55 protein-coding genes and 1 pseudogene (2 of these 56 cut by a window edge) are annotated in these 55,942 nt (G+C 59.5%); 34 read left to right on the forward strand and 22 right to left on the reverse strand.

The window, feature by feature from the left end:
* Nucleotides 1-1,506, forward strand: partial view of a transcription-repair coupling factor gene (gene mfd, locus AC097W_RS09085; protein WP_479602182.1) — the 3' portion only. 2,022 nt of this gene lie to the left of the window's left edge; the window shows 1,506 of its 3,528 coding nt (coding positions 2,023-3,528); the start codon falls outside the window, past its left edge; its stop codon occupies nt 1,504-1,506.
* A gap of 72 nt (nt 1,507-1,578) precedes the next feature.
* Complete coding sequence (gene serB, locus AC097W_RS09090) at nt 1,579-2,313, forward strand: phosphoserine phosphatase SerB (protein WP_479602183.1); 735 nt, start codon at nt 1,579-1,581, stop codon at nt 2,311-2,313.
* Between the two features lie 8 nt (nt 2,314-2,321).
* Here serB and AC097W_RS09095 read toward each other — a convergent pair whose 3' ends face one another.
* The 3 genes from AC097W_RS09095 to AC097W_RS09105 are packed head-to-tail and all read right to left on the reverse strand — an operon-like array spanning nt 2,322 to nt 5,308.
* On the reverse strand, nt 2,322-3,905 hold the full coding sequence (locus tag AC097W_RS09095) for an alkaline phosphatase D family protein (RefSeq protein WP_479602184.1): 1,584 nt from the start codon (nt 3,903-3,905) through the stop codon (nt 2,322-2,324).
* Nucleotides 3,906-4,556, reverse strand: a complete 651-nt coding sequence (locus tag AC097W_RS09100; RefSeq protein ID WP_479602185.1) for a DsbA family oxidoreductase — start codon at nt 4,554-4,556, stop codon at nt 3,906-3,908.
* Nucleotides 4,557-4,582: 26 nt separating this feature from the next.
* On the reverse strand, nt 4,583-5,308 hold the full coding sequence (locus tag AC097W_RS09105; RefSeq protein ID WP_479602186.1) for an AsmA family protein: 726 nt from the start codon (nt 5,306-5,308) through the stop codon (nt 4,583-4,585).
* A 175-nt stretch (nt 5,309-5,483) separates the two neighbouring features.
* Between AC097W_RS09105 and AC097W_RS09110 the strand changes: the two genes are divergently transcribed.
* Together AC097W_RS09110 and AC097W_RS09115 are read left to right on the forward strand one after the other, a co-directional pair.
* On the forward strand, nt 5,484-6,251 hold the full coding sequence (locus tag AC097W_RS09110; RefSeq protein WP_479602187.1) for an HDOD domain-containing protein: 768 nt from the start codon (nt 5,484-5,486) through the stop codon (nt 6,249-6,251).
* A gap of 20 nt (nt 6,252-6,271) precedes the next feature.
* Nucleotides 6,272-7,528: a DEAD/DEAH box helicase gene (locus AC097W_RS09115; RefSeq protein WP_479602188.1), complete on the forward strand. Its 1,257-nt coding sequence runs from the start codon at nt 6,272-6,274 to the stop codon at nt 7,526-7,528.
* Nucleotides 7,529-7,565: 37 nt separating this feature from the next.
* Here the strand turns inward: AC097W_RS09115 and AC097W_RS09120 are convergent, their stop codons facing one another.
* On the reverse strand, nt 7,566-7,916 hold the full coding sequence (locus tag AC097W_RS09120) for a DUF6172 family protein (protein WP_479602189.1): 351 nt from the start codon (nt 7,914-7,916) through the stop codon (nt 7,566-7,568).
* A 56-nt stretch (nt 7,917-7,972) separates the two neighbouring features.
* Between AC097W_RS09120 and AC097W_RS09125 the strand changes: the two genes are divergently transcribed.
* Together AC097W_RS09125 and AC097W_RS09130 are read left to right on the forward strand one after the other, a co-directional pair.
* Entirely contained in the window at nt 7,973-8,572 is a 600-nt protein-coding gene (locus AC097W_RS09125; RefSeq protein ID WP_479602190.1) for a 3'-5' exonuclease, read from the forward strand.
* A gap of 6 nt (nt 8,573-8,578) precedes the next feature.
* A complete protein-coding gene (locus AC097W_RS09130) occupies nt 8,579-9,559 on the forward strand; it encodes an LLM class flavin-dependent oxidoreductase (protein ID WP_479602191.1) in 981 nt (326 codons plus the stop codon).
* Nucleotides 9,560-9,573: 14 nt separating this feature from the next.
* Here AC097W_RS09130 and AC097W_RS09135 read toward each other — a convergent pair whose 3' ends face one another.
* Genes AC097W_RS09135 through AC097W_RS09150 form a run of 4 tightly spaced genes read right to left on the reverse strand, consistent with a single transcriptional unit; the run spans nt 9,574 to nt 11,954 of the window.
* A complete protein-coding gene (locus AC097W_RS09135) occupies nt 9,574-10,026 on the reverse strand; it encodes a DUF2721 domain-containing protein (protein WP_479602192.1) in 453 nt (150 codons plus the stop codon).
* A complete protein-coding gene (locus AC097W_RS09140) occupies nt 10,023-10,547 on the reverse strand; it encodes an NYN domain-containing protein (RefSeq protein WP_479602193.1) in 525 nt (174 codons plus the stop codon). The genes AC097W_RS09135 and AC097W_RS09140 overlap by 4 nt, the downstream gene beginning before the upstream one ends.
* A gap of 30 nt (nt 10,548-10,577) precedes the next feature.
* Complete coding sequence (locus AC097W_RS09145) at nt 10,578-10,952, reverse strand: translation initiation factor Sui1 (RefSeq protein ID WP_479602194.1); 375 nt, start codon at nt 10,950-10,952, stop codon at nt 10,578-10,580.
* Between the two features lie 6 nt (nt 10,953-10,958).
* The gene (locus AC097W_RS09150) at nt 10,959-11,954 is read right to left on the reverse strand and encodes an aldo/keto reductase (protein ID WP_479602195.1); all 996 of its coding nucleotides are present in this window, start codon (nt 11,952-11,954) and stop codon (nt 10,959-10,961) included.
* A gap of 208 nt (nt 11,955-12,162) precedes the next feature.
* Here AC097W_RS09150 and AC097W_RS09155 point away from each other — a divergent pair, with 208 nt between their 5' ends.
* The 4 genes from AC097W_RS09155 (at nt 12,163) to AC097W_RS09170 (ending at nt 16,031) form a co-directional block, all read left to right on the forward strand.
* On the forward strand, nt 12,163-12,861 hold the full coding sequence (locus AC097W_RS09155) for an OmpA family protein (RefSeq protein WP_479602196.1): 699 nt from the start codon (nt 12,163-12,165) through the stop codon (nt 12,859-12,861).
* A gap of 62 nt (nt 12,862-12,923) precedes the next feature.
* The gene (cls, locus tag AC097W_RS09160) at nt 12,924-14,309 is read left to right on the forward strand and encodes a cardiolipin synthase (RefSeq protein ID WP_479602197.1); all 1,386 of its coding nucleotides are present in this window, start codon (nt 12,924-12,926) and stop codon (nt 14,307-14,309) included.
* 142 nt (nt 14,310-14,451) lie between these two features.
* Entirely contained in the window at nt 14,452-15,276 is an 825-nt protein-coding gene (locus AC097W_RS09165) for a response regulator (protein WP_479602198.1), read from the forward strand.
* Nucleotides 15,277-15,299: 23 nt separating this feature from the next.
* The gene (locus AC097W_RS09170; protein WP_479602199.1) at nt 15,300-16,031 is read left to right on the forward strand and encodes a Crp/Fnr family transcriptional regulator; all 732 of its coding nucleotides are present in this window, start codon (nt 15,300-15,302) and stop codon (nt 16,029-16,031) included.
* Here the strand turns inward: AC097W_RS09170 and AC097W_RS09175 are convergent.
* From AC097W_RS09175 to AC097W_RS09190, 4 genes are read right to left on the reverse strand one after another with little or no spacing between them, the layout of a single operon-like run.
* Nucleotides 16,028-16,396 (reverse strand): hypothetical protein, encoded by a 369-nt coding sequence (locus AC097W_RS09175; RefSeq protein WP_479602200.1) that lies wholly within the window; start codon nt 16,394-16,396, stop codon nt 16,028-16,030. The two genes, AC097W_RS09170 and AC097W_RS09175, sit on opposite strands and share 4 nt — an antisense overlap.
* Nucleotides 16,393-16,830 (reverse strand): phage holin family protein, encoded by a 438-nt coding sequence (locus AC097W_RS09180; RefSeq protein WP_479602201.1) that lies wholly within the window; start codon nt 16,828-16,830, stop codon nt 16,393-16,395. Before AC097W_RS09180 ends, AC097W_RS09175 begins: the two co-directional genes overlap by 4 nt.
* 19 nt (nt 16,831-16,849) lie before the next feature.
* Nucleotides 16,850-17,179, reverse strand: a complete 330-nt coding sequence (locus AC097W_RS09185) for a hypothetical protein (RefSeq protein ID WP_479602202.1) — start codon at nt 17,177-17,179, stop codon at nt 16,850-16,852.
* 32 nt (nt 17,180-17,211) lie between these two features.
* The gene (locus AC097W_RS09190) at nt 17,212-17,937 is read right to left on the reverse strand and encodes a hypothetical protein (RefSeq protein WP_479602203.1); all 726 of its coding nucleotides are present in this window, start codon (nt 17,935-17,937) and stop codon (nt 17,212-17,214) included.
* A 78-nt stretch (nt 17,938-18,015) separates the two neighbouring features.
* On the opposite strand from AC097W_RS09190, the gene AC097W_RS09195 reads away from it, so the two are divergent.
* Genes AC097W_RS09195 through AC097W_RS09210 form a run of 4 tightly spaced genes read left to right on the forward strand, consistent with a single transcriptional unit; the run spans nt 18,016 to nt 19,329 of the window.
* Nucleotides 18,016-18,327, forward strand: coding sequence for a BON domain-containing protein (locus AC097W_RS09195; protein ID WP_479602204.1), 312 nt, complete (start codon nt 18,016-18,018; stop codon nt 18,325-18,327).
* A 35-nt stretch (nt 18,328-18,362) separates the two neighbouring features.
* Nucleotides 18,363-18,578, forward strand: coding sequence for a glycine zipper 2TM domain-containing protein (locus tag AC097W_RS09200; RefSeq protein ID WP_479602205.1), 216 nt, complete (start codon nt 18,363-18,365; stop codon nt 18,576-18,578).
* Between the two features lie 10 nt (nt 18,579-18,588).
* A complete protein-coding gene (locus AC097W_RS09205; protein WP_479602206.1) occupies nt 18,589-19,167 on the forward strand; it encodes an outer membrane lipoprotein in 579 nt (192 codons plus the stop codon).
* A 15-nt stretch (nt 19,168-19,182) separates the two neighbouring features.
* A complete protein-coding gene (locus tag AC097W_RS09210; protein WP_479602207.1) occupies nt 19,183-19,329 on the forward strand; it encodes a lmo0937 family membrane protein in 147 nt (48 codons plus the stop codon).
* A gap of 29 nt (nt 19,330-19,358) precedes the next feature.
* On the opposite strand, the gene AC097W_RS09215 is transcribed toward AC097W_RS09210, so the two are convergent.
* The gene (locus AC097W_RS09215) at nt 19,359-19,613 is read right to left on the reverse strand and encodes a hypothetical protein (RefSeq protein ID WP_479602208.1); all 255 of its coding nucleotides are present in this window, start codon (nt 19,611-19,613) and stop codon (nt 19,359-19,361) included.
* A gap of 67 nt (nt 19,614-19,680) precedes the next feature.
* Between AC097W_RS09215 and AC097W_RS09220 the strand changes: the two genes are divergently transcribed.
* The gene (locus AC097W_RS09220) at nt 19,681-19,962 is read left to right on the forward strand and encodes a DUF4389 domain-containing protein (protein WP_479602209.1); all 282 of its coding nucleotides are present in this window, start codon (nt 19,681-19,683) and stop codon (nt 19,960-19,962) included.
* A 5-nt stretch (nt 19,963-19,967) separates the two neighbouring features.
* On the opposite strand, the gene AC097W_RS09225 is transcribed toward AC097W_RS09220, so the two are convergent.
* Nucleotides 19,968-20,753, reverse strand: coding sequence for an enoyl-CoA hydratase (locus AC097W_RS09225; RefSeq protein WP_479602210.1), 786 nt, complete (start codon nt 20,751-20,753; stop codon nt 19,968-19,970).
* A 113-nt stretch (nt 20,754-20,866) separates the two neighbouring features.
* Between AC097W_RS09225 and AC097W_RS09230 the strand changes: the two genes are divergently transcribed.
* The 9 genes and pseudogenes from AC097W_RS09230 to AC097W_RS09270 all read left to right on the forward strand — a co-directional run bounded on the left by AC097W_RS09230 (nt 20,867) and on the right by AC097W_RS09270 (nt 32,347).
* On the forward strand, nt 20,867-21,337 hold the full coding sequence (locus AC097W_RS09230; protein ID WP_479602211.1) for a YeeE/YedE family protein: 471 nt from the start codon (nt 20,867-20,869) through the stop codon (nt 21,335-21,337).
* Nucleotides 21,337-21,762 carry a DUF6691 family protein gene (locus AC097W_RS09235; RefSeq protein WP_479602212.1) on the forward strand — a complete coding sequence of 142 codons (426 nt, stop codon included), beginning with the start codon at nt 21,337-21,339 and terminating at the stop codon, nt 21,760-21,762. Before AC097W_RS09230 ends, AC097W_RS09235 begins: the two co-directional genes overlap by 1 nt.
* 178 nt (nt 21,763-21,940) lie before the next feature.
* Entirely contained in the window at nt 21,941-22,426 is a 486-nt protein-coding gene (locus tag AC097W_RS09240; protein ID WP_479602213.1) for an Hcp family type VI secretion system effector, read from the forward strand.
* 12 nt (nt 22,427-22,438) lie between these two features.
* Nucleotides 22,439-22,720 (forward strand): annotated as a pseudogene (locus AC097W_RS09245) (tetratricopeptide repeat protein); the annotation flags it as partial.
* 13 nt (nt 22,721-22,733) lie between these two features.
* Nucleotides 22,734-23,171: a class I SAM-dependent DNA methyltransferase gene (locus AC097W_RS09250; protein WP_479602437.1), complete on the forward strand. Its 438-nt coding sequence runs from the start codon at nt 22,734-22,736 to the stop codon at nt 23,169-23,171.
* 12 nt (nt 23,172-23,183) lie between these two features.
* Entirely contained in the window at nt 23,184-24,737 is a 1,554-nt protein-coding gene (locus AC097W_RS09255) for a hypothetical protein (RefSeq protein ID WP_479602214.1), read from the forward strand.
* 102 nt (nt 24,738-24,839) lie between these two features.
* Nucleotides 24,840-25,745, forward strand: a complete 906-nt coding sequence (locus AC097W_RS09260; protein ID WP_479602215.1) for a caspase family protein — start codon at nt 24,840-24,842, stop codon at nt 25,743-25,745.
* A 45-nt stretch (nt 25,746-25,790) separates the two neighbouring features.
* Nucleotides 25,791-26,708, forward strand: coding sequence for an N-acetylmuramoyl-L-alanine amidase (locus AC097W_RS09265; protein ID WP_479602216.1), 918 nt, complete (start codon nt 25,791-25,793; stop codon nt 26,706-26,708).
* Nucleotides 26,705-32,347 carry a CHAT domain-containing protein gene (locus AC097W_RS09270; protein WP_479602217.1) on the forward strand — a complete coding sequence of 1,881 codons (5,643 nt, stop codon included), beginning with the start codon at nt 26,705-26,707 and terminating at the stop codon, nt 32,345-32,347. Before AC097W_RS09265 ends, AC097W_RS09270 begins: the two co-directional genes overlap by 4 nt.
* Here AC097W_RS09270 and AC097W_RS09275 read toward each other — a convergent pair.
* The 3 genes from AC097W_RS09275 to AC097W_RS09285 are packed head-to-tail and all read right to left on the reverse strand — an operon-like array spanning nt 32,308 to nt 37,327.
* Nucleotides 32,308-33,372: a ComEC/Rec2 family competence protein gene (locus tag AC097W_RS09275; protein WP_479602218.1), complete on the reverse strand. Its 1,065-nt coding sequence runs from the start codon at nt 33,370-33,372 to the stop codon at nt 32,308-32,310. The genes AC097W_RS09270 and AC097W_RS09275 overlap by 40 nt on opposite strands.
* A gap of 12 nt (nt 33,373-33,384) precedes the next feature.
* Nucleotides 33,385-36,180 carry a hypothetical protein gene (locus AC097W_RS09280; RefSeq protein WP_479602219.1) on the reverse strand — a complete coding sequence of 932 codons (2,796 nt, stop codon included), beginning with the start codon at nt 36,178-36,180 and terminating at the stop codon, nt 33,385-33,387.
* On the reverse strand, nt 36,170-37,327 hold the full coding sequence (locus tag AC097W_RS09285; protein ID WP_479602220.1) for a T6SS phospholipase effector Tle1-like catalytic domain-containing protein: 1,158 nt from the start codon (nt 37,325-37,327) through the stop codon (nt 36,170-36,172). Before AC097W_RS09285 ends, AC097W_RS09280 begins: the two co-directional genes overlap by 11 nt.
* 195 nt (nt 37,328-37,522) lie before the next feature.
* Between AC097W_RS09285 and AC097W_RS09290 the strand changes: the two genes are divergently transcribed.
* The 4 genes from AC097W_RS09290 (at nt 37,523) to AC097W_RS09305 (ending at nt 43,812) form a co-directional block, all read left to right on the forward strand.
* Entirely contained in the window at nt 37,523-38,179 is a 657-nt protein-coding gene (locus tag AC097W_RS09290; RefSeq protein WP_479602221.1) for a hypothetical protein, read from the forward strand.
* 282 nt (nt 38,180-38,461) lie between these two features.
* Nucleotides 38,462-40,165 carry an ABC transporter ATP-binding protein/permease gene (locus AC097W_RS09295; protein ID WP_479602222.1) on the forward strand — a complete coding sequence of 568 codons (1,704 nt, stop codon included), beginning with the start codon at nt 38,462-38,464 and terminating at the stop codon, nt 40,163-40,165.
* 127 nt (nt 40,166-40,292) lie between these two features.
* Nucleotides 40,293-43,433: a PAS domain S-box protein gene (locus AC097W_RS09300; RefSeq protein ID WP_479602223.1), complete on the forward strand. Its 3,141-nt coding sequence runs from the start codon at nt 40,293-40,295 to the stop codon at nt 43,431-43,433.
* 112 nt (nt 43,434-43,545) lie between these two features.
* On the forward strand, nt 43,546-43,812 hold the full coding sequence (locus AC097W_RS09305) for a collagen-like protein (RefSeq protein ID WP_479602224.1): 267 nt from the start codon (nt 43,546-43,548) through the stop codon (nt 43,810-43,812).
* Nucleotides 43,813-43,814: 2 nt separating this feature from the next.
* On the opposite strand, the gene AC097W_RS09310 is transcribed toward AC097W_RS09305, so the two are convergent.
* The 4 genes from AC097W_RS09310 to AC097W_RS09325 form a co-directional block, all read right to left on the reverse strand.
* On the reverse strand, nt 43,815-44,603 hold the full coding sequence (locus tag AC097W_RS09310) for an SDR family NAD(P)-dependent oxidoreductase (protein WP_479602225.1): 789 nt from the start codon (nt 44,601-44,603) through the stop codon (nt 43,815-43,817).
* 298 nt (nt 44,604-44,901) lie between these two features.
* Nucleotides 44,902-45,498, reverse strand: coding sequence for a DUF2889 domain-containing protein (locus AC097W_RS09315; RefSeq protein ID WP_479602226.1), 597 nt, complete (start codon nt 45,496-45,498; stop codon nt 44,902-44,904).
* A 71-nt stretch (nt 45,499-45,569) separates the two neighbouring features.
* Nucleotides 45,570-48,734 carry an ATP-binding protein gene (locus AC097W_RS09320; RefSeq protein WP_479602227.1) on the reverse strand — a complete coding sequence of 1,055 codons (3,165 nt, stop codon included), beginning with the start codon at nt 48,732-48,734 and terminating at the stop codon, nt 45,570-45,572.
* Nucleotides 48,735-48,776: 42 nt separating this feature from the next.
* Nucleotides 48,777-49,976, reverse strand: a complete 1,200-nt coding sequence (locus tag AC097W_RS09325; protein WP_479602228.1) for an aminotransferase-like domain-containing protein — start codon at nt 49,974-49,976, stop codon at nt 48,777-48,779.
* A gap of 52 nt (nt 49,977-50,028) precedes the next feature.
* Here AC097W_RS09325 and AC097W_RS09330 point away from each other — a divergent pair, with 52 nt between their 5' ends.
* From AC097W_RS09330 to AC097W_RS09350, 5 genes are all read left to right on the forward strand, one after another.
* Nucleotides 50,029-50,760: a dienelactone hydrolase family protein gene (locus AC097W_RS09330; protein WP_479602229.1), complete on the forward strand. Its 732-nt coding sequence runs from the start codon at nt 50,029-50,031 to the stop codon at nt 50,758-50,760.
* The gene (gene nth / locus AC097W_RS09335; RefSeq protein ID WP_479602230.1) at nt 50,757-51,395 is read left to right on the forward strand and encodes an endonuclease III; all 639 of its coding nucleotides are present in this window, start codon (nt 50,757-50,759) and stop codon (nt 51,393-51,395) included. The genes AC097W_RS09330 and nth overlap by 4 nt, the downstream gene beginning before the upstream one ends.
* Nucleotides 51,392-52,738, forward strand: a complete 1,347-nt coding sequence (locus AC097W_RS09340) for an MFS transporter (RefSeq protein WP_479602430.1) — start codon at nt 51,392-51,394, stop codon at nt 52,736-52,738. Before nth ends, AC097W_RS09340 begins: the two co-directional genes overlap by 4 nt.
* Before the next feature lie 205 nt (nt 52,739-52,943).
* Nucleotides 52,944-54,335, forward strand: a complete 1,392-nt coding sequence (locus AC097W_RS09345; protein ID WP_479602231.1) for a beta/gamma crystallin-related protein — start codon at nt 52,944-52,946, stop codon at nt 54,333-54,335.
* On the forward strand, nt 54,310-55,053 hold the full coding sequence (locus tag AC097W_RS09350; protein ID WP_479602232.1) for a phosphatase PAP2 family protein: 744 nt from the start codon (nt 54,310-54,312) through the stop codon (nt 55,051-55,053). The genes AC097W_RS09345 and AC097W_RS09350 overlap by 26 nt, the downstream gene beginning before the upstream one ends.
* A 28-nt stretch (nt 55,054-55,081) precedes the next feature.
* Here AC097W_RS09350 and AC097W_RS09355 read toward each other — a convergent pair whose 3' ends face one another.
* Entirely contained in the window at nt 55,082-55,639 is a 558-nt protein-coding gene (locus AC097W_RS09355) for a PH domain-containing protein (RefSeq protein WP_479602233.1), read from the reverse strand.
* Nucleotides 55,640-55,668: 29 nt separating this feature from the next.
* Between AC097W_RS09355 and AC097W_RS09360 the strand changes: the two genes are divergently transcribed.
* A protein-coding gene (locus AC097W_RS09360; RefSeq protein WP_479602234.1) for a glutathione S-transferase crosses the window boundary here: on the forward strand, nt 55,669-55,942 show its 5' end (the start). The gene runs 479 nt beyond the window's last position; the window shows 274 of its 753 coding nt (coding positions 1-274); the start codon lies at nt 55,669-55,671; its stop codon lies off the right edge, out of view.

Raw genomic sequence — 55,942 nt, forward strand, 5'->3', positions numbered from 1 at the left:
GTGGCCATCTTGGCGCCCACTACGCTGTTGGCCGAGCAGCATTTCCAGACGCTGACCGACCGTTTCGCGAAATGGCCCGTCAAGATTGCCGAGATGAGCCGCTTTCGCTCGGGAAAAGAGATCACCGCGGCCCTCAAGGGCGTGGCCGATGGCACGGTGGACATTGTGGTAGGCACTCACAAGCTGCTCAGCCAGGACACACATTTCAAGAACCTGGGTCTGCTCATCATCGACGAAGAGCACCGCTTTGGCGTGCGCCATAAGGAGGCCATGAAGGCCCTGCGGGCCGAGGTGGACGTGCTCACCATGACCGCCACCCCTATTCCCCGCACCATGGGCATGGCGCTGGAAGGCCTGCGCGATCTGAGCGTGATTGCCACAGCCCCGCAGCGCCGCCTTGCCATCAAGACTTTTGTGCGCACCGAGGGCAACGGCGTCATCCGCGAAGCCGTGCTGCGCGAACTCAAGCGCGGCGGCCAGGTCTACTTTTTGCACAACGAGGTGGAGACGATTGAAAACCGCCGCGCCAAGCTGGAAGAACTGCTGCCCGAAGCCCGCATTGCCGTGGCCCACGGCCAGATGCCCGAGCGCCAGCTGGAAGCCGTGATGCGCGACTTTGTGGCCCAGCGCTACAACCTGCTGCTGTGCTCCACCATCATCGAAACCGGCATTGACGTACCTACCGCCAACACCATCGTCATGAGCCGCGCCGACAAGTTCGGTCTGGCGCAGTTGCACCAGTTGCGCGGCCGTGTGGGGCGTAGCCACCACCAGGCCTATGCCTATTTGATGGTGCCTGATCTGGAAGGTCTGACCAAGCAGGCCAGCCAACGCCTGGATGCCATTCAGGCCATGGAAGAACTGGGCAGCGGCTTCTACCTGGCGATGCACGATCTGGAAATTCGCGGTGCCGGTGAGGTGCTGGGCGAAAACCAGAGTGGCAACATGCTGGAAGTGGGCTTTCAGCTCTACAACGAGATGCTGTCCGAGGCGGTGCGCTGCCTCAAGGCCGGTATTGAGCCCGACCTGTTGAGCCCCTTGAGCGTGACCACCGAGATCAACCTGCACGCCCCGGCGCTGCTGCCCGATGACTACTGTGGAGATGTGCACCTGCGCCTGAGCTTCTACAAGAAGCTAGCGACCGCCAAGACAACCGAACAGGTAGACAATTTACTGGAAGAAATCGTGGATCGCTTTGGCAAGCTGCCCCCTCAGGCGCAAACGCTGATCGACGTGCACCGCCTGCGTGTGCTGGCCAAGCCCTATGGTGTGGTCAAGGTGGATGCAGCGCCGGGTGTGATTACCATCACCTTCCAGAAGAACCCGCCGATTGACTCCATGAAGATCATCGCCCTGATCCAGAAGCACAAGCACATCAAGCTGGCCGGCAACGAGAAGCTCCGGATCGAGCGCGAACTACCCGAGGCCCGTGACCGGGCGCAGATGGTGCGGGATATTTTGAAATCTCTGGGTCAGCCAGTGGTGGCTGCGGCACCGGCGGCTTGAACCCCCTTTGACTACCGTTTAACCATCTAGCCCACGTAACCATTGCGTAAGCAGCTACTATTTTTATAGCAAATGACGACTCTCTCTGCCCAAGAAATAGCCCCTGGTCTGGTGATCCAAAACGTCCAGCCGAACCTGAGGCTGAGCGATTTCAAGCTCATTGCGTTTGATATGGACTCCACCCTCATCAACATTGAGTGCGTGGACGAAATTGCCGACGCCGCAGGCCGCAAGGCCGAGGTGGCGGCTATTACCGAAGCCACCATGCGCGGCGAGATTGCCGATTTCAAGGAAAGCCTGCGCCGGCGCGTGGCGCTGCTCAAGGGCGTGACCGTGGCCGATATGGAAGCGGTGTACGCCCAGCGCCTGCAACTCAATCCCGGTGCCGCCGCGCTGGTGGCGGCTTGCAAGGCGGCAGGACTGAAGGTATTACTGGTATCAGGGGGCTTTACCTACTTTGCAGACCGCGTTCGCGAGCGCCTTGGCATTGACTTTGCGCGCTCCAACGCGCTGGAGATTGAGAGCGGCCCCAACTGCGGCGTGTTGACGGGTCGCATGGTCGACCAGAGCTGGGGCGATATTTGTGACGGCGCCGAGAAGCGCCGCACGCTGCTCGAAGTAGCCTCGCTGATGGGCATTTCCATGCGCCAGACGATTGCCATGGGCGACGGTGCCAACGACCTGCCCATGATGGCGGCTGCGGGCTTGTCAGTGGCCTATCACGCAAAACCCAAGGTGCGCGAGCAGGCGATGGTGGCGATTCAGAGTGGCGGGCTGGACCGGTTGCTCGAAGTCGTCAGGCCTTAGACAACTGCTCAGGCGGTCTCAATCCGCGACGTTCCGGCTGCCACGGTAAAGCGTGCCAGTGTGGAAATCTTGGCATCACGCTGGGTTACGTCATCGACCACCCGCAGCGTGGTGGTGAGCTGTTTGGGCGTGAACTCCACCACGCCATATCCCCGGTGCTCACTCTCGGCAAATACAAAATGCGGGTTCTCGGCCAGCCGTTCAGGCAGCTTGTCGTTGCTGCCCGCACGCGACGTGATGCTGGTGCCGCAAAACTCAACACCCACGGTCGCACTGTCCGGGCGCGCATAGTCAGCCTTCACATGGCCCACCCAGTTGGCATGCACGTCACCACCCAGCAATACCGGGTTGGCCAGTTGGTGGCGCTGCATGGACCCGACGAAGCGCGAACGTGCGGGCGCGTAGCCGTCCCACCCATCGTTGGAGAGAGACTGTCCGGGGCCGGGCTTGAAGTCACGCTGACCGAACACGGTTTGCTGGCCCACCACGTTCCAGCCCCCGCTACCCTCGCTAAACGCCCGGTCCACCCATTGCTCTTGCGCGGTGCCCAGCAGGGTGCGCTGTGGGTCGTTCCATGGCTCGCAGCGGGCGGGGTTCACTGCGCCGCCACCCAACTTGCCACCGGGGCTGCATGCCTGCGCATCGCGGTATTGGCGGTCGTCCAGCAGGTACAGCGTTGCCAGCTTGCCGTAGGACACACGGCCATAGATGCGCATGTCGGCAGCGAAATGGGCAGCGCTGACGACGCCACCCAATGCGCGGGTCAAACCACTGGCGCGCAGGGGCATGTTCTCGTAATACGCCTGGTAGGCGGCAGCACGGCGCGCGCCAAAATCCGCGACAGGCCACAAGCCGCTGTCTCCCGCCGTGGTGCCCGCGTAATCGTTTTGCACTTCGTGGTCATCCCACGTCACCAGCCAGGGGCAGGCCGCGTGCATGGCCTGCAAATCAGCGTCGCTTTTGTGCAGCGCGTAGCGGGCGCGGTAATCATCCAGCGTCGTCACCCAACCGCCGGTTACGCTGCGCACGGCCATGAGCGCACCCGGGTATTCGTAGATGTAGTCACCCAGAAACATCACCGCGTCCAGCTGTTCGTCCTGCATGTGGCGCCAGGCGCTGTAGTAGCCATGCTCCCAGCGCTGGCAGGAGGCGTATCCCAAGCGCAGCCGGGCCACGTCCGCACCGGGAGCCGGGAAAGTGCGGGTGCGTCCCACCGGGCTCACCGCATCGGCCAGCATGAAGCGGTAGTGGTACCAGCGGTCCGGCTCCAGACCCACCGCCTCAACATGCACCGAATGCCCCAATGACGCCGTTGCGCGGGTCTGACCACTCTGGACGATACGTTTGAACTGAACGTCGTGCGCGATTTCCCAGCGCACGGTGATCGCATCCGGGCCTGTGCTTGTGCCGCCCAGCAAGCTGGCCAGCTCCAGGCGGGTCCACAACACGACCGAATCATGGGTGGGCGAGCCGCTGGCCACACCCAGGGTAAAGGGGTTGCTCGCCAGGCGCGGCTGGCTCCATGCGCTGCGCGGCACCCACAAAGTGCTGGCCGCAGACGAAGCCAGGAGCAGTAGCTGGCGACGGTCCACTCAGGCGGCCGCTAGTTGCAGCAACGCCTGCTCGAACACCTCCGGTGGCTGCCCACCAGAAATCAGGTGGCGGCCATTGATGACGACTGCGGGCACCGAATGAATGCCCTGCTGCAGGAAAAACTGCTCCTGCTCCCGCACCTCGGCGGCAAAAGTGTCGCTGTCCAGAATGGCCTTGGCCTGAACCCGATCCAGCCCCACCTCACCCGCCACGCGTACCAGAACCGCGTGATCGCTGGGGTCTTCTCCGTCCGTGAAATAGGCCTTGAGCAAGGCCTTTTTCAGCGCAAGCTGTCGTTCGGCACTTTCAAGGTGCGCCCAGTGCAAAAGTCGGTGGGCATCAAACGTGTTGTAGATGCGGGAGCGCTTGTCCAGGTTGAAGGTGAAACCCAGTTCTGCACCGCGGGCACGAATGGTCTCGCGAATCGCTGCCGCCTGTTCCGGCGTGGAGCCGTATTTCTTCGCCAGGTGCTCGGTGGTGTCTTCCCCTTCAGGAGCCATCTGCGGATTCAACTCGAAGGGTTGAAAAGTCATCTCCACCTCCACCTGCCCTGCCACGCGCTCCAGCGCAGTTTGCAGGGATGCCAGACCCACGGCGCACCAGGGGCAGGAGACGTCAGATACAAAGTCGATTTTCAGGTGTTTTTTCATATGCATTTCTCGCTTCAGAGGGTGAACTATTTGAACAGACCTTTGACCGCTTCTGCCGCTGCAGCCATCCCGCGTGCGGCGTCTACCACCGCGCCGCCGATGTTGAAGGGTGCCACGGCTTGACGGGTGCTTTGGGTAATGGCTGTCGAGACTTGCCTGGCCACCTCGGCCGGGGTGGCCCCGCCAACCGCTTTGCCAAGGTCCGTCAAGTGAATATCCGGTAGCGTTACGGATAGCGCCCTGCCCTTGAGCATCTCCGCACTCAACTTGACGCGGCCACCCCGAATGTGAAGGTCGTCAATGATCAGCTTTTTCTCTGATCCCGGCTGGTTGACCGGCTTTTTTCTCCCAGTCGTGCCGGCGATATAGGCCTCCACATAGCGCTGGATGACTTCCAGATTACTCCCATCGGACGCATATTCGTAAGTGATATCTGCTTGCTTCAGGCAAATTTCGTGAACAACGATCACCGGTTTTGCCAATGAGGCAACATCGAGTTTCAAGCTGATCATCGCAACAGCGAGTGCTTCTTTGGTGCGAAAGCCCTTGGGGTTACCCAGCCGCAATGCGCTGATGGTCGCCAGTCCCAATGCAGGGTGAATAACGACTTTTCCCAGTTTGACTGTGACGTCCAGAACCTGGGGCCCATATTCACGGACAGAGGACGCCAGAACCGAACCAAGCGACTGGTGAAGCCACCAGACTCCACCAGCCAAAAGCAGGACCACCACCATCAGGGCTATCCACATCATTTCACCCGCGCTTTCTGACCTGAAGGACCATGAACCCAATGGACGCCCGTATTAGTTGTGAAATCGATTCATCCGGACAGATTTCGCTGCAAAATACCCCGACTACAACAACAGTATCATCCAGGGCAGTATGGCGGACCTTGCACATTTTTTTCACGCAGTCAAATTGCCGGTCATGCCCGAGGTTGCACAGGCGCTCATTCGAACGCTGAATGATCCGGAAGCGGACGTCACAACCGTGACCCATGTCATTGCGAAAGACCCGGCGCTCACCGCCAGCCTTCTGCGCATCGCGAACAGCGCCCTGTTTGGGCTTTCTCGTAGCGTCAGTTCGCTCGACAGTGCAGTCAGTGTAGTGGGCATGTCACAGATCCGTGTTCGCGCCCTGTCGATCTGCATCGCCAATGCGTTCCGATTCCCCCCCACCCTGAGCAGACTTGAATTTTGGCGCAGCAGCATGGTTTGTGCGGGCTACGCGAAGTGGCTGGCTGGAACCCTTGCGCTGGATGAGCAGCAAGCATGGCTGACCGGAATGATGCTGCGCCTCGGTGAACTGGTCATTGCGCAGCGCAGCCCCGAACTACTCGATCAGATTGAGCGTCGGCCATCCGCCCCAGGCGAACGCTGGCGTCGTGAACGCGGCCTAACCGGTTTTGATGAATGCCAGATCACAGCAGAATTGGCTCGCCGTTGGGATTTCCCTGCAGAAGTGGCACAGGCCCTTAACGCCAGTTCGCAACCCATGGTTGCTGCCGAATTTTCCCGGCTGGGTGCCGTAGCGCATCTGGCCGCATTGCTATCAGAAGTCGAATCAGTCACGCCTCAAACGCTGGATGAGCTTCCGGCTGCCGTGGTGCAGACACTGGGGCTCGACCTGGATACACTGAAAACACGTATGCCGCACGCTGAATCGTTCAGCGACATTTCCATGCTGATGGGCTAAGGCCCACAAACCGTTAATCCATGCCCTTCTTATCTCTCGGACTTTCCAACGCCCTCGCCCATGCAGCCAGTGAGCTCGGTTTCTCGACGCCCACGCCGGTCCAGATCGAAGCCATTCCCGCCATTTTGCGCGGAGCGGACGTACTGGGCTCTGCGCAAACCGGTTCGGGGAAAACGGCGGCGTTTGCTCTGCCCTTGCTTCAGCGGCTACTTGAATCTGCTTCTGAAGACCGGCAGCAGGCACCCCGGGGAATTCGCGCCCTCGTTCTGGTGCCTACGCGCGAATTGGCGGCACAAGTGGGCGAAGTCATAGCCGGTATTGCAAAGGCGCTGCCACAACGCCTCAAAGTCAATACCGTATTTGGGGGAGTGTCCATCAACCCACAAATGCTGGCGCTGCGGGGCGGCGCTGACGTGCTCATCGCCACCCCCGGTCGCCTGCTCGATCTGGTCAGTCAAGGGGCGGTCCAGCTGTCCACGGTGCGCCTGCTGGTACTGGACGAGGCCGACCGCCTGCTGGATATGGGTTTTACCGAAGAATTGACCCGCATCCTGTCGATGCTGCCTCCGAAGCGGCAAAACCTGTTTTTCTCGGCCACCTTTCCGCCGGAAGTGCAGGCACTCGCAGCCAGCCTGCTACGCGACCCGGTGCGGGTAGAAATCGCGGCCACTGAAGTCAATGAGCCCGTTATAGAACAGCGCGCCATTCAGGTAGACCCCAAGCGGCGCACGCAGTTGCTGCGTCACCTGATCAAAGACCAGGGATGGAAGCGCGTGCTGGTGTTTGTAGCGACCAAATACTCGGCGGAAATGATTGCCGAAAAACTGTACAAAGCAGGCGTTTTTGCCACTGCCTTCCACGGCGAACTGAGCCAGGGCGCGCGCAAGCAGGTCCTGTCCGAGTTCAAGGATGAACAGTGGGAAGTGGTGGTGACGACTGACCTGGCATCACGTGGGATCGATATTGCCAAGCTCCCGGTGGTGGTGAACTACGACCTTCCCCGGTCCGCGGTGGACTATGTGCACCGCATCGGCCGCACAGGCCGCGCAGGCGAAACCGGTCTGGCCGTGAGCTTTGTGAGTGCGGATACAGAGTCCCATTTCCGGCTGATAGAGAAACGCCAGGGCGTGAGCTTGCCGCTGGAACAGATACCGGGTTTTGAGCCGGTTGAGACCGCCACGCCCATCAAGCCACAGGTGGCACCGGATAACGGCGGCATCAAAGGCAAGCGCCCCAGCAAGAAAGACAAGCTCAGGGCCGCGGCGCAAGGCCTTTAATGGCCTTTAGTAAAGCCGCTTTGACAAGGTTGGCTGATCAGGAATCGTCGTCAAGAAAATTACCAGCGACCTCACCCGAGGTCACCCGGTCCGAATTGGCTTCAGACCTCGGCTGGCGCACGCCATGCTTGGCCAGGATTTCGACGTAAAACTGCTCACCTGCTTCAGCGACCACCGCGTCGATCAGGCTGGTGAGCGTCGCGAAGTGCACCACCACAGCGGTTTCTTCGGTCTTGCCAAATTTGCAGTCAAAGTCCCAGAAATCGACGCCTTCCGGCAGATCACGGCGGCGTTCACGCTTGACGTACTTGCGGATCTCGTGCTTCACCGCCTCCAGAATGCGGTCGCGATTTTTACCTTCGATGGTGAGTTTGAATGTTTTTTTCATGGGGTGATTATCGGCGCTAGCTGATGGAAGCGGTTTTTCCTGCACACTCGATTCTTATGCACACTACCCAAGAGACTCCCAGCAAGGAGCAAATCGCCCTGCTCGACCCGTTTGACCGCCTGGGACTTGACCGCATTGTGCTGGTATCCACCCCTGAGCAGGCCCATAAAGCCTGTGCCGAACTGGGCACAGTGAAGGTTTTGGGGTTCGATACCGAGTCGAAACCCACTTTTTTCAAGGATCAGGTGTCCGAGGGCCCACACATCGTGCAATTGGCAACGGTCGACAGGGCCTGGGTGTTTCAGTTGCATGATGTGCAGTGCAGCGCCATGGTGGCAGACCTGCTGGCTCTCAAAGGGCTGACCAAAGCGGGTTTTGGCTTGGGCGATGACCGCAAACGCATCATCAGCAAACTGGGCGTCGAACCTGCTGACGTGCTGGAGCTCAACACCATTTTTCGGGAGCGCGGCTACCGCAAGGACATGGGCGTCAAAGGCGCCGTCGCGGTGCTGTTTGAGAAGCGCTTCATCAAATCCAAGAAGGCAGCCACCTCCAACTGGGCAAACCCCCGTCTGACGGAGGCACAGCTTGTCTATGCTGCCAATGACGCGTATGCCGCCATTCGCGTGTTTCACGCACTGAAAATAACCGGTTGAATGAACATGATCCCCTTATCCGTATTGGACCTCTCTCCCATCACCGAAGGCAGCGATGCCGCGCAGTCGTTTCGCAACACCCTGGATCTGGCGCAACATGCAGAGACACTGGGGTTCAACCGCTACTGGCTGGCCGAACACCATGGCATGCCCGGCATTGCCAGTGCGGCCACCGCCATTCTGATCGGCCATGTGGCGGGCGGCACCCAGACCATCCGGGTAGGTGCAGGCGGCATCATGCTGCCCAACCATTCGCCGCTGGTGATCGCCGAGCAGTTTGGCACGCTGGAGTCGCTCTACCCCGGTCGCATCGATCTGGGCTTGGGCCGCGCACCAGGTTCGGACCAAATCACCGCCCGTGCGCTGCGCCGCAACCTGTCGTCTGAGGCCGACGAGTTTCCGCGCGATGTGGTGGAACTGATGGATTTCATGTCCGACCAGCCGCGCCAAAGTGTGCGTGCCGTGCCGGGTACTGGGCTGAAAGTACCCGTCTGGATACTGGGGTCCAGCCTGTTTGGTGCCCAATTGGCCGCCATGCTCGGCCTGCCCTACGCCTTCGCCTCACACTTTGCACCGGCGCAAATGATGCAGGCCGTCGAGCTATACCGCACCACTTTCAAACCGTCGGCACAACTGGCGAAGCCCTATGTAATGCTGGGGTTCAACGTTTTTGCGGCAGATTCCGACGAACAGGCCCACATTCTTGCCACGTCCATGCAGCAGGCGTTTGTTAACCTGCGCAGCGGACGCCCGGCCAAACTGCCGCCGCCCAAACCGGGTTACGCAGAACAGGTGGGGCCTGCCGAACGCGCCTTGCTCGACAGTGTGTTGTCATGCACTGCCATCGGCGCACCTGCCGCCATTCGCAAAGGCTTGCACGACTTTATTGCGCGCACGGGTGCAGATGAATTGATGATCACCTCGCAAATGTTCGATCACGCAGCGCGCAAACGCTCGTATGAACTCACCGCGGGCGCCATCCGGTAAGGGATTCGACAGGATCAGAGCTGGCTCGGCATGCGGAAGTTCAGCAGCCGTGTGGCAATGACGGTTTCAATCAAAAAGCACAGCAGCGCCAGCAAAAAGCAGCCAACCCCAGCCAAAAATCCGCCAACAGCCCACCGGCTGATCTCAAACCCGGTGGTCTCGCCCACGAACAGCACGATGATGGTGAGCCCAATCAAAAAAGAACACAAGGTCAGCAGCGCAATGCCTCCATTGGCCAAGCGCCCGCGCATCCGCAGTTCGGCCAATTCGGTATAGGCGCGGGCCAGAAATTCGCGGTCAGTGGATCCGCGGGCACGGTCTTCCACCAGACGCGCCCGGTCAATGATGCGCGCCAGTCGCCCGGCAATGGCGCCAATCATTCCCGACACGGCCGTGAGCAGGAAAACGGGCGCCACGGCGAGCTGAATGCCGTGGGTCACGGCGTTGGCATCGAGTGTAAAAATCATGTTGCAATCAAATCTTCGTAGTAGTGAAAGCTGTGGCAACTGCTCGCCCAGTGCGCATTGGTCGTCTTGCGTGCACCGACCCCCACCACACGGCACCCAGCCGCCTTGATCTTCTGTGCTGCAGGCATGAAATCACTGTCGCCACCCACAATCACCACGGTGCCAATGTGCCCGTGGTGGCTCAGGTCTTCCAGTGCGTCCAGACACAAACGGATATCGGCGCCATTCTTGGCGGATCCACCCGGTGGAAACAGCTGAATGAGCTCCATGGCGTTGTGCAACAGTGCATCGCGGTAACGGCCAAAATACTGCCAATTGCAATACGCCCGGTTGATGGCAAGAGGCCCCAGGGAAGCAGCCAGATCAGCGATGCCCTGAACATTGACCAAAGGCTCCTGCACCTTGAATCGGTTGTCGGGTGTGCTGTAGGAGCCTTCTGAACGCGCCTCGCACAGGGCGGCGTGCAGGTTCTCGAAGTCCCAATACAGGGCGACGCCTAGTTTGTCTTTGTTTTCACTCATACACGTAGTGTCTCTCACTCTGTCACCGCGTCACCCGCCCGCGCGTTTCACGGTGAAACCCTGCGCCTTCAGCACCTCCACAATGCGGTCACAGTGATCACCTTGCACCTCAATCACACCGTCTTTGACTGTGCCGCCACTGCCACAGGCAGCCTTGAGTTTTTTGCCCAGTTCCACAAGTGCCGTAGGGTCCAGTGCCACCCCTTTAACCAGGGTTACGGCCTTGCCACCCCGGCCCTTGGTTTCGCGTGAGACCCGCACAACGCCATCGCCCGCGGGCACTGCAGATTTCGCCTTGCAGATGCACTGGGCCACTGGCTGGCGACAGTCGGGGCACATGCGCCCCGTGTCAGTGGAATACACCAGCCCGCTTAACGACGACAGGCCCGAGGATTTTGCCTTCATGACCATTTACCGTCCGTTCAATGGATAAGCAGGGTCTGTATACCCCGGTGTGGAGGGGTGTCCGGGTTTGACGAACGAATCCACCAGGGCCTCGTCTTCCACGGTCACGGCGTATTCCAGCGCTGGCGCGTAATCCTGCCATTGCTGGAGCGTGCGTGGCCCGGCAATCACCGAACTAACCACCGGATTGGCCATCACCCAGGCCGTGGCGAACTGCGCGAGGGTGATTCCCTGGCCCTCTGCATGGACCTTGAGCCTTTGTGCAATCACAAGCGATTCTTCGCGAAACTCGGTCTCCGCCATGCGCTTGTCGGCACGGCCCGCGCGTGTGCCCTCGGAGGCAGGTTGGCCCGGCGGGTATTTGCCGGTGAGTACGCCGCGCGCCACCGGGCTGTAGGGCACAACGCCAATCCCATAGTGGGCGCAGGCGGGCAACACCTCGACCTCGGGCATGCGATTGAGCAGGTTGTAATAGGGTTGGCACACGACCGGTCCAGGCATACCCAATTGCTCCGCCAGACGCACCATCTCGGCAATGCGCCAGCCCCGGAAGTTGCTGACACCCCAATAACGGATCTTGCCGCCCTGAAGCATGGCCGCCAGCGCCTGCAGCGGCTCCTCCAGATTCATACCGTTGTAATCGCGGTGCAGGTACAGGATGTCCACATGGTCGGTCTGCAACCTGCGCAGGGATGCCTCCACCTCCCGCAACATCCAGGTGCGGGAGTAATGCCCCTCGTTCACCCGATCCGACATGGGGTTGCCCAGCTTGGTGGCGAGCACCCAATCGTGTCGCTGGGCCCGGATCAACTCACCCACCAGAGTCTCGGACGCCCCCTTGGTATAGACATCCGCCGTGTCGATGAAGTTCACGCCCCGCGCGTGCGCATCGGCCACGATGGCGGACGCCTCGTCGCGTCCGGTCTGGTCGCCAAACATCATGGTGCCCAGACACAGCGCCGAGACTTGCAGATTACTTTTCCCCAGACGTCGATATTGCATACGCATCTCCATAATTTAAGCCAAACAGGGCTTTAGCCCCCGTATTCATTACGCAAGCTGCTATTAAAAGAATAGCAAGCAGTGATGCCCCCAGAACCTGGCATTGGTTAACCTGCGTGCGCCAGCGAACAGACTTTACGTGAACGAGTCCTTATTCTTGCTCCAACGAGAATTTTCTCGGCATCAATTTCACTTGAGAAGCTACAACATGAACAAGATTTCTGCACTACTGATCGCGGCCATGGTCGCCGCCGCACTTTTGCCACTGACGGCCACCGCCCAAATACAAGACACCAAGAACCAGGGCTACCTGCTTGACCAACAAGGCGGATTTGTGACCAATGCAAGCGGTCAATGCTGGCATACCGGTGACTGGACGCCCGCACGTGCCGCAGAGCCTTGCGACGCAGTCATCAAGCAGGTTGCCACCATCGTGCCGGCGCCAAAGCCAGCCGAAGTGGTCGCTGCGGCGCCTGTTGTGGCGCCTGCACCAGTCGCTGTAGCACCCATGAAGCAGAAGATCAGCTTCTCGGGCGATGCACTGTTCGCATTCGACAAGTCGGTTCTCAAGCCAGAAGGTCAAACCATGCTGGACGGTTTGGTGCAGCAACTGAAAGGTACGACCTACGACACGATTCTCGCCACCGGCCATACGGACCGCCTGGGTAGCAATGCCTATAACCAAAAGCTCTCCGAGCGTCGTGCGCAGTCTGTAAAAGACTATCTGGTGGGCAAAAATGTCCAGGCTGGCCGAATTGATGCACAGGGCAAAGGCGAAACCGAACCCGTCACCAAATCAGGTGAGTGCCGCGGTGCGCAAAGCGTGAAAGTTATCGCTTGCCTGCAGCCCGATCGCCGTGTTGACGTCGAAATGACGGGCACCAAAGCGGCCGCTGGAACGCAGTAAATCGAGCCCAGTCCCGCCACAAACAGCGCCATGCGGCAAACTTGGCGGCGGGCCTTCAAGAGATGACTTCCCATATTGCCACCCGTGCTGTAGCGGTTATCTTTCTCACCATGGGGACGGGCTGTGCGGCGTTGCCGGACACCCAGTTCCTGACCGACCGCTACACCCTGCAGGCTGCACGGATTGAAAACGCGCAGGGGCCTCTTTCGAAGAGTCGAAGTGCGGAGATCATCGCGCAGCTCAAGCGCCAGGCTGGAGACCTCGACATCCTGGACAAGCAAGTGGCACTGGAGCAGACCATCGTTGGCAGCCCGCTTGTTGCGGGCAACAGGGTGACCCTGCTGCAGGATGGACCGGCGACGTACCAGGCGATGTTCGCAGCCATTCGCAAGGCCAGAGACCACATCAATGTGGAGTCCTACATCATCGAAGACGGTGAGGTCGGGCAACAGTTTGCGGATTTGCTGATTGAGCGCCAGGCAGAAGGCGTCCAGGTCAACCTGATGTATGACAGCGTGGGAGCATTTGGCACGCCCCAAAGCTATTTCGACCGGCTGACCCAAGCCGGTATCCACGTTCTCGAATTCAACCCGATGAACCCGCTGGTGGCAAAAAAAGCCTGGGACATTAACCACAGGGATCACCGCAAGCTGCTCCTGGTAGATGGCCAGACGGCGTTTCTCGGTGGCATCAATATCAGTAGTGTTTATTCGAGTGGGTCTTCGTTCAAGCGAAGCAAGGAATCACTGGACACCACACGCGGGTGGCGCGACACCGACATCCAGATTGACGGTCCGGTAGTTGCTGACTTCCAGAAACTTTTCATTGACACCTGGACGAAACAAAATGGCAGAGCGCTTGCGGAGAAAACCTACTTTCCCGCAATATCCCCGCAGGGCAAGGAGTTGGTGCGTGCAATAGGCAGCACGCCAGACGATCCCTACAGCCTGATATACCTGACCCTGATATCCGCGATCACGAACGCCGAAAAACAGGTGTACATCACCAACGCCTACTTTGTTCCGGATCCGCAACTCATCAGGGCCTTGCTGGACGCTGCAGGCAGAGGAGTCGATGTGCGCCTGATCCTTCCGAGTCAATCAGACTCGGCCTTCACGTTCCACGCCGGTCGTTCGTACTACTCCCAGTTACTGGAGGGCGGCGTGAAGATATTCGAGCGCAGCGGCGCCTTGCTGCATGTAAAAACAGCCATTGTGGACGGCGTGTGGTCTTGCGTGGGATCCAGCAATCTGGACTGGCGCAGCGCGCTCGACAACGATGAAATCAATGCGGTTATTTTGGGACCTGAGTTTGCGCGGCAAATGCAGACGTCTTTCGAAAAAGACGCAAGCGCGTCCGAAAAAATAGACCGCGAGACATGGAATACAAGACCACTGCTGTTCCGGTTCAAAGAAGGAGCAGCCCGACTATTGGGGCGACTGCTTTGAAGCCCTTCATCACCACTGCTGGTGCAAATGCACAAGGAAATCCGGGGAATGGGTGTTATGGTCAGACCAGACACCCGATTGCCTTCAAACCAAACGGGAGCGCCGCACCGCGCCACTCCCCCCAATGCAAACAGGTATCAAAATGACAATCTCGGAAAACGAAATCCTCGCCGCCAGCATTCTTATCGTGGATGACCAGGCTGTAAACATCACCCTGCTGGAGCAAATGCTGCAGGAAGTGGGTTTTGATCATGTGACATCGACCATGAATCCACGGGAGGTCTGTGGACTCCATGCCAAGAATCATTACGACCTGATTTTGCTCGATCTGCAAATGCCTGGCATGGACGGTTTTGAGGTGATGGAAGGGCTCAAGGCCCAGAACACGGACACCTACGTTCCCGTGCTGGTCATCACCGCCGAACCCGGCCACAAACTGCGCGCACTGCAGGCAGGGGCGAAAGACTTTATCAGCAAGCCGTTTGACCTGATCGAAGCCAAAACGCGCATCCGCAATATGCTGGAAGTACGGCTTCTGTACCGCAAGCTGGAGAAGTTCAACAAGGAACTGGAGCAGACCGTTCAGGAGCGCACGGCTGAGTTGCGGGAAAGTGAAGCGCGCTACCGCAGTCTGACCGAACTGGCTTCCGACTGGTACTGGGAGCAGGACGAGGCTGGACACTTTACCAAAGTATCCGGACCTGTTCTGGAAATGCTGGGCATTCGCGTGGACACCACGGCAGAGCAGCCTAATGACACCCCGAAAGCGGGCTGGAACGAAACTGAACGCAAGGCATTGCAGGCACGCATTGCCGCGCGCGAGCCCTTTCTTGACTATGTTTTCAGTCGCGTCAATGCCGATGGCTCCAGGCAAGAGTTTCGGGTCAGCGGGGAGCCCATGTTCAACCAGTCCAGCCGCTTCGTGGGCTACCGCGGAATCGGTGTCGAACTGATCGCACTGAAATAACGGCCGCATCCCTGAAGCCACTGATGTCCTTGCCCCACAATCCAAACCAGAATCATCTCCTTGCCGCTCTGCCAGCGGAGGATTTCGAGCGGCTGGTTCCGCAACTCGAACTGGTGGCAATGTCACTGGGTGAAGTCCTGTATGAGCCAGGTGGGCCCCTGCGCCACGCTTACTTTCCCACCACCGCCATCGTGTCCCTGCAATACGTCACCGAATCCGGTGCAGCATCGGAAATTGCTGGCGTAGGCCACGAAGGCCTGGTGGGCGTCACACTGCTGATGGGCGGTGACACCACACCCAGTTCAGCCGTGGTGCAAACGGCAGGCCACGCCTACCGCCTCAATCGAAGCGTGTTGAAGCAGGAGTTTGATCGTTTGGAAGCCCTGAATCACCTGCTGCTGCGGTACACCCAAGCGCTAATGACCCAAATGGGCCAGACCGCCGTCTGCAACCGGTACCACTCCGTCGAGCAACAACTGTCGCGGTGGTTACTGGTCACGCTGGATCGCATCCCTTCAGGGGAACTGGTCATGACGCAGGAGCTGGTTGCCAGCATGCTGGGCGTGCGCCGTGAAGGCGTTACCGAGGCTGCGGGCAAGCTGCAGTTGGCGGGCTATATTCGCTACCGCCGGGGTCATATCTCGGTGCTGGACCGCGCCGGGCTCGAGAAGAGAACCTGCGAATGCTACGGCGTGGTCAAGAAGGAATTCAGCCGACTGCTGCCAAGCGCGCAGAGTAGCCAAGGCCGCGATTAGCGCGGTGGTCGGACTTCAGTTTTGTCGCTCTGATACCGTGTCCATAGGGCCATCACGGATCCCGCCAGGGACACCATCTGCAGCAGCCCGGTCGGAGTAAAAAATCGATTGGCAGCGATTTCCGATGGTCCCGTTACTGGTTTTTTCTCGCGCTTGGCCGTGATCTGCCCCAAAGCAAAACCAACTCCTGTCGCCAATAGCAGGGCCATCGGCGAGCTTAGTTTTTTTCGAACGCCCGTCTTCAGCGCCGCAGCATGGGCAGTTGATTCGCAATAGCGCAACGCCAAACGCCGCTCTGTCACATCAATTTGATGCTCAAGTGAGCCAGATTGACTGGCTTGCGGCGATTTCCCGGCATTTGTCATGACGCATGGTCCTTGGGAAAATCCGCGCTGCGGCCCGCCTGAAGGCTGCGCTGCGTTGCGGGAAAACGAAGAAGCCGGCTTCTTCGGCGTATAGCGACGACCAGAGAGGCCATCCCCACCACGTTGAATAGTGCAAAAAGCAAGAGTGCAGCGCCTGGCGCCAGCCCGTAGCCAATCAGCCAGAACACCAATGCACCCGACAGGGCCAGCCAAGTACTCAGAAGAAGAACCCCAATCACCAAACTATATGCCAGTATGTGGGCGAGGCTTTCTCCTGCGCGCTGCGCCTCCAGTGCAAGCAGTTGCACGTGGTCCTGCACGATGCCCCGCAGGTCGCCCCAAAGGGCATCGGCCGTGTCCATCAAACCGACCGGATCCACCGCCTCTTGGGCGGACGACTCCGTGTCGGGTTGTGGCGCACCGGAGGATGTCATGCCCATTGCGCCTGAAACACTAGCGTTGGCGCAGTGCCCAACTCAGCAGGAAACCCGACGCAACTGCGATACCGAGCGACGTGAGTGGTTTTTCCTGCACATAGGTGCGGCAAGTCTTGGTCAAGCGAGACTGCGCCAAGGCCAATTGCTCGCCTTTGGCATCCAGTGTTTTAGTCGCCATATTGGCCGCTCCCACAAGCTTGTCCACCGCTTGATGGACACCGTCAACCAGGTGGTCAACCGCTGGTCGCGCTGCGTCGGTTGTTCTGTCGACCGCGTTGTGGACGCTTGCAGCCGCATGGTCCAGTGTGCGGGCCACGGCATTGCTCATATCGTTGACTTCAGTCATTTTTTTCCTTTATCTGTCGGGAGACAGACGATTTACTTTTTGCCGAATGTGGCTTTGGCTTCGTTGAGGCAGTTGGTCTTGGCATCACCCGCCATCGCATCGCATTTTTCCTTGGCTACGGCGTAAGCTGCGTCACGCTTGTCAGTGGCGGCGTCCTTGCGGACCTCGGTGGTCTTTTCGCGCGCTGTAGTGTTGGCTTCAGAAGTTTTTTCCACGACCTTGGCGTCCGCCTTGGCCGTTACATAAGCACTTTTGGCTTCCTTGCGGCAAACGTCCTTGGCATTGCCAACTGCGTCATCACATTTTTCCTTGGCGACGGCGTAAGCTGCGTCTGCTTTGGCAAGGCGCACGGCATAGCTGTGTTTAGCCGAGGGGCTGTAGTTTTCTTCCAGTTCGGCCATGGCAACTTTTTCCTGTCCTTTAGCCTCTTCAACGCAAATATCTTTTGCATTGCCGCTCTGTGACTTGCAGGCGTCCTTGTCGGCCTTGTACTTTGCTGAAATTTCCGTTTTCGACGCTTTGTACTCTGCCTTGGTGGGAGTTGCAGCCATGGCACTGGTCCCAACAAGAATAAGGAAGGCGGCGGATAGTGTGGTGAGTGTGAACTTGTTCATAACTAACTCCTGTAATTGCAAAAGGACGATTGAATAGAGCGCCGTCGTATTGTTTCGGCGCCCTGCGGCAAGAATAATTGCAGGCCTTTCCCAGGTCTGTATGCCACCGCACACAAAAATATTTGTTTTTTTGAGAAATATCAAATCTGTGTGCGCCCGCGCACAGAGGGCATGTGCGCAAGCGATTAATCTTCAGCTTTACATCAACCAGGAGAAGTAAACATGAGCCAAATCAAACACATTTCCGTACTGCTTGCAGCCCTTGCCATGACCGCTATGGTGGGATGCGCATCCACTGCCAAGCAGGAGAGCACCGGTCAATATGTGGACGACAGCGCCATCACCGCCAAGGTGAAGGCAGCCATCTTCAATGAGCCCACACTGAAGTCAGCCGAAATCAACGTCGAGACGTTCAAAGGCCGCGTTCAACTCAGTGGCTTCGTGAGTTCGCAAGGCGATATCAACAAGGCTGTCGCCGTAACGCAAGCAGTCACGGGCGTCACCTCTGTCAAGAACGACATGCGTCTGAAATAAGCACGTAACTCCATTTTTTAAATCAAGGATTTGATATGCAAACACTCAAAAAATTAGCCGTCAGCTCGTTGGCTGTAACTGCCTTGCTCACACTCGGCGCCTGTGCAGGAATGTCTGCGCGGGACCAAAACACGGCTATCGGCGCTGGCGTGGGAGCCATCGGCGGCTCCGTTCTGACAGGCGGTAGCACGGTAGGAACCGTTGGCGGCGCTGCAGTTGGCGGCATCATTGGCAATCAGATCAAAAAATAATCACATTGTTATGAATACCCACATCAGCAAATTTCCCCAGTCGCTCATGTGGGTCGCAGGCATAGCGATCACGCTGTTCTGCGCCACGGGTATCGCGGCCTTCATGGGCTGGATACCCAACTCCATGGGCCGCTCTGTGCAAGATACGGACTTCACCGTACCCGAAAGACCCAACGCAGCGGAGTCGCGCACCACGGCGGTCAACAACGCCACCAAGAAACCGATCGCCTTACCAACGCAGCCCAAAACGGTGAAGTGCCCGGACTGCGGCCGGGTTGAGTCCGTGCAACAGGTGAGTACCAAAGGTGAAGGAACCGGTTTGGGTGCTGCTGGCGGCGCGGTCGTGGGTGGCCTCTTGGGCAACCAGGTGGGCGGAGGACAGGGTAAGGACATTGCTACCGTGATCGGCGCTGTAGGCGGCGTCATGGCGGGCAACGAGATTGAAAAGCGGGCACGCGCTACCACGGGCTATGACATCACGATCCGCATGAATGATGGATCAACCCGTGTGATTCATCAGTCGGCACTGCCCGCATGGCGTGCCGGAGACCCGATCAAACTGGTTTCAGGTTCTCTCCAATCAAACTAACTCAGAGGAAACATCATGCTATACACCATTGCCGTCGTTCTTATCATTTTGTGGCTTCTGGGCCTGGTTACCTCCACCACTATGGGCGGCTTTGTCCACGTGCTGCTGGTGATTGCCGTCATCATGATCCTGCTGCGACTCATCAGCGGCAGAGGCTTGTAGAAAACTGATCGCGAGGCAGCACGGCCGATTCAATCCGGTACAAACCGGTCATTGAACTTGGCCAGATCAATTTCCTGATCAAACGTCACCAGTTGCCCCATCTTCATGTCCGCCATCCGGCAGGCCGCAAAAAGACTTGCCTTTCCCTTGAAGTAGAAGCTGGGCAAATCAATCAGCGTGTAGGGGTATGGCACGAAGACCTGGTGCACAAAAACCTCGGCGTGCAGGTTGCGCGGTGAGGGAAAGAGTTTGTAGTCCGCAGTGGTAAATGCTTTTTCAGCCATGGATTCGACAATCTCAAAAGATCAAAGACGCTAGCATAGGGCCTGAACCCCCAATCAGGAGCACCCCATGGCCGATACGCCCGAAACACCTCCACAAGACAAACGCAGCATCTGGATGCGCGCCTTGATGATGATCCTGATGGCGATGGCCTTTCAGTTGGCCGCCACACTTCTGGGACTGATCGCAGTCGTGCAATGGATTCTGGCACTGGTCAGCGATGCGCCCAACGCGCGCTTGACCCATATGGGCAGGGCTGTTGGCAGCTATCTGCGGCAGATTGCCGGCTTTGTGAGCTTTGACACGGAAGGGGTCCCCTTCCCGTTCAGCGACTGGCCATCGTCCAGCTGATCTTTTCAACGCCAGTCGGGTTGTCGCTTTTCAATAAAGGCCTGCACGCCTTCCAGGGCTGATTCGTCCATCATATTGCAGGCCATGGTCTGTGTGGCGTCCTGATAGGCCACTTCAATACCCTCTTCCAGTTGACGGTAGAACAAGGCTTTACCCATTGCTACCGCCACGCGTGGCTTGGCCAGAATGCTGTCCACCAGACGGGCGATTTCCGCGTCCAGCGCGGAGGGTTCAGCCACGCGGTTGACCAACCCTTTCGCCAGGGCCTGCTGTGCGTCAATAAACTCGCCCGTCACCAGCATTTCGAACGCGGCCTTGCGGCCGAGATTGCGCGACAGTGCCACGCTGGGTGTGGAACAGAAAAGGCCCAGGTTGACCCCACTCACTGCAAATTTTGCAGTGCTGACGGCTACCGCCAGATCACACATCGCCACCAACTGGCAACCTGCCGCAGTCGCAATTCCTTGCACCCGCGCAATCACGGGCACTGGCAGACGCTGGATCGCCAGCATGACGCGCCCACATTGGTCAAACAAACCCTGGTAGTAGCCCAACGAGGGCGCAGCGCGCATTTCCTTGAGGTCATGGCCTGCACAAAACGCCTTGCCTGAAGCCGCCAGAACCACCACACGCACTGATTCGTCCGCGGCAACCGCATCCAGCGCGCTCTGCAATGCGGTGAGCATGGCTACAGACAGCGCATTGAACGCATCAGGGCGGTTGAGCGTGAGGGTGACCACCCCAGGGGAATCGCGGTTGATGAGAATCAGTTGCTCGGGTTTGGAATTCATGGCCAGCTCTCAACAGTTAGTTCCCTGTCATCTTACTGGCACCCTTTGTCGGCATTTGATGTGGCGCGCCAGGCGCTATGCTTGCGGCTTTTGCAAAAAGCACGGGAGACTGCATGATGTTGTCGCTTTTTCCACTGGGGTGGGAGCATTACCTGACCGGGGGACTGTTGATCGGAGCCGGGGTAAGTCTTTTATTTATTCTGACCGGCTGGGTGGGTGGCATGAGCACGGTCTTTACCAGCACTTGGTCCTACGTGTCCCGCCGGCCGTTTTTTCAACAGGGCCGGTTTGTTGAAACGCGTGTCTGGCGACTGGTTTTCGCACTCGGGTTGGTGCTGGGCGCCGCCATCTGGTGGATCTGGATCGGGCCTGCCGGCGGACTGCGTACGGGCATACCCCTGTGGCAACTGGGCACTGGCGGATTGCTGGTGGGCTTTGGTGCGCGGCAGTCGAATGGGTGCACATCGGGTCATGGCATCTGCGGCCTGAGCTCGCTGCAATGGCCCTCACTGATGGCGGTGCTGACCTTCATGGCTACCGGTTTTATTACCGCCAATGTGGTGCTGTGGATGGGAGGCCGCTAATGTCTTTTTCCAAATTTCTTGCTGTGGTTGTCAGCGGTATCCTGTTTGGCTTTGGGCTGGCAGTCTCCAGCATGGTGTCGCCTGAGGTGGTACTGAGCTTCCTGCGTTTTCAGGACTTTGGGCTGATGCTGGTGATGGGCGGGGCCGTCTGCGTCACCGTGCTGGTGTATCAATTGGCGCCCCGACTGCTGGGCCGTCCTGCGCTGGGAGACCATTTTGCGGTGCGGCCGTCCGCGCTGGACCGCGATACCGTGGTCGGCGCGGCCATTTTTGGTATCGGCTGGGGCCTGTGCGGAGTGTGTCCCGGCCCGGCCATTGCCGGTTTGGGCACTGGAAACTGGTCGCTCGTGGTGGCCTTGGCAGGTATTGCTGTAGGCGCTTACGCGCAGGGTTGGCTGAAGGATCGCAAGACAAACGGGGCTTAGAAAAATACTTTAAATCGGGCCGAAGCCCGCGGAATCATTGCGCAAGAAGCTATTAATTGAATAGCAGCCATACTCAAAATTTTCCTTTTGCATTATTGAATTCTCTGTGCCATAGTGATCGCTGAGGGGGGCGTACGAGTCGTCCCTGTCGTCTGAATCTACTTCCCGGAGGGAAACCATGGCGGTCGACACTCACATCAAATTCGACGGCATTGAAGGCGAGTCGACCTCGGTGGACCATAAAGGCGAAATCGAGGTGCTGTCCTGGAATTGGGGGCTCGCCCAGTCCGCAGCAGGCCCTGCAGCGACAGGAGCTGGATCCGCCAAACTCAAAACAATCCCCGAGCAGTTTCGCGTGGTACACCACTACGATAAAGCGTCACCGTTACTGGCAAAAAACGCGGCCTCCGGAAAAACCATCAAAACCGCCGTCCTGACAGCCCGCAAGGCTGGCGAGGGTCAGAAGGATTTCCTGAAGGTCACGATGAAAGAAGTATCCGTCACATCCGTGCATTCCAGTTGTGGCGAAGGTAGCGATATTTCTGAAGAAGTAGCCTTGTCCTACGGTTCAATAACCTTCGCTTACCAGCCCGCCACCGCCAACGGCGCGCTGGGCGCGGCGGTAACGTTCGACTGGAACACCAGAACCAACGTGGTGAACTGAGTCCCATGCACCATGGTGCCCGACGTCGGGAGCGAGACAGGTCTATCGGTTGAGGCCCTCCAATGCGTCCTGAAGGGCCAGCCCCACCACGCTGACGCCATTCATTTTCTTGGGGTGCTGCTCCGTCATCAGGGTCTACTGGCCAATAGCCGCGCCATTTCCCTCTGGCCGCGCAACCTTCAGGCACGCGAGCAGGTGCTGCGTGCATTGGTGATGCTGGGTGAGAACGACGAGGCCGCCAAACTGTACCGTGAATGGCTGGCACAGAAACCGGATAACCCGGTGGCGCTGCACCAAATGGCTGCGATTGACCCATTGGCGCACGACACCCCTTGCACGTGCATCGGACGCCTGTATCGAGACCGTGTTCGACAGCTTTGCGCCGCAGTTCGAAGCAAAATTGCAAGGCTTGGCCTACCGCGCACCGGAGCTGGTCGCAAACGCGCTCATGGCCCACCGTGGCAACGGTCTGGCAGCACTCGATATCGCCGATCTGGGATGCGGTACCGGACTGTGTGGGCCAGGACTCAGGCCCATGGCGCGCCATCTCGTGGCCTGCGCAGACACCCTGTGCTACTTCCGCGCGCTGCAGCCCCAGTTCAGCGACTATCGGCTTCGGCCCACCGGGCGATATGCCGACTGCACGCCGGATGTTTTGCGTCAGGAGGCTGGCCAGCCCGTGGCGGGCTGGTTGGTCACGGCAACGATGCCTGCGCGCGCCAGTCAGCAAGCGAGTCGTTCCTAGAGGTAAAACGCCATGCCAATTGAATCAGGGCCGATCTTTTTTGCGCTGATGGTGGGCGTGCTACTGACTGCAGCCGCATCCTGGATCGTGGCGGGCCTGTACCGGCGCCAGATGCTCGCACTCATGCGCGGTGGTCCGACGCCCGAAGCCACAAGAATAGCAGCGGGTCATGCTATGGCAACAACAGTAGCGCGGCGGGTCGAGGCCGTTCTGGATATTTCAGCCAACCGCCGCGCAAGCTGGCGCTACCTCCTGGCGCTCAGCGGGCTCAGCCTGCTCATTGGCATCACCCAGTCAGTTCTGGCACTGCTTTTTGTTTACGATGAGGCGCTGCTCACCCTGGGGCGCGCACTCACGCTCGGCCTGGTTTATGCATGGCCCATGGCGCTGACCTGGGGCCTGCTGCGGCGCTGGTCCTGGTTGCGCACCCTGGGTGCCATCGGTTTGTACCTCCTGCTGATGCTGGCCCTGGTAACGTGGCGATCCATCGCGCACCAGCCGCTTGCCTCATCCCTGCAATGGCTTGGTGGCCTGGTCGTTATTCCGGTCACCGTCACACTGGTGATTGGTGCGAGCGGACGTATCCGCGCCGTTGCACCCTATTTGCTGCCCATATTTCTGGTGTTGTCAGGCTCCTCCGTGGTGGCGCTACAAATTTTGACTGCGGGTGCGGCAAACCCTCCCTATTGGGTCATCGGACTGGTAGGTTGGGTAGGCGCCACGCCAGCCATTCTGCTGATGGCACTGGCGCCCTGGCTGCTGCTGGCGTGGCCAGCCTACGCCCTAGCCCGATCGCTGGCGAATGCCTACCGGGCCAAACGCTTCTCCGACCTGTGGTACCTGTTGGCGGCCTACTGGTTCGTGGTGCTGGCGGCCAGTGCGCTACCCGCCCTGCAGGGCGCGGGATTGCTGGGACTTACGCAACTGTTACCCGGGCTGTGGCTGCCCGTTGCAGGCTGGATGTTGCGGGGCTGGCTCGCGCCGGGCGATGCGCCTCCCACGCTGCTGGTGCTTCGGGTGTTCCAGCAGGACGCAAGGGTACAGACCCTGTTTGACCGGGTCATCGAACGCTGGCGGCTCAGCGGTAACACGGTTCTGATTGCGGGTACCGACCTGCTGAGCCGCACGCTGGACCCGGACGATCTGTTCACCTTTCTCAATGGACGCCTGGCCAGCCGCTTCATCGGGACGGAGGCGCAAGTAGCAGAACGACTCCGCGAATTCGACCTCGCCCCCGACCCGGACGGTCGGTACCGTGTCAACGAGTGCTATTGCTTTGACAGCACCTGGCAAGCGGCATTGATGGCCCTGGTGGGTCAGGCCGATGTAGTCCTGATGGACTTGCGCGGCTTCCAGGCAAAGAACCAGGGCTGCCGTCACGAATTGCATGTACTCGGGACTGTGCCGCACTTGCGGCGCGTCGTGCTACTGCACGACGCCACCACGGCGCAGGCCGTCGCGCAAGCCGATGTGGCACAGGCACTGGCCGGGCGTTTTGTCTGGGTGGAAGCCGGGCGCCTGAACCAGCGCAAAGTCGCTGAGATCATGACGGCACTGCTGGGATAAATTTACATTTACTTACATATTGCCGTTTGCATCCCGTCTGCGATAGGTCGAGAATTTGTAAAAAATTGCAAGCAATCAAACGCATATGCAAGGGAGGACATCATGACCAGCAAGGCATCCGTCACCGCGCAAAAAAAGCCTCAGGCTCTTTCGTTGCACATCGGCCTCAATGAAGTCAGCGCTGCAGCCTATTCCGGGTGGACCGGGCCACTCTCCGCCTGCGAGTTTGATGCCAAAGACATGGCGGCCATCGCTAAATCAAAGGGCATGAAAAGCACGGTACTGCTTACCAAAAAGGGCACGCGTGCCAATGTGCTTGCAGCCACTCGGCAAGCGGCAAAAACACTGGGGGCTGGCGACCTTTTTCTGATGAGCTATTCAGGCCATGGCGGCCAGTTGCCCGATGTCAGTGGCGAAGAAGAAGACAAGCAGGACGAAACCTGGTGTCTGTTCGATGGCCAGTTGATCGACGATGAACTGTATTTCGAGTTCAGTAAGTTCAAGGCCGGGGTGCGCATTCTTGTGCTTTCAGACAGTTGCCACAGTGGTACGGTCGTGCGCGCAGCCCTCCCCCAACCCACCACGCCAGACCAGCGGCCCAAGCTCATGCCGGCAGCCGTCGGCATGCGCGTCTACAGCGAACACAAGGCCTTTTACGACAAGCTACAGAACGATGTGGCCAAGGCCGCTGGCAAGGCCGTTGTGGACCCGGACACGGCACTGGCCAACGTCGTCGTTAGCAGCAGACTGTCCACCCTGGTCAAGCAATTCAAGCCCGCCGTGATCCTGATTTCGGGTTGCCAGGACAACCAGTCTTCCATGGATGGCAACCACAATGGCGCGTTCACCGAACAGCTGCTGCGGGTCTGGAGCAACGGCACCTTCAGTGGCAGCTATGCCAGCTTTTATGCACGCATCCGTGCCGGTATGCCCGCCTCGCAATCACCCAACCTCTTTACGCTGGGAGCGGCTGTACCGTTCTTGAAGCAGACGCCATTCACGGTCTGAGCCCCCTCGGGACTGTCGCCCGTTTATCGCTACCGGGAGATCGCCATGCTGAGTATCAAGAATCACCGTTTGGTTGGCACGGGGGTCACGTTTCGCCAGACGCCGAACACAGGCGGGGCCCTGCAACCGCGTTTTTTGATCATGCACTACACCGCTGGGCGAACCCTGGAGAGTTCAGTGGAGTCGCTGTGCACGAAGAAGCCTCAGGGTAATGCGTCTTCCCACATTGTTCTGGGGCGCGATGGCCGGGTCTTTCAGCTGGCGCCCTTCAACGTCATAACCTGGCATGCGGGGGTCAGCCAGTGGAACGGGCTTGACGGCATGAACCACTACGCCATCGGAATCGAGATGGACAACGCCGGATTGCTGCACCGGGAAGGTGATCAATTTGCAGCCTGGTTTGGCAAAACCTATCCACCCCCCGAAGTGCAGTTGGCCGAGCACCGCCATGGCGGTGGTGTGCAACCCTGGCACACCTATACGGAGGCACAGATCGCACGGGCACTGGAGCTCTGCGAATTGCTGGTGGCGCATTACGGGCTTGAAGACGTGCTGGGCCACGAAGATGTGGCACGCGGACGCAAGGTGGACCCCGGACCGGCATTTCCCCTTGCGGCGGTGCGCAGCCGCGCCATGGGACGTGGGGATGACGTCATGCCGCGCATGCTGGTGACCGCCGCCAGCCTGAATATCCGCAGCGGACCAGGGGCTGCATTTGACAAGGTCGCGCCAGCCCTGAAGCGTGGTACGGAGTTAATTTTGCTCGAACCGCAGGACCGGTGGAGCCGGGTTGCGGTGGTCGGCGCCACCGACCTCGAAGGCTGGGTCAGCAACGATTTCATCGCCCGGCAGCCTGCAACCCGTGGCGGACCCGCGGCACTCTCCAGGGCGCAACGCAGTTCAACCACGAAGACCGCCAGCGCGGCAACAAAACCGAAGCGCAAGCCAGCGACGCCTCGATGAAATCCGCCCCCAAATCGACCCACCTTGCCCAGCCGATCACTTTCGTTGTCCGTGGTCAGGCGCTTCCTGCGGCAGGTCCGACACGCGGTGGAGTAACAACGACCCAACCATCCGGCTTCGGTCGCCGTGGCACAGTGACGCGGCGCGTGCAGGTGGGCGCGCAACGGGGAAGCAGCAATTCGGTACGAATAACTGCTCGGCCGGGGCTGGACGCGGTGGTACTTCACCTCACCAACGGCCCATCGCTGATGCTGCACCCGGAAACCGCACGCGATTTGATGCTGGCGCAGTCCGGGATTCGCCGGCGCGGAATGGGCGACGAGGATCGCCCCGATGAAGTCAACGTGCCAACCGAACTGGTCTGGCAGGGCCTGGAGCAAGCGGGTGCGGTTCGCAGCGCCACGCGGGGGCGGCTGGGGTCGGTTTTGCTGTCGGCCGTGGAGGTAGTCACAGGGCTGCTGAATGATCCCGCAGCCCGCCTCACCGCCAGCGCGATCGCCGAGCGGGTGGACCGCCAGGTGGACGCCGGGGTCTATCCGCTCCATGCACGCGCCTTCGGCGCACCACTCAAGGGGAGCGCCACGCGGCTCGACCGCATTCCCCCTGCAGACGGTACAGACGCACCGCTGCTGGTACTGATTCATGGAACTTTCTCCGAGACGCAAGGCACCTTTGGCAAATTGTGGCAACGTCATCCGCAAAAAGTGCGCGACCTTTTTGCGCATTACGAGAACCGTGTGTATGGCTTCGACCATCCAACCCTCACCGCCAGTCCAGTCGACAACGCGTTGATGCTGGCCAGGCTGCTGCCCAATGGAGCAAGGGTGCACTTGCTGACGCACTCGCGTGGTGGTCTGGTCGCCGAGGTTTTGGCCCGTATCTGCGCCCACCCCGAGCTGGATGAGGAGTCGCTCGCACCCTTCAGGCCTGTTGCATATAAAAGCCAGCTCAAGGCGTTGCGTGATTTAGCAGCCGAGTTGAAGGGGCGCGACATCCGCATTGAGCGGATCGTCCGTGTCGCCTGCCCGGCACGCGGCACACTGCTGGCCTCGCGACGGCTGGACGCCTACGTGTCGGTTCTCAAATGGTCGCTTGAGCTTGCCGAAATTCCGGTAGCACCCGCCATTGTTGATTTCATAGCCGAAGTTGCCAGCCAGCGCACGGACCCGAGTCTGCTACCAGGCCTGGAGGCCATGACGCCGCAAAGTCCTCTGGTGCAGTGGCTGCATGCACCCCAGGGTCCCGGCGTGCCCCCCCTGCCCGGCCAGTTACGGGTGGTGGCAGGCGACATTCAGGGCGACTCCATCGTCAATTGGGTCAAGACGCTGCTCGCCGATGCCTTTTTCTGGACCGACAACGATCTGGTGGTGCAGACGCGCTCTATGTATGGCGGATCGCCCAGGTCTCCGGCGGGTGGTCACGCCTCGGCCATTTTCGTGCTCGAACGCAGTGGCCAGGTCAGCCACTTCAACTACTTCAGCAACGCGCGCACGGCCGAGGCGATTTGCTGCGCCCTCTTGCAGGACGCACCGGACGGCTTTCTTCCCATTGGGCCCATGTCCTGGGCCGGCAGTTCAAGCGATGGTCTGCGCGGTGGACCGCGCGCACCGGGCGGCCCACCCGCTGCAGATCGGCCTGCCGTGATTCTGTTGCCGGGCATCCTGGGCAGCCACCTCAGCGTGGATGGCCAACGGGTATGGCTGAGCATGCGCATCCTGGGGGGGCTGGCGAGCTTGGCCTATCGGGAAAACGCATCCAACGTGTTGCCTGACGGCCCCATCGGCCGCTCCTATGACAACCTGATGCGTTATCTGGGGGACAGTCACGAGGTCATTGAATTTTCATTTGACTGGCGCTGCCCTATTGAGCAGGAGGCGCAGCGTCTTGCCAAGGTCATGGACGAGGCCATGAACGTGCGGGCTGCAAGTGGTCAGCCTGTGCGGCTGCTGGCGCACTCCATGGGTGGACTGGTGGCCCGCACGGTGCAACTGGAGCGACCCGACATATGGCAACGCTGGCTGGAGCGACCCGGCTCCCGCCTGTTGATGCTGGGTACGCCCAACGGCGGCTCATTTGCGCCAATGCAGGTACTCTCGGGGGACGACAACTTCGGCAATGCACTCATTGGCTTCGGACTGCCGTTTCAGGACCACCAGGCTCGCCAGATGATGGCTGACATGCCAGGGTTTATTCAAATGCAGGCTGGGCTACTGGACCCTGGGCTGAAGCTTTCACAAAGTCAGCGGTGGCAGGCCCTTGCCGATCAGGATTTGGAAGCGGTGCGCCAGACCAACTGGTGGCACAGCGACGAACCTCAGCGCACGGTCTACCGTTGGGGTGTTCCCACCCAGACAACACTGGACCGGGCCATCGCTCTGCGTCAGCGCCTTGACGCGCAGGCCAGCAAAGCGTTGGAGGTTTTCAGGGATCGCGTTGTGATGGTGGTTGGCCACGCCCGATTCACGCCGACAGGTTTCGAATGGAATGAGCGGGAAGGCCTGTATTACCTCGACGCACCGGACGCAGGCGACGGCCGCGTGACTCTGGGAAGTGCGCTGCTGCCAGGGGTACCCGCGTGGCAGGTGGATTGTGCCCACGGCGACCTTGCTGACGAAAAAACCGCTTTTGACGCGTACCTGGAGCTGCTTCAGCAAGGCACCACGCAACGTCTGCCGCCTGCATCCCCCGCGCCCGTTGCGCGCGGCGGTGGGGGAACGGCGGCGCCACTGGTACCCAGCCGCCCATCCCGGCAACGGGGATCGGGCAACCCGCCACCGGCCGACCTGAGCGACCTGCTTGAGCCGGAAAAAGAGCCAATGGGCAACGGCGCGCCCCCCCGCGCAGCGCTTCGCATCAGCGTACAAAACGTCAATCTGAAGTTTGTCAGTACCACCTTGATGCTGGGCCATTACGTGTCGTCAACGTTGACCGGCAGCGAAGGCGTGGTGGACCGATTCATCGGTGGTGTGATGTCTGCCTCCCTGGCGGCGGGCCTCTACCCCGAAGCGCCGGGCACACACCAGATATTCCTGAACAACCGGCAGGATCCCGAAAGCCCGCTAGCCCTGCCACGACCACCCCATGTGGTGGTGGCGGGCCTGGGGGGAGAGGGCAAGCTGCGCAGCACCGGGCTGACCCACACGGTGCGCCAGGCTACGCTGGCATGGGCACAGCGTGTGGCCGAAACGCCTGGCGAGGGTGCGGCACAGTTTGAACTCGCCGCCACACTGATCGGCAGCGGCGGCAGTGGCATCAACGCCGCCACGTCGGCACAGGCGGTGGCCCAAGGCGTACGCGAAGCCAATCTGGCCCTTGCCCGGGGAGGCTGGCCCCAAGTCAGCCACCTGCACCTGATTGAGCTCTACCTGAGCCGCGCTACCGAAGCCTGGAGCGCGCTGCAACTGCTCGAAACCGCATCACCGGATTACTTCGTGCTCAGCCCGATCATCCGATCCGGCATCGGTGCGCTCAGGCGCCCACCCGACAGTGGCTACCGGGGCACCGCGTACGACTTCATCAGCGCAGTCACGGTTCAGGACGAAACCGGCGAGCCGACCATTGTCTACACGCTCGACACCATGCGTGCGCGATCAGAGCTACGCGCACAAGCCACGCAGGCCAGACTGGTGGGTGAACTGGTGCGGCGGGCCTCCAATGACGCCAGCCAAAGTCAGGAAATCGGACGCACGCTGTTTCAGTTGCTGGTTCCGGTGGAAATGGAATCAAGTCTGGGCGGCACCAGCGAACTGGTGCTGGAGCTGGACGACGGAACGGCAGCCATTCCCTGGGAACTGCTGGATTCACCCAACGACGGACGCGGTGGCCCGATCGCGCCCTGGGCGATTCGCAACAAGCTGATGCGCAAGCTGCGCACCGTAACCTTCAGAACCCAGGTCAGTGATGCCCGCCTGGAGGATGGCGTGCTGGTGATTGGCGAGCCGCTGTGCGACCCGGCCCTCTATGCGCCTCTGCCCTCGGCCCGCGCAGAAGCCGAAGCTGTGCGCGACGCCCTGAGTGGCCCACTCGGGCTGGATGATTCGCGCGTGCACGCGCTGATCGCGCCCGACGACGGCTTGGGGCCGGACGCCGCTACGGTGACCAGCGCCCTGCTGGCACAGCGCTACCGCATTGTTCACATTGCCGGCCATGGTGAGCCCGAGTTGCAGCGCGACGGCAAGCCACCACTGGTGCGCGGAGTCGTGTTGAGCGACGGCACCTTTCTGGGGCCCCGCGAAGTGCAGGCCATGCGGGTGGTACCCGAACTGGTATTCCTCAACTGCTGTCACCTGGCCGCGGACTCCGACAAATTGCTCAGACATGAATACGACCGCGCCAGCTTTGCCGCCGGTATCGCCAAGCAGCTGATCCGCATCGGTGTGCGTTGTGTCGTGGCCGCTGGCTGGGCGGTTGAAGACGACGCAGCAAACCAGTTTGCCACCGCCTTCTACCGCGCCCTCCTCACTGGCCAGCGCTTCATGGATGCCGTGCATGCCGGTCGCATGGCGGCCTATGCGGTCAACCCGCGCGGCAATACCTGGGCGGCTTACCAGTGCTATGGCGACCCTGATTGGGTGTGGCAACGCAACGAGGTCGACACCCAGCGGGCTCCGCCGCCGGTGGGTCATGAGTTCTCTGGCATTGCGTCGCCCGTCGCTCTGACGCTCGCATTGGAAACCTTGGCAGTGCAAAGTACCACCCAGGGTGCGACAGCATCTACGCAAATCGAAAAAATCCGCTACCTGGAGGCGCGCTTTGAAGCGATCTGGGGAAGTATGGGGGCCGTGGCAGAAGCGTTTGGCGTGGCCTATGCGGCAGCGGGCGACTCGGAGCGTGCCATCCGGTGGTATGGCAACGTGATGGCAGCCAATGATGGCAGCGGCTCGATGAACTCGGGCGAAGAGCTGGCCAACCTCACCGCGCGTCTGGCCTGGGACCGGGTGGAGAAGGCACAAAGCAAAAAAGGGACTTCAAAGGCCGAGCTGGACCAGCTGATGACACAGGGGCGCGCAGAAATCCAGTCGGCCGTAACCCTGCTGCAGGCGCTCACGACCCTCGCACCCACGGTTGAGCGCGAGAGCCTTCTGGGGTCGGCGTACAAGCGGTTGGCACTGATCGAAGCCAGTGCACGGCGGCCACGCGCCGAGGCACAGGCCATTCACAGCATGGCCGAACACTACCGGGTCTCCGAATCCCTGGCCCGACAGTCGGGACACCCGGAGTACTTTTACCCGGCGCTGAACCTGATGGCGGCCGAACTGATCGGCCGCGCCAAATCACCGGAATGGACCGGCTTTGAGCCCGAACGTCTGCAGCTTGCCCGTGAAAGTCTGGAACACAAACGGCTGGACGACCCTGATTTCTGGAGCGTAGTGGGCCTGCCGGAGTTAAGTGTTTACGAAGCACTGGCGGCGCGCGACCGCGAGTTGGACCTGCAGTTGCCCGGCATTCTGGCGGTGTATGAGGATCTGCATACCCGTGCGGGAACACCCTCAATGTGGGCATCGGTGGCGGACCAGCTGGGCTTCGTACTCCAGCATTTCAGTGGCGGATCCAGCGCTGAAGCCAAGGCGGCGCAGGCACTGCTGAAAGTGCTGCGTTCTTACAGTTCAACCACCCAGCCGGCAGCAGCGGTGCCGTAGTTGGCTTCGTAGTTCCAGTTGTTCTTGCGTGATGCGCTCTTCCACACCGCGTTGAAGTCGGAGGGACAGTTGAAGTGGAGCGTCTTCGCGTCTTTCTTGCGAACGGTCAGCACGCGTGCAATAGCCTCTTCGTCGGGGTGCCCGAATTGCTGGCCATTCGTCGAGACCAGATAGTGCTCTGCCGGGAACGCTGCAATCATCTCCTTGGACACGTTGTTCTTGCTTGCATGGTGAGGCAGTTTGAAGGCCTTCAAAGCCAGGGTACCGGTGCCCAGCGGCGCACGCTTCAGGCTCGCAAGCAACACACCCGGATGCGCATCTGCGCCGAACAGCACCCGCTTGCCCTCAAACTCGGCAATAAACGCAATGCTGCTGCCGTTCGGCTCGGCCGCGTCTTCCTTGAAGGGGGTATCCGCCCAATCCTGAACGTTGCCGCCGAGAAAGCCGTCTGGCAGCACTTGTGCAAGTGCAAACGCGTGGCCCGGGACCAGCCCTGCTTTTTGAACCTCCTGCTCCCATTTGGGTTTGAGCTTCTTGAGCTTGTCGAATGTGGGGGACAGCAGCGTGATTTTCATTCCCGAGACGGTGAAAGTGGGCAACTTCCCCGTGTCCGGCACCATAACCGCCAGGTCCTTGAAACGTTTATTCCATTTCCAGGGGCCGTTCTGCACCAGCGGCGTCAGCATTTCACCCTGTTTGGCACCCAGGGTCGACGGTGATGTGTTGGAAAGATGAAAGTAGCCGTTGAACCAGATTTCCTTGATCGAAACCCCACTGGCTCCTGCCTGCTTGAGAAACTCGATGGCCCCGCCTATGTGGTCCGCGTCAATGTGCGTAACGACAAACAGCTCGAACTTGCAACTGCCTTCGGCATCCACTGTTGCCTTGATTTTGGGTGCGAGCGCGCGCGGAAAAGTGCCAACGGTACCCGCATCGATCAGAATGCGCTTGGGCGGATGGGTGTCGCCGTATTCCACCCAGAGACAATCGCCGTGGTCAGCTGCCAGCATGTGAATGCGGAACATCAAAGCGTCCTTTCAGGTCTGAATGCGCCACGAACTGTGGCCATAGGCGGCAAGGCTCAGTACAAACGGCTCACCCTCCGCCAGCATTTCACGTTTGACCTCCAGCAGGATTTCATCAAACGGCCGACCCGTCCCCCGCAGATGAATTTTGTCGAGCAGGGCTCGAACAAACCCGGTGGCATGCGTTCCATGAACGGTCGCAAGCGTGCCCAGCACGATGGACGCCCCCGCTGCCTTGAACTCACGTACAAAGTTGAGGAAAGGAATGTCAGCCAGCGCGGTGCTGCATCCGAGCAGCAGAACCACGGGGCCCGGCCCAGCACCATTGGGCGGCAGTACATAAGCCTCATCCAGTTGCACCGAGGTAAGCCAGCTCTTCTGGATTTCAAGCGCCGGCATGTTGACAAAATCCAGCGACAAGTCGGAGTGTGGTAACAGCACCAGCAAGGTTGCCGCGGGCTTGGCGCGAATGTCTTTCTGCCAGTCATCCCACGACATTGCCATGCGCACGGTTTGGGCAACCTCCGCAATCGCCGTCTTCACACCCGCGGCGCCCGTCAAGTCGGCAGCGGTTACCTTTTCACTCGCAGCCAGCACCGCGGCCTTGAATGGAGCCAGCGTATCGGCGCCCGGCTGGGGAATGCTGAACACATGTTGCTCCGTCAAACCAAAGGGTTGGCGCTCGATGCACTTGCTGAAGCCCCAGAACGCGGCAGGGCAAACGGTCCCGGAATCGCCAGCATTCTTGCAGGTGCCGTGCACATCCGCGCCGCCGGCGGCGAGTGCCTTCCTGGCGTTCGGACACAGCCGGGCGTTGAGTGTGGGCGCCTTGCCGGTATATACAAATTCCACTGGAAGGTAGGCCTTGGACCGGGCCTCAACCACCTGTACGCGCTTGGCATTCTGAAAATCGGGCAGGTTCATCTGCCGTTTGAGCTCCCGGGTCAGCGCCACGCCCTGGTTTGCCAATTGAATCATCAGAGCGACCAGCTTCGGGTCATCCAGTTGCATGTCTTCACCGGCCGTACTGATATTGGCCTTCGACAACAGCGACTCAATCGTGTCCACCAGAACATTCAGCCCGGCCGGCTCGCTGAATGTTGCACCTCCCGCGGTGACAGCGGTAATGCCAGCAAAACCGGCCGCGCTGTCGTTGCCAACCAAAGCAATATCCGCAGGCTTTTCGGAAGCGCTGCTGGAAAATGCGGGGTTGACCACACTCTCCTGGCGCAGCGCAAGGTCCGTATCCACGTCCTTGTTCGGTGTGGGAGCGGCCAGCATCAGCGTTTGCAAAATACGGGTGCGATGCATGATCAGAATGCGCGCACGAAACCCTTGCGCATACGCGCCCGTGGTGAAGTTGAACTGGGCGACCTCACTGGGGCCCACTTTGGGCAGGTGAATCGTTTTCACCATGGCCGGGACGACGCCGTCTTTTGATGCGCTGGTATCGAGTGGACAGAACGCAACCTGCAGATCATGTCCATCGTCCGAAGGCGGCAACTGTGACTCGTCGAAGACCACGTCGGCGCGCAAGGCATCCAGGTCGATCTCAGGGCCGATGTGAATATGCGCACGGTAGGAACGGCGGGATTCAAGCCGCTTCACTGCTTGTGAGCCTGATTTCCCCTTGAGAATTTTGCACTGCACATGCCGCTCTTCGGCCGGTTTCTTGAACTTCTTGACTGGCGCAATTTTCTTCGCTGCCGCCCTTTTCGCTGTGGCACTTATGTCGATGCCCGCTGGAACGGCCATCGGAACCGCGCTACGAAACACCACGGTCGCTGGTGGCTTGGCCGATTTCTGCATGCGCGGAACGTCGGCACTGGGTACGGCTGCAGAGCGCAAAGTCGGCTTGACGAAGCGCGCCCTTTCCAGAAAGTCCGGGTCAGCAGCCAGAAGCGGTTGTGCATGTTCGCGCGGGCCCTTGCTCGCCTGAAAAAGGGCCGCATCCAGCGTCGCTTTGTGAGACAGCTCACGCATCACGGTGTTGATCCAGGCAGGCCACTTCGTCTGTGCCACGAAACACGCACCGGTCAGGCCGAAGCCGGAGCGATGCAGCGCAAAACCGGCAAATGGCCGCAGGCTATGGGCAGTAGCCGGCAGCTTTTCTTCCAGCACCAGCAGGGCGCCAGCGTGAACAGCCTCCAGATCGAATGGCAACGGGGCGTCAGGTACCAGCTCTCCCGGCAGCAGCAGCAGGTCAAAGGTTTCCTGACTGCCAGAGATTGCCCGCGGCTGGTAGAGATGTTGGTAACGCCCTTGCTTCAATATTTTCAGCAGACGCTCACCAACGGGTGTCCGGGGCACGCCGATCTGCAGAGGCCAGTTCCATTGCAGGTGGGTTTCAACTCGCTTCTTAAAAAACACACTGCAAACGCCGGTGCCGGGACTCATCAGAAGCTGTGTCAATTCCTGCGGATTCCATGCCTCAGGCATTGGGGTGACAGCCAGCCGCACCCGGGGAAACCGGCTAGCAAAAGACTGTGCCCACAGTTCTTGCACGGTGGACGAAAGCGATGCCTGGTGGGCCGTGCGCGCCCATCCATCGCTCACCCGTCGCAAAGCCCGTTGTGCCGCGATGAGATCGGGGCAGACCGTCACGGCGTTCGAGAAGGGGTCCAAAGACCACTTGTCGGCGAATCGCGCAAATTGCGCCCCCCACGGTATGCGTCGCCCACTAGCAGCACCGAACTGCGCCGCAAACGCATCCGGCAGCAGGCCCGCCAGAATCAGTGCTTTTGCCAGAACATCATCTACAGGCCTGCTGCCCAGGGACCCAAACACGCCAAATGCCTCACGATTCACGGTGCACCTCCGGTGTGGCGCTAGTTGCGTGCCAGGGCTCTATTGGCAAATCCGCAGGCAAGTTGTCCGGTAAATAGCCAGGCTGCGCCTGCATGCGGTCCAGCACGGACTGGTGGACGGCACTGCCTTCGGGCCGGATAAATCGCCGTTTTCCGAGCTCGCGCCATTGAAGCAGCGGAAACCGCCAGGTCACGGCAAAGTCCTGGCGGGGATCCTGAAACCGACGGGGCAAACATTCCGCCAGCCACCAAACCTTCATGAGTGATTCGTGTTGCCTCGCAACGACATTGGGTTGTGCATACACACCCGCACCGGAGCCACTTCCCAGAACGCTCTGCAGCGCACTCTCAACCAGTGCAAGGCCCGCAGCCGTGGCTTCCTGCGCCATCCATTCCAGAGAAATCTTGGCAAGGCCGCTTTCGACTTCCGGGTAGCCGCCACCCACATCCGAATGCACTCCGGCAAACCACACTTGCTTGACGTTCTGACCTTTCAGGGCTGACCAAAGGTTTTGCCGAAAGAAGCAGCGTCGCTCATCAATAGACAGCGCATGCCGAACCGTGAACACAGACGGATTGTTGAGGGTGTAGGGAAAACTGACCGGAGATCCAAACCAGCCCACCGTCTTGACGGTATCCCAAAGACCCAGGAAATGGATCTTGCAGTCCCGCGAAAATTGTTGCCGGAACTTCTGCTGGATCCCAAAAAACTCGCTTTGCTCCCGCTCGCCCTTGGGAACCTTTTGAAACAGCCGGGTCGCATATTCCATCAGGTTTTCATGCTGAGGGTACATGAGCCCCATGGCATGCACCATACCGGCGATGGCCCGTGCCGTGAATGCACCACGACTGAACCCGAAGATGAAGATGCGGTCCCCCGGCTGGTAGTTGCGCATGAGGAAGGCGTAGGCCTCCTCCACGTTGCGCGTAATCCCCCATCCAAATGCCAGTCCGAAAATCTTGGCAGGAACCTTCTGCCACTCAAACAGTGCCTCCCGCAGTCCAAAGGTGCCCACACCTGGGTCGTAGTGGCATAGCTGCCACAGCGGGTCACGCACCGCTGCGCTGAAGAGTTTGACCACATTGCTGTTGCGGTTGCCAAACTGGTTGCCGGTGCCGTCACAAAAGATCACGAGGTTTCTGGACATGGGGATTTAATGCATTAAAAAGGCCTCTAGCCCCCGTATTTATTGCGCTACCAGCTACGGAATTTATAGCAATTTTCTCTAGGTGACTTGCGAAAAATCAAGATCCTGAAATAACCAGGACCCAAAAATAGCACCTGAATGCAACACTGAATGAGCAATCCGATTTCGCTTTTGTAACCCGACGGAGTGACCGCTATGCCTGACATCCACAAAAAAATTACCGCTTTGGGTGGAGTGATTGATATCAATCGCCCACCACTGAGGCCCCCTATCAACTTCTGGCGATCTGTGGTCGTCAATTTCGACAATGTGGCCAGCGGTACCGCTGTGGATACCGTTTATGCGAACGAGGGTGTGACCTTTGCCAGCCTCACCACCAGCCCTGCAAAGCGCTGGTCAGCCTATGCCATGCTCCTGCAAATGGGCACTGCGCAGACCGGTAAAAACGTGCTCACGCTGTCCAACAAGCCCGGCTGGGGCGACGTGCTTTTTGATGGCCGCCAGGGCGCGGTTGAAGCCACTTTTTCACAACTGCAGCATTCGGTGACAGTCTGGGCGTTTCCGATGAACTCGCCTGAAGGCCTGGGCAATGCGGACAACCGGCCCTTCATCGATGCCTTCGATGCCAATGGGGCCTATCTGGGCAAAGCGCGAACCCAGTTCGGCACGAAAAATCCGGATGGAACCGACAACGCGAATTACTTCGCACGCTGGCATCCGATTACGTTCGTTTCGAGCGGTGGCCGTAACATCAAAACCGTCCGCCTGTCGTCACAGGCTGCCGGCGCACCCTGGGTCTATACCGTGTTCGACACACTGACGTTTGAGCGAAATATCCTGATTGGATCCTGATCGCAAACTACTGAAACTTGCCTGCAAGCGTCTGGCCGCTGGCTTGTAGCGGGCCAAGGGGGGCTCTTGATCGACCTTAGCGCCGCCCCCGTCCAACACCCGTACGCCAGCCCGCATTGACTACCGGATAACTAGCCAGACCGCCTCGCTGGCCTTATCCTTATGCTTCTGTGTGCGAAGCCGAACATACCGGGGAGGCAAATGCCGTTACTGTCGGGCGACCAGTCCATGCGGGCTCATTTCCCAAACGGCTCTAGCCAGTAACCCTTTGCACAAAAGACAATGAAGTTAGTCAGCCGACGCCTTTGGCAAAGATTCTGGGATCTCGCAGCACCTTACTGGCGCCTGGAAGAAAGATGGAAGGCTTGGGGCCTGCTCGTTCTGCTGGTGCTGCTCCTGCTGGGCCAAACCGGATTCGCGGTACTGTTCAACGAGCAGACCGGTGAATTCACGTCTGCCCTGGCAGCGCGTGACAGTGAGCGTTTCTGGAGCGCCATCAAATTATTTCTTGCCTTGCTGATCGCGGCTGTGCCGTTCTATGCCCTCTACTACTACGTTCGGGACAATCTTGGCAACCAATGGCGCAGGTGGCTCACCAACCGGTTTCTCGACCGCTATTTCAAGGACCGGCATTTCTACGAGCTTAATTCCAACGTCGCAATCGACAACCCCGACCAGCGCATCGCAGAAGACATCAACACCTTCACCGGACGCTCCCTCTACTTCCTGCTGATACTCGTCGGGTCGATCCTGCAGTTGATCGCCTTCAGCAGCGTGCTGTGGTCCATTTCCCGCGAGTTGGTCTACTTCCTGGTTCTCTACTCCACAGCCGGTACGCTGATCACCATGCTGGTCTACGGCAAGGTGCTGATTGGGCTCAACTTTCGCCAACTGCGACAGGAAGCGGATTTCCGGTTCAGCCTGGTCCGTGTCCGCGAAAATGCGGAATCCATTGCCTTTTATCGGGGGGAAAAGCAGGAGCTGAAAGAAGTAAGGCGCCGTTTTACCGGTGCATTCGACAACTACAACCAACTCATTCGCAGCCAGTTCTTCCTGAACCTGTTTCAGTACGGGTACAGCATGTTGACCATCGTCCTGCCCAGTGCCATCATTGCCTCCCATGTGCTGTCAGGTGAGCTGGAAGTCGGCCGTGCCGTTCAGGCCGCAGGAGCCTTTGCGGCCGTGCTGAGCGCCATTTCCGTGATTGTGGACAACTTCGAAGGGCTCAGCCGGTTTGCCGCAGGAATTGACCGTCTGGATACTTTCTCACGGGTCCTGGACGACCGCCCCATGGACCGCACACGCGCCAAGGGCGCCATTGAATCCGTTCAGGGGTCCCATTTATCACTGGAACGCGTCACCCTGCACACGCCCAATCGTGAACGCATTCTGGTGAAGGACCTCTCGATTGCGATTGCGCCCGGCGAAGGGCTGATGATTGTTGGCACCAGCGGCACCGGAAAGAGTTCATTGCTGCGCGCCATTGCCGGCCTCTGGTACTGCGGCAGCGGCGTCATCACACGCCCCCCGCCACAGGACATCCTCTTCCTGCCCCAGCAGCCCTATATGCTGCTCGGCACGCTGCGCAGCCAGCTCCTGTACCCCAACAAGGAGCGGCAGGTTCCAGACGCAGAACTCCTGGCGTTGCTGGAGCAAGTCAACCTGCCCGATATGGCCGACCGATTTGGCGGGCTGGACGTGGAGATGGATTGGGAAAAAGTGCTGTCCATCGGCGAACAACAACGCCTTGCCTTCGCCCGTGTGCTGCTGACGCGTCCCCGGTTCGCCATACTGGACGAAGCCACCAGCGCACTGGACGTAGCCAACGAAGGCCATCTGTACCAGCAACTGATGACCAGCCACACCACGCTGATCAGCGTCGCGCACCGCTCTACCATCCTGAAATACCACAAGCAGGTGCTGGAACTGACCGGCGATGGCCAGTGGCAAGCACGGTCTGCAGCAGGCTATCGCTTCGACCTGTAGCAAGAACTGGAAGACGTATTTGCCGAAGGTGCGCCAGCGCACATGGGGAAATCGGGAGGAGTGTTACGGTCGGGCTTCACCCCAAACGCGCAGATTTTTCGATTTGATGCCCCTACCTAAAAGAACAATGAAAAAAACCACCGTTGAACAGATGCTGCTGACCGGTTTCAGCCTGACGCTGGCGGTCTTGCTGCTGGTAGGCGCGATTGCCTGGAACATCGTCACGCCCCTGACACCGTTCCAGTCAGTCGACCATACTAGGCAGGTCATGTCCACGTTGGATGAGATGCGTTTCCACGTGGACAGGGCCGAGTCCCGACAATGGGCTTACTTTCTCACACGCGAAGAAAACCTTTTGGTAGACCGCGCTGAGGCCATCAGTGCGATCAAGCCGGACTTTGACGAGTTGCTGGTGTTGACAGAAGACGACGGCATACAGCATGCGCTCATTGAAGAGTTGCAAGCAGCGGTCGCCCAGCGAATGGTCCTGCTGGATGCGAGCCTCCATTTGTTTGAAGCCGACGGTAACAGTGCGTCAAGCGATCAGATCGCCGCAGGTCTGGCGGCAGCCAAGCAGGTGCGTGACCTCACCAGAAGAGCCGAAGCCAATGAGCAAGTCCTGCTCAAATACCGCAAATCCAATGAGTTATCAAGACTGGCGATCATCTTCGGCAGCATTTCCGTACTCCTTATTTTTCTGGCATTTCTGACTCTGCGGATACTCAAAACCATTCGCCAACGCGCGGCCGACGAAACACTGGCGCAGGAAGCACGCGAGGCTGTCCTGAAAACCGGGGCCTTGCAGGACGCGATTTTTCAGAGCGCCAATTTCTCCAGCATTGCCACCGATGCGCAGGGTGTGATCCAGATTTTCAACGTCGGTGCCGAGCGCATGCTGGGCTACAAGGCCGAAGAAGTGATGAACAAGAGCACGCCTGCTGACATTTCAGATGCGGGGGAACTGGTAGCCCGGGCCGCCGCCCTGAGCCAGGAATTGAGTACCCCCATCACCCCGGGCTTTGAAGCGCTGGTGTTCAAAGCGTCACGCGGCATTGAAGATATTTATGAGCTCACCTACATCCGCAAGGATGGCAGCCGTTTCCCGGCAATCGTGTCGGTCACCGCGCTACGGGACGACAAGGACAAGGTCATTGGCTACCTTCTGATTGGCACAGACAACACCGCACGCAAGGCGGCGGAGGACGCCCTGATTCGGGCCGGTGCCCTGCAAAAGGCCATTTTCAACAGTGCCAATTTCTCCAGTATCGCCACCGATGCGCACGGTGTGATCCAGATTTTCAACGTTGGCGCCGAGCGCATGCTGGGCTACAAGGCCGAAGAAGTGATGAACAAGAGCACGCCGGCAGACATTTCAGATGCCGGGGAAGTGATTGCGCGGGCTGCCGCCCTGAGCCAGGAATTGAATACGCCAATAACACCCGGCTTCGAAGCGCTGGTGTTCAAGGCCTCGCGCGGCATTGAAGACATTTATGAACTCACCTACATCCGCAAGGATGGCAGCCGGTTTCCGGCGATTGTGTCGGTCACCGCGTTGCGTGATGAACAGGACAAGGTCATCGGCTACCTGCTGATTGGCACCGACAACACGGCGCGTAAACGCGTTGAAGCAGAACAGGCGCTGCTGGACCAGCGTTTGCGCGATCAGCAGTTCTATACCCGCTCGCTCATTGAGTCGAACATTGACGCCATCATGACCACCGACCCGCGCGGCATCATCAGCGACGTCAACCAGCAAATGCAGGCGCTGACCGGCTGCTCGCGTGATGAATTGATCGGGGCCCCCTTCAAGAAATTCTTTACCGACCCCGATCGGGCCGACGCCGCCATCAGCCGTGTGCTGAGCGAAGGCAAGGTCACCAACTACGAATTGACCGCCCATGCCAGGGATGGGACTGAGACGGTTGTGTCCTACAACGCGACCACCTTCCATGACCGGGACCGCAATTTGCAGGGCGTGTTCGCAGCGGCCCGCGACATCACCGAGCGCAAGCAGTTTGAGCTGGCGCTGCAAAACAATAACGTGGAGCTGGAAGCGGCTACGGCCGCGGCAGAAAAAGCCAATCGCGCCAAATCCGAATTCCTGTCCAGCATGAGCCATGAGTTGCGCACACCACTCAATGCCATCCTGGGCTTCGCCCAGCTCCTTGACACCGGTATGCCGGCGCCCACGCCCATCCAGAAACGCAACATCGATCAGATATTGACTGCGGGCTGGTACTTGCTGGAATTGATCAACGAGATTCTGGACCTTGCCTTGATTGAGTCGGGCCGGTTAACCCTGTCCAGAGAGGCTGTCTCACTGAACGAGGTGATGCTGGAGTGCCAGAACATGATCGAGCCGCAGGCACAAAAGCGCGGCATTGGCATGACCTTCCCGCAATTCCATGCACCCTACTTTGTGCTGGCGGACCGCACCCGTGTCAAACAGATTCTGGTGAATCTCCTGTTCAACGCGGTCAAGTACAACCGCCCCGACGGCGCGGTTTCAGTGGAATTCGTACTCGGTACTGCGGATTCGATTCGCATCAGCGTTCGGGACACGGGTCTCGGGTTGTCACCGGAGCAACTTGCGCAGCTTTTCCAGCCCTTCAATCGCCTCGGCAAGGAAAACAGCACGGAGGAAGGCACAGGCATTGGCCTGGTCGTGACCAAGCGACTGGTCGAGTTGATGGGCGGCACCATCGGCGCAGACAGCGAGGTCGGCGTGGGTAGCGTGTTCTGGTTCGAACTGGACCTGACTGTGGCCCCGCAACTGTCGGCAATGGGGGCGGAGCACGCGGAGCAGGCACTGCTACCGGCACCTTTGGGCTCGCAGCTGCACACCCTCCTCTATGTAGAAGACAACCCGGCCAACCTGGAACTGGTGGAGCAACTGATCTCCAGGCGCTCTGACCTGCACCTGCTCAGTGCGTCGGATGGCAACATGGGTATCGAATTTGCGCGGGCCTACCAGCCACAGGTGATTCTGATGGACGTCAACCTGCCCGGCATCAGCGGAATTGATGCCATGCGCATCCTGCGGGCAGACCCAACCACAACGCACATCCCGATCATCGCGGTCAGCGCCAATGCAGCCCCTGGCGACATCGCAAAAGGGCTTCATGCAGGTTTCTTCCGGTACATCACCAAACCCATCAAGGTCAGTCAGTTCATGGAAGCCTTGAACGAGGCACTGGTCTTCTCACAAACACAAGAAGGTCACTCCGCTGAAGAAGAGCCCAACCGAGGTCGGCCACAGACCCGTTGATTTACGACCTCCAACCGACGGGTGTGTTGCAGCGAACAGACTCCCCGCACCATTCGGAACACAGTGCAGGTAGCGGTCCGTTTTGGCCGCGTACTACACAAAAGGAATCGTTATGAAATATTCATTGACATTGGTGGCTTTGGCTGCCGTGCTGGGTCTGGGTGCTTGTACGGGCCCCATGGGTCCCCAAGGCAACACGGGCGATACCGGTTACACCGGCGCGACCGGTGCTACCGGACGGCAAGGTAACACCGGCAATACCGGTAACACTGGCGAAACAGGTTACACGGGCGCCACAGGTGCTACAGGTGCAACCGGAAATACGGGCAATACCGGTCTCGATGGCAGCACCATCGTAGTCGTACCACCCGCACGTTGATATCAGGCTTTACCCGGCACGTTCACCTGGCCCCCCAGGTGCATGCCGGAGTCCAGCAACACCAGCTCACCCGTGACGGTGCGGGCACCGTCCACCAGCCAAACCACGGCCTCGGCCACGTCCTCAGGGCTGCAGGCACGCCCTAGCGGCGTGGCTTTTTCATAAGACGCCTTCACCTTCTCATAGCCCTCCCGGCCGATTCCGTCGACAAACCAGCGCGAGGTAATGAGCCCCGGACAGACGGCATTCACCCGAATTTCAGGCGCCAGTGCACGCGCCAGATAGAGCGTCATGGCATTGACCGCTCCCTTGGATGCGATGTAGGGCACCGATGAGCCAATACCCAGTGCCCCGGCAATGGAAGACACATTGACGATAGCGCCTTCGCCCCCCTCCCTGAGATGCGGCGCACAGGCACGCACCATCTGAAAAGCACCCACCGTGTTGACACCCAGAATGTGCTGAAAGGTCTGCGCGTCCAGCGCGTCCCAGTTGGCGGCACCGGCAAATGAGGTGATGCCCGCGTTGTTCACCAAGGCATCGATGCGCCCCCAGCGTGTAAAAGCGGCCTGCGCAATGGCCCTGCAGTCGGCATCCACCGCCACATCGCCCCGCACCAGCAGGGTGTCTGCGCCCGCGCTCTGGCAGGCAGCCTGCGATTCCTGCGCTTCAACGATACTCTTGGAGTAGTTGATCAGCACGTTGTAGCCGCGCCGGGCAAGCAGCAGCGCGGTGGCAGCGCCCACACCGGTTGCCGAGCCGGTAACAATGGCAACTTTGCGTTCACTCATGGAGTCTCCTTGGGTTGTTTGTTCCATTGTGCCGCATGATCCATGGGCTGGATAGGGCGTCAGCCCCCGTGCCCATTGCGTAAGCAGCTACCAATTCAATAGCAATCCGCCCTGACCCTGTTACACGAAAACGCCCGGCCCGGTGAACTGCCCGGCATGGCGCGATTTGGCATCGTGGCCGATGCGCTGCGTGAACTGGGGAGTGACGCGGTCCAGTCAAGCATGCAGGGAAAATCACATAAAAAAGGCCGCTAACCCCCACCGATACTGCTCAAGCAGCTATTATTTACATAGCAGATTAACCCGCCTCAGGCTTGCCGACGCGCTTGATCGGCTGCCAGCCAGCAAACTCCGGGTGGTGGCGCTGCACCACGGGTCCGTCGAAAGCCCAGCCAATGCATTTGCCCACGTAAAACGGCGGCTCGGCGCTCTGAGCGGCGGGCACCCCCGCCTGCCTGCGCAGGCACTCACGATACGAAGGAATGGTCTGATAAGCCGCTGTGGCCAGGTTGAAAAGCATCTCGCGCAAATGGGTGCAGCCATCTGCGCCGCCTATGGCGCGGTCGATGGTGTAGCGCCACCCAGCGCCGATCGTCGCACCCACCATCTTCTGCATCGGATCGTTGCCCTGCTGGCATTCGCCAAAGGGCGTGTGCGTCATGGCGCTGGAAATTTCGCGAATGGTCATGCCGTCGTCGAGCGTGACGCGAATCGCCAGGTCATGCACGGGCGTGCCAGGGGGCATGGGACCCCGCTCGGATCGCTCCAGCGCGTAGGTTTTCACATCGGTCATCTCGGCTTCAATGTCCCACAGGCCGTCTTCACGGTGGTAGCCGCGGTAGACGACGTTACGCGTGTGCAGGTGGGTTCGGGATTGGGGGGCAGGCAGCGGCATGGGGGATTATTGGCGGTTGAAATGGACAACGGGTATTTTGCCGTCCCCGCAACGGGGCACCTCAGCCGCCGTCAAGAACCGGCCATCGGCTGCTTTTCAAATTCCTGGCAAACCCGCAATGCCTTGTCGAACTCCAGGTTCGGCATGAGCCCATCCAACGCCAGGAACAGACTCTGGAAACGGCTACCGAATTGCTGCCGCAGTTGGGCATAGGCTTCCATCGCTGCAAAATCCGAGGCGCTAAGCAGCTTGCAAAAATCGCCAAATGCCTGATTCCAATTTGGCGCAGACGCGCCAGGACCCGCCCCTTCGTTCAACTCTGGAACGTTCAGACGATCGATCAAAGAAACCAGTAGCGGCGTGAGGGTATGCACGTTGTCTACAAGCGAAGCAAGCAATGCCAAGCGCTGTGGGGACGCTTCGGGTCCTGCTAGTTCTTGCTCCAGTTGGGCGGCCGCCCGTGACAGGCGGTTGGCCCCGACGGTGCCGGCGACTCCCTTCAAGGTGTGCATCAGTCGGCGAGCCAGACCGATCTCATCTTGCTGCAAATGGACTTCCAGCTCGCCTAGTGTCTGCGGCAGTTGCTGCAGGAAATCCTGGAGGATTCGGGTGAATAGCGCAATGTCGCCACCGATTCTCTGCAGTGCGCCCTGAACATCCATTGCATCATCCTGCGATGGCAACTGGCCCGCCGCCGCAGGCGCACTTGGGGCAGTTGACTTGAACCCGGTGTGATGCAGGATGGTCGCAATCAAATGGGTCAGATCAAAAGGCTTGCTGACATGGGCATTCATGCCGGCTGCGGAACTCTCCTCCAGGTCAGAGGCCATGGCATTGGCGGTCATGGCAATGATGGGAAGCGCCGTCAGGCCCAGTTCCTGCCGAATGACCCGGGTGGCAGCGTATCCGTCCATCACCGGCATTTGCACATCCATCAGCACGACATCAAATGCCGGATCCGCATCGGCTACCGCACGAACACCCAAAGCACCGTTATCAGCCAGTGTGACCACTGCGCCCTCAGCCTGCAAAAGCTCCTGCGCCACTTGCTGATTCAGACGGTTGTCTTCCACCACCAGAATGCGCATGCCCGGCAATCGCCGGGAAATGGCCCGGGCAGACCGGCCAGTCAAAACAGGCGCTGCAGCAAAGTCCCGCGCAACAGGCAGTTCAATCTGGAAATAGAAGGTACTACCTTCGCCCAGAACGCTCTTCAGCTTGAGTTCCCCGCCCATCAGGCTAACAAGACGCTGGCTGATGGCCAGGCCCAGGCCTGTACCGCCGAAACGCCGGGTGGTTGATGTCTCTGCCTGTGAAAATCCGCTGAATATCAGAATCTGGTTCTCCGGCGCAATGCCGATGCCACTGTCGCGCACCGAGAACTCCAGCAGGCAGTTCTGTGCAGTTCGCTGGACGTCGCGGATGCGCACGTGAATCTCGCCCTGCTCCGTAAACTTGACAGCATTACCGCCCAAGTTGATCAAAATCTGGCGCAGCCGCATGTCGTCGCCCACAAGGCACGGCGGTACACAGGGCTCTACGGTGAAGTGGATCTTGACGATTTTGGGTCCAATGTTGGCCATCATGATGACCGACAGATCCTGCACCAGGCTATCGACCCGAAATGGTCGAACATCCATGGTCAATTTGCCCGCTTCGACCTTGGAAAAGTCCAGAATGTCGTTGAGTATCCCCAGTAGCGCACGTGCCGCACCGCACGCCTTGTCGGCATAGTCTCTTTGCTTGTCGGTCAGGCTGGTGTTGCCCATCAACTCCAGCATTCCCAGAATGGCATTCATGGGGGTACGAATTTCGTGGCTCATGCTGGCCAAAAAGCTGCTTTTGGCAGCGTTTGCCGATTCCGCCTGCTGTGTTCGCTCGACCAGCGATGCATTGAGTTCTTCCAGCCGGTCCTGCGCCTTCTTCAGGTCGGTGACATCGGTGACGATTGCAAAGAATCCGCGCACGCGCCCGTCATCCCAATCGGGGACGTATTGCGCCAGAGTGTGGCCATACTCCCCCGACGGCTTCAACAGGGTTCGCTCAAACCGCACCTGTTTGCCCTGTAGAGCATCCTGAATCATGGGCTCATTCTTTTTGAACAGCACCTGACCCTGCAGGTCCTGCATACGAATGTTGTCCATTTCAGCGGGGGACTTGCCAAACCAGTCAAGGAACGCCTGGTTCGCGAAGCTGCAGCGCAGGTCGTTGGACCAATAGGCCACCAGGCCAGAAATGTTGTTGACCAGCAGCTCCATGAAGCGGTCCTTGGTGGCGAGCTGCTGCTCCAGATGCTTGCGATCGGTAATGTCCGTGATGAAGCCATGCCACAGCACGCTGCCGTCATCCCGCTTTTGCGGATTGGCAGACCCCAGTCGCCACCGAAGCCCCTGCCGTGGCAATACCACACGGTATTCACAATGCCAGGGTTGCAATGTTTCGGCGGACTGACCGATGGACTCGGCTACAGCTTTCAGGTCGTCCGGGTGCACGCGTTGAAACACCAGTGCACCATCCAGGCGAACCTGCTCTGGTGTAACCTCATATATTTCCTGAATGCCCTCGCTGGCATACGGGAAAAATGTCCGTCCATCAGGCCAGGATTGAAACTGATACAAGGCACCGGGAACCTGCTTGGCCAAACCATCCAGCAGGGCCAGATTCGCCTCACCCTGGCGGCGAATCAACTCCTGTCGTGCGTTTTCTGCGGCCAGCGCATCAAGCGACTGCGAAAGCACCATGTTTCTCTTGCGCAGTTCCATTTGGGCGACGACTTGCCGGGCCAGCACTGCCAGCGTAGCCTTTTGCGCCTCGGTGAACTGGTGCGGTTCCAGGTCAATCACGCACAAAGTGCCGATGGCCCGACCGGCCCCGGTCAGTAGTGGGGCTCCCGCATAAAAACGAATATGCGGCCCATCTACAACCAGTGGGTTGTCCGCAAACCGCAAGTCTTGGGCGGCGTCTTCCACAACCATCACGCTGTCTGACTGGATGGCAATATTGCAGAACGCAATGTCACGGGGCGTCTGGCTGGCATCCAGCCCCACACGGGATTTGAACCACTGGCGTTCGGAGTCTATCAACGAGACCAACGCAATGGGCATGCCAAAATGAACAACAGCCAGCCGCGTTATTTCGTCAAACGCCTCCTCCGGCCCCGTATCCAGAATCTGAAAGTCGATGAGCGCCTGCAGGCGTATGGCTTCAGCGTTTTCTGTCTGCAGTCTGGACGTCATGTGTACCCCGAAGGTTATCGAACTGCGGATTCAGTGGACCAGTCAGACAACCGCCTGGGCCAGCCGCCCTACGCCCTCCTCGATCTTGGCAACATCGGCCGTGGCGAAGCTCAGCCGAAGTGTGGACAGATCCGGGTTGGATGCATAGAACGGCGCACCTGGCACAAAGGCAACGCCTTTCTCGATAGCACGCCGGGCCAGTTCGGCACCATCCTTCAGCTTGCCGCCGGCACCCGTCAGGCGCGCCCAAACAAAAAGGCCCCCTTGTGGCTGCACAAACTCAATCGCGTCGCCGAGGTCTTTGCGCAGCGCATTGCCCATGGCCAATGCACGCTCGCCGTAGACCTTGCGCACATGGGCCAGCGTAGCGGGCATGCGACCGGCCTTGAGGTACTGGGCGGCGGTAGCCTGGGCAAAGGTGCTGGTGTGTGCGTCACTGAACTGCTTGCACATGGTGGCTTTGGCCAGAAGCTCGGCCGGCGCAATCATCCAGCCCACCCGCAGCCCGGGGCTCAGCACCTTGCTGAGTGAACCGCAGTGCGCCAACAGTTCGCGGCTACCGGGCACCTCCGGGCTCAGGGCAAGCAAACTGGGTGGCGGCGCATCGTTAAAGTACAAATCGCCATACGGGTCATCTTCCACAATCAGGGTCTGGTACTTCACAGCCAGCTCCAGCACGCGCTTGCGGCGCTCCAGGCTCAGCATGGCGCCGCTGGGGTTGCCGAAGGTGGGTATCAGGTACACAAACTTGGGCTTGTGCTCGGCAATCAGCGCTTCCAGCGTGTCGGTCTGGACACCATGGGCATCAATGGGCGCGCTGATCAATTCAGCGCCGTACAGTCGAAAGCACTGGATGGTGGCCAGAAACGTGGGGCCTTCCACGATGACCTTGTCGCCCGGGCTGATCATGGTTTTTCCCAACAGGTCCAAGGCCTGCTGGCTGCCGGTGGTGACGATCAATTGATCCGGGGCCACGTCTTTGGCGCCCTTGCTGGCCATAAAAGCGGCCAACTGTTCGCGCAATGGGCTATAGCCCTCGGTGGCGCCGTATTGCAGTGCAGCGCCTGGCTCTTGGGCCAGTGCAGCGCTGACTGCCTCCTTGATGCCATCCACGTCAAACATGGCGCTATCGGGAAAGCCGCCCGCAAAGCTGATGATGCCGGGCTTGCCCAGCAGCTTGAAGAGTTCGCGGATGGCGGAGGTTTCTACGTTGTTCAGGCGGTCTGCAAATTGGAGTGGCATGGTCTTAAACTGGTCACATTGAGATAATCCCCATTGTGACCGAAGGTATCCCATGATCGAACATCACCTTGACATTCCCACCGCCGATGGCGCCATGAATGCCTTTGTGGTGCACCCGGAAGAAGGTGGGCCTTTTCCCGTTGTTCTGTTCTACATGGACGCACCGGGCAAGCGTGAGGAGCTGCACGACATGGCGAGGCGCATTGCGTCAGTGGGCTACTTCGTGGTGCTACCCAACCTGTATTACCGGTCTACCCGCGACTTCGCATTGACCGAACGCACCGAGGGCGGCATGGCACGCATGTTCGGACTCATGGAGTCTCTCAACGCCACCACGACCGCTTGCGATACGGCTGCTTTGCTGCATTTTGTGGACACCCAGCCACAGGCCAATGCCAGCCGCATCGGCGCTGTGGGTTATTGCATGAGTGGCCCGTTTGTGATGTGGGCTGCAGCCGCTTACCCCGGGCGTTTCAACAGCATTGCCTCCATTCACGGTGCCCACATGGCTACGGATGCGCTGGATTCGCCCCACCGCATGGCGGGCAAGATTTTGTGCGAGTGCTACTTTGCGTGTGCCGAAACAGACCGGTGGGCTCCACCCGCAGACATTGAAACACTGCAATCAGCGCTGCAACTTGCAGGCACACCCCACCGCATTGAGTGGTACCCGGGGGTCGAGCATGGCTTTGTGTTCCCAAAACGGGGCGCAATCTATAACCAGCCTGCAGCCGAGCGTCATTGGGAGAGGCTGTTTAACCTGTTCAAAAGGACGCTTCAATGAAAACCGCTGATATTCCCCGTTTTTTTGGGACACTGCAGGCAGCCAACCCCACGCCAGTAACCGAGCTGGAATACAGCAGCGTGTTTGAACTGCTGGTGGCCGTGCTGCTCAGTGCGCAGGCCACTGACGTCGGCGTGAACAAGGCCACGCGCAAGCTGTTTCCTGTGGCCAACACACCGCAGGCCATTCTGGATCTGGGCCTGGAGGGGCTGGAGCGCTACATCAAGACTATTGGTCTGTACCACAGCAAGGCCAAGCACCTGATGCAAACCTGCAGCATGCTGGTGGAGCTGCACGGCGGGCGGGTTCCGCGCTCACGCCAGGCGCTGGAGGCACTGCCCGGGGTGGGCCGCAAGACGGCCAACGTGGTGCTGAACTCAGCGTTTGGCGAGGCCACCATGGCAGTGGACACGCACATTTTCAGGGTCGCCAACCGCACGGGCCTGGGGCCGGGGAAGAACCCGTATGAAGTAGAGATGCAGCTGCTCAAGCGTATTCCTGCGGCCTATCTGGTGGATGCCCACCACTGGCTGATTTTGCTGGGCCGCTATGTATGCCAGGCACGCAAGCCGCAGTGCTGGCAATGTGCAGTGGCAGCCTACTGCGACTTCAAGCCCAAGACCGCCGCGCCATGATCCGGCTCGACACCCTCGCCTCTTTACAGGCGCACCACGGGCCGCGCTATCGCTGGCTGCTGCTGCTCTCGGTCATGATTGGCACCATGGCGTCGATCATGTCGTCCACCATCATCAACGTGGCGGTACCGGACATGAGCCGCTTCTTTGGTCTGGGGCAAGACCGGTTGCAATGGGTGTCTTCGGGTTTCATGGTGGCCATGACGGTGTCGATGCTGACCACCCCCTGGCTGCTGTCGCGCTATGGCTACCGCAAGACCTACTCCTGGGCCATGCTGCTGCTGCTCGCCGGTGGCATGGCGGGCGGGTTGAGCAGCCATTTCGATCTGGTGCTGGCGGCGCGCGTGGCTGAAGGACTGGCCGCGGGTGTGGTGCAGCCCATTCCGGCCATCATCATCTTGCGGGCTTTCGCATCCAATGAGCAGGGGCGTGCCAGCGGTATCTTTGGCATGGGGGTTGTTCTGGCACCCGCCATTGGCCCCAGCGTGGGCGGACTATTGGTGGACTGGCGCGGCCTGGTGCTCGCCACGGTGGCCACGCTCTGCCTGCTGAACGGCATGGTCACGCTGCAAAGCGGTGGCGCTGCCAGGTCTGCCTTCCTGCTCGGCGCGTCGGTAGTAGCGCTGGTCGTTTTTGTGAAATGGCAGCAGCGTCTCAGTCACACCCACCGTGGGCCGCACCAGCAGGCGCCGCTGATGAATCTGGCACTGTTTAACCACCGCCAGTTCGCCATGGGAAGCATCGTCGCATTCATCTATGGCACGGCTCTGTTTGGCTCCACCTATCTGTTGCCGGTTTACCTGCAAATGGGATTGGGGCTTTCAGCCTCGCATGTGGGCACCATGCTGCTACCCGCCGGCGCAGTGCTGGCCATCACCATCGCCTACGTTGGCCGCCTTGCGGACCGTCAACCGGCCCATCGGCTGGTCAGCGTTGGCTTGACACTGCTGGCGCTGGGCTTTGCACTGATGGTGACGGTGGACCTGCAAACCTCCATCTGGGTGATCGTGGCATGGGCCATTGTCGGGCGTATCGGTCTGGGTTTCATTTTGCCCTCGCTCAATCTGGGCTCGATGCGGGGCTTGCCCTCGCACCTGATTCCCCAGGGCTCCAGCGTTATCAACTTTGTGCGAATGGTGGGCGGAGCCACCGGCGTCAGCCTGTGCGCCATTGTGCTGGAGTGGCGACTGGCGGCGCATGGGCAATCGCTTGCGCACCCTACCACCAACCCCACACGCCTGTTGGCGTTCAATGAATCATTTCTCATGCTGGCCGGCATTTGCGCCCTGGCGATTGTTGCGGCCTGGCGCTTGCGGGCTGAACACCTTGTGGTGTCGGGTTAAAGCGGGGATTGGATCTCGCTCATGCCAAGGCCAGAGCCATCAACGCCTGCGTAGGGTATCTCCGACCGACTCCTGAGTGTTGGCGACCGCACAGACTCCGGAGCGGCCACGGGCCATAGTCGCTCCCAAGTTGCCCTGCTCGTCCGAACGCCAGATCGGTCTGGACGCGCATGGAGCCGCCCAACATTGTCCACAGGAGTTAGTAATGAATAAAAGAATGAAGTTCGCATTGACGGTTTTTGCGGCTGCAATGGCCACGCATGCGGCCGCCCAGATCACCTTCTTTGAGAACGACGGCTTTCAAGGCAGATCCTTTACAACAGAGAGACAGGTCAATAACTTTGATCGTTTTGGGTTCAATGACCGCGCATCATCCGTCGAAGTAATCGGCAACCGGTGGGAAGTCTGCGACGATATTCGCTTCAACGGTCGATGTGTCGTCTTGCGGCCAGGGCGGTACCCCTCATTGGGCGCGATGGGTCTGAATGACCGTGTTTCATCCGTGAGATCGATTGCCCAGAACGCCCGCATTGATGAACGTCGTTATGCGCCTGCGCCGGTAGTCGTCCCAGTGGTACCCCAGATCACTTTTTTTGAACGTGATGGCTTCCGGGGACAGTCGTTTACAACGGACAGGCCGGTCGGAAACTTTGCGCAATTTGGCTTCAATGATCGAGCCTCTTCGCTCACGGTGGTTGGAGGACCCTGGCAGATTTGCGAGGACGTTCGATTCAATGGCCGGTGTGTCGTCCTGCCTCCGGGAAAGTATCCGTCGTTGAGTTCAATGGGTCTGAATGACCGCGTGTCATCCGGAAGAGCGGCACAGCCTGTAGCCGCACCTGTGGTCGGAAAAGTCACTTTATACGAGCGCGAAAGTTTTCAAGGTCGATTTGTTACAACCGACCAACCCATCGAAAACTTTGAGCGTGGGGGGTTCAATGACCGTGCGTCTTCGGTAGAAGTCGTTGGCGGCCCGTGGGAGGCTTGCGATAGCGCCCAATTCAGTGGCCGTTGCGCCGTCTTGGTACCGGGTCGATACCCTTCGTTGAGCGCGATGGGACTCAATGACCGTATTTCATCGGTCCGATCCGTAGCCCGCAGCGCACCGTCAAATGTGGCGCAATATGCTCCCGCTCTCCAGGCAAATCCGGATTTCAGGCGCCGTAACAATGAGCGACTCTATGAGGCGCGCATTGAGTCTGTGCATGCCGTGGTCGACACGCCCGAGCAGCGTTGCTGGATAGAACATGAGCAAGCCGCTCAGACCCGCAGCGATGCCAATGTTCCAGCCGCTATTGCAGGGGCCATCATCGGCGGAATCCTGGGTCACCAGGTCGGGGGTGGAACCGGCAAAGACATTGCCACTGCGGGCGGTGCAGTCGCAGGCGCCTATATCGGTTCCAATGTTGGGCGCAACGGCGCAACCCAGCCGGCTGCGACTAACGATGTCCAGCGCTGCGAAAGCGTGCCCAGCCAGGCCCGCGCCCAATATTGGGACGTAACCTATCACTTCCGAGGTATTGAGCACCGTGTCCAGATGAACACGGCCCCCGGAATAAACGTGACCGTCAATGAACAAGGCGAGCCCCGTAACTAGCCGCAGGCACGGGGCGGCTCGCTTTACGCCGCAAATCGCGTTTTTGCAGGCCAGGCTTTCGCCCCAGGGCTATCTGGGCCTGCAACTCACCCTGGGCGCACTGATCCTGATCGGTGCGAGCTGGATCTTTGGTGGGGTTGCCGAAGACGTGGTGCATGGAGACCCGCTCACCCTCGTTGACTTGCAGTTAGCCCAATGGTTTCATACGCACAGCACGCCGTACCTGACCGAGATCATGCTGGCGATTACGCACCTGCATGACCCGATCCCTGTCACCGCAGCTGTGATGCTGCTGGCTGGCTATCTGGCCGCGAAGCGGAGCTGGTACTGGTTGGTCTGTTTGAGTCTCACCGTCCCGTTCGGGATGTTGCTCAATGTGCTGATGAAGGTTTCTTTCCACAGGATCCGGCCCGGCTTTGAAAACCCCATTCTCATCGTGTCGGGCTACAGCTTTCCCAGCGGCCACGTAGTAGGTGCAACGCTGGTGTATGGCATCGTCGCGGCGATGCTCTCAGCGCAGATTGGGGCATGGCGCTGGCGCGTGACCATCGTGCTGCTGGCATTCGCGATGGTGGTGCTGGTTGCGCTAACCCGCATGTATCTGGGAGTGCACTACCTGAGCGATGTGCTGGCTGCCTTTGCGGAAGGCCTTGCATGGCTGGCTTTGTGCCTGACAGGAGTCCACACCTACTGGCACCGGAGCTCTGCAAGAAACTGAGTCTTCAAGGCCGGACAGTGGCTGCGCTTCATGCTTGCACGAAGGTTGTCACCTTGCGTCGGCTCCTCTCTCTGAGCGAGCACTCGCGCAGGGTGTCAGCCAAGGCTTCCAGGTTCGGAATTCCATAAATGACAATCGATGGAAATCCCGTATCCGAGGATCGGAGATGAACACGGCACTGCCCAATGAGTCGCATGCCAAGCGGTTTGAGCACGTCAAAGTGGTCTATACGAAAAAGCTCAACACTCTCCTTGGATTTGGAAAAAACGCCCTTCTCGATTCGTACCCTCTGTGACGTGATTTCATAGGTGATGGAAAGGCTTTGCATCCAGTAGTAGACAAAGGCCAAGCCCAGTGTGCAAACCACTGCAATCCACTGCCATGCACTGTTGACCACGGCCGGGTGCCCCAAGAAGAGGACGGTTTCAACATTCCCATCCTTCTGCTCCTTATACGCCGCCAGGTCGGTACCGCAGAACCGGCACTTGATGGCGGCAGCCTTGATGGTTTCAGCACACACAGGACACGTCTTTGTTTCGTCGTTCATGGAATCCCTTTGATGACCCTCATTATTGGTCAGGTTCAACCAGTCGCCTTGCTGATCTATAGTGCACCATGACTTACCAACTGCACTACTGGCCCAGCATCCAGGGCCGAGGTGAATTTATCCGGCTGGCCCTGGAGGCCGCCGGGGCGCCGTATGTGGATGTCGCGCGGGGCAGCAAGAACGAGGGCCACGGTGTGCCAGCTCTGGTGGCGCTCCTGAACAACCCGAAGATTGCGCACCCGCCCTTTGCACCGCCGGTCTTGGTGCATGGCAAGCAAGTGATCGCGCAGACTGCAGCCATCCTGCTGTACCTCGGCCCGCTGCTCAAGCTGGTGGGTAAAA

The sequence above is a fragment of the Rhodoferax sp. GT1R46 genome (assembly GCF_056521285.1).

Excerpts from the sequence above, each read along its gene's own strand:
- AC097W_RS09180 (WP_479602201.1), bottom strand. The coding sequence starts at position 16,830 with ATGACATCCTCCGGTGCGCCACAACCCGACACGGAGTCGTCCGCCCAA.
- AC097W_RS09270 (WP_479602217.1), top strand. The coding sequence starts at position 26,705 with ATGAAATCCGCCCCCAAATCGACCCACCTTGCCCAGCCGATCACTTTC.
- AC097W_RS09130 (WP_479602191.1), top strand. The coding sequence starts at position 8,579 with ATGATCCCCTTATCCGTATTGGACCTCTCTCCCATCACCGAAGGCAGC.
- AC097W_RS09225 (WP_479602210.1), bottom strand. The coding sequence starts at position 20,753 with ATGAATTCCAAACCCGAGCAACTGATTCTCATCAACCGCGATTCCCCT.
- AC097W_RS09210 (WP_479602207.1), top strand. The coding sequence starts at position 19,183 with ATGCTATACACCATTGCCGTCGTTCTTATCATTTTGTGGCTTCTGGGC.
- nth (WP_479602230.1), top strand. The coding sequence starts at position 50,757 with ATGAAAACCGCTGATATTCCCCGTTTTTTTGGGACACTGCAGGCAGCC.
- AC097W_RS09220 (WP_479602209.1), top strand. The coding sequence starts at position 19,681 with ATGGCCGATACGCCCGAAACACCTCCACAAGACAAACGCAGCATCTGG.
- AC097W_RS09155 (WP_479602196.1), top strand. The coding sequence starts at position 12,163 with ATGAACAAGATTTCTGCACTACTGATCGCGGCCATGGTCGCCGCCGCA.
- AC097W_RS09265 (WP_479602216.1), top strand. The coding sequence starts at position 25,791 with ATGCTGAGTATCAAGAATCACCGTTTGGTTGGCACGGGGGTCACGTTT.
- AC097W_RS09125 (WP_479602190.1), top strand. The coding sequence starts at position 7,973 with ATGCACACTACCCAAGAGACTCCCAGCAAGGAGCAAATCGCCCTGCTC.
- AC097W_RS09100 (WP_479602185.1), bottom strand. The coding sequence starts at position 4,556 with ATGAAAAAACACCTGAAAATCGACTTTGTATCTGACGTCTCCTGCCCC.
- AC097W_RS09300 (WP_479602223.1), top strand. The coding sequence starts at position 40,293 with ATGAAAAAAACCACCGTTGAACAGATGCTGCTGACCGGTTTCAGCCTG.
- AC097W_RS09240 (WP_479602213.1), top strand. The coding sequence starts at position 21,941 with ATGGCGGTCGACACTCACATCAAATTCGACGGCATTGAAGGCGAGTCG.
- AC097W_RS09185 (WP_479602202.1), bottom strand. The coding sequence starts at position 17,179 with ATGACTGAAGTCAACGATATGAGCAATGCCGTGGCCCGCACACTGGAC.
- AC097W_RS09135 (WP_479602192.1), bottom strand. The coding sequence starts at position 10,026 with ATGATTTTTACACTCGATGCCAACGCCGTGACCCACGGCATTCAGCTC.
- AC097W_RS09260 (WP_479602215.1), top strand. The coding sequence starts at position 24,840 with ATGACCAGCAAGGCATCCGTCACCGCGCAAAAAAAGCCTCAGGCTCTT.
- cls (WP_479602197.1), top strand. The coding sequence starts at position 12,924 with ATGACTTCCCATATTGCCACCCGTGCTGTAGCGGTTATCTTTCTCACC.
- AC097W_RS09315 (WP_479602226.1), bottom strand. The coding sequence starts at position 45,498 with ATGCCGCTGCCTGCCCCCCAATCCCGAACCCACCTGCACACGCGTAAC.
- AC097W_RS09275 (WP_479602218.1), bottom strand. The coding sequence starts at position 33,372 with ATGTTCCGCATTCACATGCTGGCAGCTGACCACGGCGATTGTCTCTGG.
- AC097W_RS09345 (WP_479602231.1), top strand. The coding sequence starts at position 52,944 with ATGAATAAAAGAATGAAGTTCGCATTGACGGTTTTTGCGGCTGCAATG.
- AC097W_RS09175 (WP_479602200.1), bottom strand. The coding sequence starts at position 16,396 with ATGACAAATGCCGGGAAATCGCCGCAAGCCAGTCAATCTGGCTCACTT.
- AC097W_RS09150 (WP_479602195.1), bottom strand. The coding sequence starts at position 11,954 with ATGCAATATCGACGTCTGGGGAAAAGTAATCTGCAAGTCTCGGCGCTG.
- AC097W_RS09255 (WP_479602214.1), top strand. The coding sequence starts at position 23,184 with ATGCCAATTGAATCAGGGCCGATCTTTTTTGCGCTGATGGTGGGCGTG.
- AC097W_RS09120 (WP_479602189.1), bottom strand. The coding sequence starts at position 7,916 with ATGAAAAAAACATTCAAACTCACCATCGAAGGTAAAAATCGCGACCGC.
- AC097W_RS09165 (WP_479602198.1), top strand. The coding sequence starts at position 14,452 with ATGACAATCTCGGAAAACGAAATCCTCGCCGCCAGCATTCTTATCGTG.
- AC097W_RS09330 (WP_479602229.1), top strand. The coding sequence starts at position 50,029 with ATGATCGAACATCACCTTGACATTCCCACCGCCGATGGCGCCATGAAT.
- AC097W_RS09200 (WP_479602205.1), top strand. The coding sequence starts at position 18,363 with ATGCAAACACTCAAAAAATTAGCCGTCAGCTCGTTGGCTGTAACTGCC.
- AC097W_RS09325 (WP_479602228.1), bottom strand. The coding sequence starts at position 49,976 with ATGCCACTCCAATTTGCAGACCGCCTGAACAACGTAGAAACCTCCGCC.
- AC097W_RS09110 (WP_479602187.1), top strand. The coding sequence starts at position 5,484 with ATGCCCGAGGTTGCACAGGCGCTCATTCGAACGCTGAATGATCCGGAA.
- AC097W_RS09140 (WP_479602193.1), bottom strand. The coding sequence starts at position 10,547 with ATGAGTGAAAACAAAGACAAACTAGGCGTCGCCCTGTATTGGGACTTC.
- AC097W_RS09290 (WP_479602221.1), top strand. The coding sequence starts at position 37,523 with ATGCCTGACATCCACAAAAAAATTACCGCTTTGGGTGGAGTGATTGAT.
- serB (WP_479602183.1), top strand. The coding sequence starts at position 1,579 with ATGACGACTCTCTCTGCCCAAGAAATAGCCCCTGGTCTGGTGATCCAA.
- AC097W_RS09350 (WP_479602232.1), top strand. The coding sequence starts at position 54,310 with ATGAACAAGGCGAGCCCCGTAACTAGCCGCAGGCACGGGGCGGCTCGC.
- AC097W_RS09115 (WP_479602188.1), top strand. The coding sequence starts at position 6,272 with ATGCCCTTCTTATCTCTCGGACTTTCCAACGCCCTCGCCCATGCAGCC.
- AC097W_RS09285 (WP_479602220.1), bottom strand. The coding sequence starts at position 37,327 with ATGTCCAGAAACCTCGTGATCTTTTGTGACGGCACCGGCAACCAGTTT.
- AC097W_RS09230 (WP_479602211.1), top strand. The coding sequence starts at position 20,867 with ATGATGTTGTCGCTTTTTCCACTGGGGTGGGAGCATTACCTGACCGGG.
- AC097W_RS09215 (WP_479602208.1), bottom strand. The coding sequence starts at position 19,613 with ATGGCTGAAAAAGCATTTACCACTGCGGACTACAAACTCTTTCCCTCA.
- AC097W_RS09105 (WP_479602186.1), bottom strand. The coding sequence starts at position 5,308 with ATGATGTGGATAGCCCTGATGGTGGTGGTCCTGCTTTTGGCTGGTGGA.
- AC097W_RS09205 (WP_479602206.1), top strand. The coding sequence starts at position 18,589 with ATGAATACCCACATCAGCAAATTTCCCCAGTCGCTCATGTGGGTCGCA.
- AC097W_RS09320 (WP_479602227.1), bottom strand. The coding sequence starts at position 48,734 with ATGACGTCCAGACTGCAGACAGAAAACGCTGAAGCCATACGCCTGCAG.
- AC097W_RS09310 (WP_479602225.1), bottom strand. The coding sequence starts at position 44,603 with ATGAGTGAACGCAAAGTTGCCATTGTTACCGGCTCGGCAACCGGTGTG.
- AC097W_RS09170 (WP_479602199.1), top strand. The coding sequence starts at position 15,300 with ATGTCCTTGCCCCACAATCCAAACCAGAATCATCTCCTTGCCGCTCTG.
- AC097W_RS09340 (WP_479602430.1), top strand. The coding sequence starts at position 51,392 with ATGATCCGGCTCGACACCCTCGCCTCTTTACAGGCGCACCACGGGCCG.
- AC097W_RS09305 (WP_479602224.1), top strand. The coding sequence starts at position 43,546 with ATGAAATATTCATTGACATTGGTGGCTTTGGCTGCCGTGCTGGGTCTG.
- AC097W_RS09195 (WP_479602204.1), top strand. The coding sequence starts at position 18,016 with ATGAGCCAAATCAAACACATTTCCGTACTGCTTGCAGCCCTTGCCATG.
- AC097W_RS09235 (WP_479602212.1), top strand. The coding sequence starts at position 21,337 with ATGTCTTTTTCCAAATTTCTTGCTGTGGTTGTCAGCGGTATCCTGTTT.
- AC097W_RS09145 (WP_479602194.1), bottom strand. The coding sequence starts at position 10,952 with ATGAAGGCAAAATCCTCGGGCCTGTCGTCGTTAAGCGGGCTGGTGTAT.
- AC097W_RS09295 (WP_479602222.1), top strand. The coding sequence starts at position 38,462 with ATGAAGTTAGTCAGCCGACGCCTTTGGCAAAGATTCTGGGATCTCGCA.